The organism is Streptomyces sp. NPDC030814 (genome assembly GCF_055572155.1).
Genome location: NZ_JBVIDX010000013.1, coordinates 1 through 56623, shown reverse-complemented (window position 1 = coordinate 56623; position 56623 = coordinate 1). Strand labels below are relative to the sequence as shown.

The window sequence follows — 56623 nt, the reverse complement described above, 5'->3', positions numbered from 1 at the left end:
CGGGGACGCTCCGGCCGCTTCCTGTCTCGTATGAGTCGCTCACCCACCCATGCTTCGCCGGGTCAGGAGGCGCGGCAACTCGTGCACGGGGGGTGGCGTCGCGGTGGCGTTCCGGCGGCCTTTCGGCGGGCGCTGCGGAGGCTTTCCGGTGGGTGTGCCCTGGGCCTGACGGTGGGTGTGCCCAGCTGCAGGTGGGTGTTCCCAAGCCTGACGGTGGGTGTTCCCGTGGCGGGCCGGCGAGCACGTGACCCAGGACACGAACGAAACGGTTTCGTTCTCATGGTGGCAGGGGTATCGTCGTAAGTGTACGAAACGGTTTCGTTCGAGAAGCGGGTCGTCCGGACCGTGCCCCGGCACGCGGCCGGTAGCCTTGTCGTCTCGAACGTCCAGTGGGAGTGGGGAGAGTGGGATGACTGAGACCGCGACGGCGCGCCGCAGTCGACTCACGCCCGAGCGCGAGGCCGAGCTGTACGCGGCCGTGCTCGACCTGCTCCGGGAGGTCGGCTACGACGCCCTCACCATGGACGCCGTGGCCGCCCGCACCAGGTCCAGCAAGGCCACCCTCTACCGCCAGTGGGGCGGCAAGGCCGAGCTGGTCGCGAAGGCGATCGGCAAGGAGAAGTCGATGTGCGCGTCCGGCATCGACACCGGATCCCTCCGCGGTGACCTGCACGCCCTGGCGCGGCGCGAGGACGATCGCGTCATGGAACAGAACTCCGCGCTCATGCGGGGCCTGGCCATGGCGGTGCACACGAACCCCGAACTGCTCGCGGCGTTCCGGGAGTTCCTCATCGAGCCGCAGATCGCGGAGTTCCAGCGGCTGCTGGAGCGGGCGGTCGGGCGCGGTGAGGTCCGGCCGGACAATCCGGCGCTCGACTTCGTGATGCACATGATGCTCGGTGCCTTCGTCACCCGGACGCTGCTCGAAGAGCTGCCTCCGACCCAGGCCTTCCTCGTTTCGTACATCGACGCCGTGGTCCTCCCCGCCCTCGGTGTACCGACCGACTGACCCGCCTCGCGCCCTCGCTGCGTGATGCGCAGCTGAGTCCATCCTGACGCCACCGCTCACGTCGTCGGGCCGATCGACCCTGTTCGCGTACTCCCCGGTACGGCCGTACACGGGCCGATCACCCCTGCCCTCCTGCACGTCCACGACCTGAACGGGAGTACCGCCCGTGGCCACCTTCCTCTACGAACTGGGCCGACTCGCCTTCCGGCGACGGCACTTCGTCGCCCTGATCTGGGTCGCGCTGCTGACGCTCGCGGGCGTCGGCGCCGCCTCCGCCCCCTCCGCCGGCTCCTCCTCCTTCTCCGTCCCCGGCACCGAGGCCCAGAAGGCCTTCGACCTGCTGGACCAGCGCTTCCCCGGGATGAACGCCGACGGCGCCACCGCACGGGTCGTCTTCAAGGCACCCGAGGGCGAGAAGATGGCCGACGCCGCGAACAAGGCGGCCGTCGAGCGGACCGTCGAGGAGCTGGGCACCGGCTCCGAGGTCACCTCGGTCTCCGACCCGTTCAGGACCAGGTCGGTCTCCGAGGACGGCACGATCGCGTACGCCCAGGTGCGGTACGAGGTCTCCGGCATGGAGCTGAAGGACGCCTCCAAGGACGCGCTGGAGGACGCCGCCGAGGGCGCCCGGGACAGCGGGCTGACCGTGGAGATCGGCGGTGACGCCCTCCAGGCCGTGCCGCACACCGGTACCTCGGAGATCATCGGCATCGCGGTCGCCGCGGTCGTCCTCGTCATCACCTTCGGCTCGCTGGTCTCGGCCGGGCTGCCGCTGCTGACCGCCCTCGTCGGCGTGGGCATCGGCGTCGCCACGATCACCGCGCTGGCGAGCGCCCTCGACCTCGGGACGACCACCTCCACGCTCGCGATGATGATCGGCCTCGCTGTCGGCATCGACTACGCCCTCTTCATCGTCTCCCGCTACCGCGCCGAACTCGCCGAGGGCCGCGACCGGGAGGAGGCCGCGGGCCGGGCCACCGGCACGGCCGGCTCCGCCGTGGTCTTCGCCGGACTGACCGTCGTCATCGCCCTCGTCGGCCTCGCGGTCGTCAACATCCCGATGCTCACCAAGATGGGCGTCGCGGCGGCGGGCACGGTCGCCGTCGCGGTCCTCATCGCTCTCACCATGGTCCCGGCGCTCCTCGGGTACGCGGGGAAGAAGGTCCGGCCCGCCGGACACAAGGCCCGCTGGATGGGCGGCGGTCGCGCGGCGGCGAAGGCCGGGGGCGGCTCGTCGCGGGGTGCCGTCGGCTCGACGCGGGCATCGTCCACCGGAGGCGCGGCGGCGGAGAAGCCCAACATGGGCACGCGGTGGGCCCGTTTCGTGGTCCGCAGGCCGGTGACGGTGCTGCTCGTGGCCGTCCTCGGCCTCGGCGCCGCCGCGATCCCGGCGAGCTCCCTCGAACTCGGCCTGCCCGACGACGGCTCCCAGCCCACGTCCACCACCCAGCGCCGCGCCTACGACCTGCTCTCGGAGGGCTTCGGCCCCGGCTCCAACGGCCCGCTGATGCTCGTGGTCGACGCGAAGTCCTCGGACGACCCGAAGGCCGCCGTCACGGACGTCGCCGACGAGGTCAAGGGCATGAAGGGCGTCGTGTCGGTCACCCCGGCGACGTACAACAAGGCGGGTGACACGGCGATGATCACCGTCGTCACCGACGCCAAGCCGTCGTCCGTGGCGACCGAGGACGTGGTCCACGAGATCCGCGACGCCGGCACGGCGATCAAGGCCGACTCCGACGCGAACGTCCTGGTCACCGGCACCACGGCGATGAACATCGACGTCTCCCAGAAGCTCAGCGACGCGCTCGTCCCGTATCTGGTCCTGGTGGTCGGCCTCGCCTTCCTGCTGCTGATCGTGGTCTTCCGCTCCGTCCTCGTCCCGCTGAAGGCGGCCCTCGGCTTCCTCCTCAGCGTGATGGCGGCGCTCGGCGCGGTGGTCGCGGTCTTCCAGTGGGGCTGGCTGGCGGACGTCGTGGGCGTCGAGGAGACCGGGCCGATCATGTCGATGATGCCGATCTTCATGGTCGGCGTCGTCTTCGGCCTCGCCATGGACTACGAGGTCTTCCTCGTGACCCGGATGCGCGAGGCGTACGTCCACGGCGAGCGTCCCGGCGAGGCCGTGGTCACCGGCTTCCGGCACGGGGCCCGGGTGGTGACGGCAGCGGCGGTCATCATGATGGCGGTCTTCGCGGGCTTCATCGGCTCCAGCGAGTCGATGGTCAAGATGATCGGCTTCGGCCTCGCCGTCGCCGTCCTCTTCGACGCCTTCGTCGTCCGGATGGCCGTCGTCCCGGCCGTCCTCGCCCTGCTGGGCGAGAAGGCCTGGTGGCTGCCGAAGTGGCTGGACCGGGCGTTGCCCGACGTCGACGTCGAGGGCGAGGGCCTGCGGACACGCGGCGACGACCCCGAGGGCACGGAGCGGGACAAGGAACTCGTGCGCGCCTGACGCCACGGCATCCCGCAGCAGGACCGGCCGGTGAGGGCCCCGTGGGGACGGGGAGCCCTCACCGGCCGCTGCGGCGGAGGCTCACTCGAAAGAGGGACAGGATCTGACCTACATCGTTCCTAACGTGGTCGTACGAGCCCACCCCGAGGCAACCGGAGCGATCATGGCCACGCAGATCCGCCCCTTCCGCATCGACATCCCGCAGGCCGAGCTGGACGACCTGGACGACCGGTTGGCCCGCACGCGCTGGCCGCGACAGCTGCCCGGCGAGGGGGCCGACCGGGGAGTCCCCGTGGCGGAGGCGAGGGAGCTGGCCGAGTACTGGCGCACGGCGTACGACTGGCGGGTCCACGAACGCGCCCTCAACGCGTTCCCCCAGTACCTGACCCGGATCGACGGCCTCGACGTCCACTTCCTCCATGTCCGCTCGCCCTGGCCGGACGCCGTGCCCCTGCTCCTCTCCCACGGCTGGCCCAACTCCGTAGTGGAGTTCACCCGTCTGATCGGTCCGCTGACCGAGCGCGGGTTCCATGTCGTCGCGCCGTCCGTCCCCGGGTTCGCCTTCTCCGAGGGCCCGCGCGAGAGGGGCTTCGGCGTCGACCGGGTGGCCCGGATGTGGGCGGAGCTGATGCGCCGCCTCGGCTACGACCACTACGGCACCCAGGGCGGCGACCTGGGCGCGTATCTGGCGCCCGCGGTGGCCCGCGCGGCACCCGCCCACGTCATCGGCGTCCACATCAACGGCGGGTTCGGCTTCCCGACCGAGAAGGACCTGCCCGAACTGACCGCGGATGAGCGGGCGTTGTACGACATGATCCAGCAGTGGTCGCAGGGCGGCGTCGACCACCACACCCTGCTGCGCGCCGCCCCGCAGACCTTCGCGTACGCCTGGCACGACTCCCCCGTCGCCCAACTCGCCTGGATGATGCAGAAGTTCCGCGACTTCGGCATCCGGGACATGGACCGCGACCTGTTCCTCACCAACGTCACGCTCTACTGGCTGACCGGAACGTCCGGCACCTCGTCCTGGTTCATGTACGAGCGGGGGGAGTTCACCTGGCCCGAGGGGCAACGGCATGTCCCGACCGGCGTGTACTGCGGGCCGCCCGCCGTCCGCCGCCTCGCCGAGCGCGACAACCGGATCGTGCACTGGCCGGAGTCCAACCCGGGCCACCACTTCGTGGGGATGGACGAGCCGGAGACCCTGGCGGCCGACATCCGCGGGTTCTTCGACAGGATTCTCTGAGACACCGAAGGACACCGAGAGCATCAGGAGGACGGCCGATGGCCGAGGACAAGCGGGTGGGGCCGCCCCACGCCGGATCCGAACGGGAGACACTGCGGGCCTTCCTCGACTACCACCGCGCGACCCTCGCCATGAAGTGCGAGGGCCTCACCGACGCCGAGCTGCGCCGGCGGTCGATGCCGCCGTCGACGCTGTCGCTGCTCGCGCTGGTCCGCCACATGGCCGAGGTGGAACGCGCCTGGTTCCGCCGGGTGTTCGAGGACAACGACGCGCCCATGGTCTGGGCGGACGAGATCGACTTCCAGGCCGCGTACGACGACAGCGCCTCGACGCGTGCGGAGGCGTTCGGGGCGTGGGAGGCGGAGGTCGAGCACTCCCGCCGCATCGAGCGCGAGGCACCCTCCCTCGACCTGGCCGGCCACCAGCCGCGCTGGAACGAGGAGGTCTCCCTGCGGATGGTCATGCTCCACGTCCTGCTGGAGTACGGCCGCCACAACGGTCACGCGGACCTCCTGAGGGAGGGGGTGGACGGGACGGTCGGGGCGTGACAGCCCCGCCCATGGCGTAGCCGAGGGAGAAGCTTGAACTTTCCACAGGTTGGCCTCGTAGCATCGCGCGGGATCCCTGACGGACGGACCAGAGAGCGCGCAGGCCCCACCATGAGCGAAGAACCGCACCGCCACGGCCACGGTCACGGACATGACCATGAAGACGAGTTCGACGGAGGGCTCTCCTACGATCTGCCGGTGCTGGCACGGCGGCGCGTGATCCGGCTGCTGGCCGGGGCGAGCATGGTGCCGCTGGTGGCGGCCTGTTCCGCGGACGACTCGGGCGGGACGCCGTCGGCGTCCTCGCCGTCCTCCGGCTCGTCCTCGTCCTCCTCCGGCGCGGAATGCGAGACCATCCCGAGTGAGACGGCCGGCCCGTACCCCGGGGACGGTTCCAACGGTCCGAACGTCCTCAAGGAGAGCGGCGTCGTCCGCCGGGACATCACCAGGAGCACCGGCCCGGCGAGCGGTGTCGCCGAGGGCGTACCGCTGACGGTGACCCTCACCGTCGTCGAGACGGACTCCGGGTGCCGGACGCCGAAGAAGGGCGCGGCCGTCTACCTCTGGCACTGCGACCGGGAGGGCCGCTACTCCCTCTACTCCGAGGGCGTCACCGACGAGAACTACCTGCGCGGCGTGCAGGAGACCGACGCCAAGGGCCAGGTCACCTTCACATCGGTCTTCCCGGGCTGCTACACCGGCCGCTGGCCGCACATCCACTTCGAGGTGTACGACAGCCTCGACGACGCCACCGCCGCGCAGGACGTCAGGGCCACGTCCCAGCTCGCGTTCCCCAGGGACGTCTGCGACACCGTCTACGCGACGGACGGCTACAGCCAGAGCGTCACCAACCTCGGCGAGCTCTCCCTGGAGACCGACGGCATCTTCAGCGACGGCTACGGCCAGCAGCTGGCCACCATGAAGGGCGGCGTGGAGAAGGGGTACACGGCGACGCTCACGGTTGCCGTGTAGGACGCGCGGGCCGTTCGGGTCGCCGGTCAGCGGCTGCGCCTGGCCGGCGGTTCGGCGGGGCGGGCGGCCGGTAGGGCGCGGGGAGGGGTGGCGGGCGTACGCGCGCCGCTCGTCGGTGGCTGGCGAGCGGCCACCGACCGGCTGCGCGCGGCCGCGGCGGCCGCGGCGGGGTTGGTCCCAGTCCCGGCGGCCCCGGCCCCGGCCGTAGCCCCGGCCCCGGCCGTAGCCCCGGCCCCGGCCGTAGCCCCGGCCCCGGCCGTAGCCCCGGCCCCGGCCGTAGCCCCGGCCCCGGCTCCGGCCGTAGCGCCTGAGCCTGGCGCGGCCCCCGCGACCGCGCCGACCCCGGTTCCCGCTGCCGCTCGTGGCATGGGGTCCGCCCGCAGGGCCCGGCGGTGGGCCTCCTCGATGCCGCGTGCCTCCGGTGACAGGGCGGAGCGGCGGGCCAGTTCGCCGAGCAGACGGTCGGTGGTGTGCTCGTGGCGGGCGGCGGTCACCGGGTTGGTGTCGCCCCGGGAGTAGGCAGTGTGCCGTTCGGCCAGGTTGTGGGCGAGGAGGTCGATGACCTCGTGGTCGCCGCGGGCCAGGAGCGTGGGCTCCGGTCGGCGGGGTGGCTCCGCGGTGCGCAGTGCCGCCGCACGCTCGGCGACGGCGCGCCACGGGGCCTCGGGCGCCGGCAGGATCGGCGCGGCGGAGCGGGCTATGCGCTCCAGTTCGGGCACGACGTAGTCGGGGGCGGTCACGACCGCCGCCGCGTGCCGCGCCGCGAACTGCGACGCCTCGGCCGTCGTCTGCACGCGCGCGTGTTCCCGCTCGACGGCCGCCACCAGCGACGCCCCGGCCTCCCTCGTCCCCCTGATGTCGGCGGGGAGGCCGCCGGCGGCGATGTGCTGCTGGTGCACGGTCTCCCCGCCCCGGCGCAGCACCGTGGCGAAGTCGCCCAGACCCTCGCGTTCCAGGGCGGCGGCGCCCCGTACCACCCCGCGCAGTGCCGCGTCGTGGATGTCGGGGTCGACCAGGCGGCCGTGGCCGTGCCGCTGGAGTTCGTCGAGGTAGCGGGTCATGACGCCGAGACGGCTGACGGGGCCGGGGACGGCCACGAACGCGGTCTCGATGCGGTACGGGGCGACCCCCTCGGGGAGCTGCGCGGAGCGGATACGGCGGCAGATGTCCTCGTACTCGGCCGGGGTGACCATCGCGGATTCGAGCAGGATGTTGTAGCCGCGCGAGAGGGCGAGCTCCTGGGCCTGCTCCCACCAGCGGTCGCCGTCCGGACGGACCAGCGCGTCCGCCTCCTGGGGGCGCTCGGCCTGCCAGCCGGCGTACTCGGGGTGGTGCGGGTTGTAGAAGTCCATGTTGATCCAGGCCGCGGGACCACCCCGGTCCAGCGCGTCCTTGACCATGCGGGTCACGGCGGTCTTCCCGGCGCCGGTCTGCCCGGCCACGATCACGGCGACGGGGGCCCGTTGGGGTGCGCAGCCGTCGAGGAAGACCGGGGCGATCTCCTCGCGGAAGATCCGCTGGTTCTCGGCGAGGGGCAGCCGCCCTTCGAGGGTCGGCCCCTTCGGTGCGGTGGGGTCGTTCGGTGACCGGCTCACGCGTCGCCGCCCGGCAGTTCGGCCAGTTCCGCGCGGGCCCGGCGGCACAGGGCATGCGCGGCGGCCAGGCCGTCCGTGTCGTCGGGGCGCAGGCCCAGCTGGAGCCGGTTCAGTTCCCGCCGGCGTTCGAGCAGACGCTCGCGGGTGGCTCCGGCGGCGTCGCGCAGGGCGGCCGAGACCTCGCCGACGGCCGTGCGCAGGTCACCGAGGGCGGCCTCGTAGGGCTCGTCGGCGTACAGGCCGCCGCTCAGCGGCTCCACCTGCGAGAGCACGGGCTCGGAATCGGGCTGCTCCGTCATGGGTCGTCCCTCCGTCGTGGTCGAAGTCGTGGTCGAAGTCGTGGTCGAAGTCGTGGTGGGCGTCGCGTCGGATGTCGCGCTCAAGGACGTGGCCGCGGGTGCTGTCGGTTCAGGCGAGGTGCGTGGTGTCCCCCCACAGCGTCAGACGCAGCCGTCCGCCCGTGCCGTTCCACCACGAGACCGAGGCGTTGGGGACCGGTGGCAGCGTGTCGGGGGAGGGCGCGCCCAGGCCGGCCAGGACGAAGCGGAGGGTGATGACGATCGCGTCGTGCGCCACGAGCAGCACCCGCCGTCCGGGCGCGGCCTTGTCCAGCTCCGTCACGAAGTCCCGTACGCGCAGCGCGACATCGGTCATCGCCTCCCCGCCCGGCGGCCGGTACGCCCACTCGCCGAGCAGCGCCCGCCGGGCGGCCTCCTCGGGGGCGCGGGCCCGCAGCGCGCCCGGCGGATGCAGTTCGAAGATCCCCATCTCCCGGTCCCGCAGCCGCTCGTCGACGAGCAGGGCGGGCGGGGTCACCCGTGGATGCGCGGCCATGACCTGCCAGGTCTCCCGGGCCCGCGTGTACGGCGAACAGACCACCAGGTCCGGCCCGGCCCCCTCCTCCAGCCCGGCGAGCCACCCGCCCAGCGCCCCGGCCTGCTCCCGCCCGAGCGGCGACAGCGGGACGTCCATGTCCCGCCCGGCTACGGCCAGTTCCGTCGAGCCGCTCCGCTCGGCCTCGGCGAAGACGAGGTTCGCCGTGCTCTGCCCGTGCCGTACCGCCCACAGTCCCTGGAGTGAACCGGGCGCCGCGAGCCCGCCCTTGTGCATCTCATCGGCCATCCGGTCATTCTGCTGGACCACCCCGTGCCGGAACGCGCGCTCGGCCGGAACGCGCGGTCGGCCGGAACGCGTCAACGCCTCGGCAGGCCCCCGGGACTCAGCGGAACACGGTGACGCTCAGTGCGGCACCGGCGCGGCCGTGTACGTGCGGCGGAGGAAGCGGATCAGGGCCTTGGTGTCGAACTGCATCACCGCGACCCCGTGGGCGGAGTGGAACTCCATGACGGCCTGCACCCGGCCGCAGGGCCAGATGCTGACGGGGCCGGCGGTGGCGGGGTTGCGCAGGCCGCGTTCGAGGAGGTCACGGGGGAAGGTCCACTCGTCGGGGCCGGGCAGCCCCACGTGGACGGCGCGGGGGCCGCCGTCGGGGTCGTAGCGGAGGATCACGGGGACCGTGTCCCGGTCCTCGGGGGAGTCCGTGACGACATGAGCCCGCGCGTACTGCTCGACGGTGACAGGCATCGGGCGGCTCCTCACGCTGAGTGATCCAAGCAGAAGCTGTTGATCCGCTGTCCGGGCCTCTCCAATGTCGCACATTTTCGGCCATTCGCCCGCTGAGGAGGATGCCGGGCCGATCCGGGGACGGCGACCGGTTCGCTAATCGATGAAAAGGCGCTCTTGCAAGAACCTCGCAATAAGGCCCTATCATCGTAAGGTTCCAGCCACGCGCAGCCGGATGCGATCGCCACCGGGCGATCCGGAGAGCGAGCCCTCGCATGCATGTCCCCGACGGATTCATCAACGCCCCCGTCTCGGCGGTCGCCGGTGTCGTCGCCGCCGGTGCCGTCGCCGTCAGCCTGCGCGGGGCGCGCCGTGAACTGGACGAGCGGACGGCGCCGCTCGCCGGACTCGTCGCCGCGTTCATCTTCGCCGTGCAGATGCTGAACTTCCCGGTCGCGGCCGGAACCAGCGGACATCTGCTCGGAGGTGCGCTCGCCGCGATACTCGTGGGCCCCTGCACAGGGGTTCTGTGCGTGTCCGTGGTGCTCCTCATGCAGGGCATCCTCTTCGCCGACGGCGGCCTCACCGCGCTCGGCGTGAACATCGGCATCATGGCCGTGGTCACGACAGTCGTGGCGTACGTCGTCTTCCGTGGGCTGGTCAAGGTGCTGCCGAGGAAGCGGCGCTCCGTGACCGTCTCCGCCTTCGTCGCCGCGTTCGTCTCGGTGCCCGCCGCGGCCACCGCGTTCACGTTCGTCTACGCGATCGGCGGCACCACGGACGTGCCGCTCGGCTCCGTCCTCACCGCCATGGTCGGCGTTCACACGCTCATCGGCATCGGCGAGGCCGCGATCACCGCCGCCACGGTCGGCGCCGTCATCGCCGTCCGCCCCGACCTCGTGTACGGCGCCCGCGGTCTGACCGCCCCGCTGAAGCTCCGCGTGAACGGTGCGCTCGTCGACGCCCCCGCCGCCACGCCCGTGCCGCTGGCCGCCCGGTCACCCCGGGGACTCATCCTCGCCGGGCTCGGCACCTCCCTCCTCCTCGCCGGCGTTGTCAGCTTCTACGCCTCCGCCGCCCCCGACGGGCTGGAGAAGGTCGCCGCCGACAAGGGCATCGACGCCAAGGCCGAGGACCACACCGCCGCCGACTCCCCGCTCGCCGACTACGGCGTCAAGGGCCTCACCGACGCCCGGGTCTCCGGCGGTCTCGCCGGCGTGATCGGCGTCGGCGTCACCGTCGTCGCCGGCACGGGGATCTTCTGGGCCGTACGCAAGCGCCGGGGCGGCGAAGCCGAGGCGACCTCCCCGTCCTCCGTGCCCGAGAGCGTCTGACATGGGCGCCGGCCACGCCCACAAGCTCTACCGGCACGCGCACTCGCCCGTGCACGCCCTGCCGCCGCACACCAAACTCGCGGCCGTCTTCGCCTTCGTGGTCGTCGTCGTGTCGACCCCGCGCGAGGCGATGTGGGCGTTCGGGCTGTACGCCCTGCTCCTCGCCACGGTCGCGTACCTCGCGCGGGTGCCCGCCGGGTTCCTGCTGCGGCGGCTGCTGATCGAGGTCCCGTTCGTCGCCTTCGCCCTGCTCATGCCGTTCGTGGCGCAGGGCGAGCGGGTCGAGGTGCTCGGCATGTCGCTGAGCGTCAGCGGACTGTGGGGCGCCTGGAACGTCCTCGCCAAGGGCACCCTCGGCGTCGCCGCGTCCGTCCTCCTCGCCGCCACCACCGAGCTGCGGGAGCTCCTCCTCGGACTGCAACGCCTCAAACTGCCGCCGCTGCTCGTCCAGATCGCGTCCTTCATGATCCGCTACGGCGACGTCATCACCGACGAGATGCGCCGGATGCGGATCGCCCGCGAGTCACGCGGCTTCGAGGCGAGCGGCGTACGGCACTGGGGTGTACTCGCCAAGTCCGCGGGGGCGTTGTTCATCCGCTCCTACGAACGCGGGGAGCGGGTCCACCTCGCCATGATCAGCCGGGGGTACGCCGGCACCATGCCCGTGATCGACGAGGTGACCGCCTCGCGGGCGCAGTGGTCGTACGCCTTCGCCCTCCCGTTCGCCGCGCTCGTCGTCTGTCTGCTGGGATGGACCCTGTGACCGTGTCCAAGGAACCCGTACCCCCGTCCCTCGAAGTCGCCGGGCTCGCCTTCGCCTACCCCGACGGCCACCAGGCCCTCTTCGGCGTGGACTTCACCATCGACCGGGGTGAACGGGTCGCGCTTCTCGGGCCGAACGGCGCGGGCAAGACCACGCTCGTCCTGCACCTCAACGGCATCCTCAGCGGGGGCGCCGGCACGGTCGCCGTCGCCGGACTGCCGGTCGGCAGGCAGCACATGGCGGAGATCCGGCGGAAAGTCGGCATCGTCTTCCAGGACCCCGACGACCAGCTCTTCATGCCGACCGTGCGGGAGGACGTGGCCTTCGGTCCGGCCGCCGCGGGCATGAAGGGCCCCGAACTGGAGGCCCGGGTCGACCACGCGCTCGAACAGGTCGGCATGGCGGAGTTCAAGGACCGGCCGCCGCACCACCTCTCCTTCGGCCAGCGGCGCCGGGTCGCCGTCGCCACCGTGCTCGCCATGGAGCCGGAGATCCTCGTCCTCGACGAGCCGTCGTCCAACCTCGACCCCGCCTCGCGCCGCGAACTCGCCGACATCCTGCGCTCCCTCGACGTCACCGTCCTCATGGTCACCCACGACCTGCCCTACGCCCTGGAGCTGTGCCCGCGTTCGCTGGTGCTCAGCGACGGCGTCATCGCGGCCGACGGACCCACCGGTGAACTCCTCGCGGACGACGGCCTGATGCGGGCCCACCGCCTGGAGCTGCCGTTCGGCTTCGACCCGAGGTCGGTCGCCGCCGGGAGCTGAGGAGAATGGGGCGTGTGACGAATCAGGAGGACGCCGCGTGGCAGGGGTCGCTGCTCCTCGACGAGCAGCTGTGCTTCGCGCTGTACGCGGCCCAGCGCGCGGTCACCGCCGCGTACCGCCCGCTGCTCGACGAACTCGGCCTCACCTACCCGCAGTACCTGGTGATGCTCTGCCTGTGGGAGCGGCGTGAGACCACGGTCAAGGAGCTGGCCGGCGCCCTGCGGCTGGACTACGGCACGGTCTCGCCGCTGCTGAAACGGCTGGAGTCGGCGGGCCTGCTGAGCCGGCGCCGCTCCGCCCGTGACGAGCGCTCGGTCCAGGTCACCCTGACCGGGCGCGGCGAACAGCTCCGGGGCCGGGCGGAGGTCATCCCCGAGACCCTGGCCGCCACCACGGGGCTGCGGGGCGGTGACGTGGCCCGCCTGCGGGCGGAACTGTGGGAGCTGGCGGCACGGGCGGAGCGGTCGGCGGGAAAGACGGCCGGCTGACGGGGGCCGACGCCCTCCTGCCATGGGGCCGCGTCGGCCTCCCGCGGGGCACACCATTCGTTACCACCGGTTACTACCCCCTGGTAACCAAACCGCCCTACCAGCCGGTACCTTGTGCACGATGTACTTGTGCGCGCTTTTCCTGGGGGAGGCTCATTCATGACTGACGGCGCCGCTGTCGAGACCCGCTCCGACACCCCTCCCGAGGCGCGTCCGGACACCCGTCCGACGAAGATCATGTACGTGGCAGAGGCCACCGCGCACGGCGGCCGGGACGGCTTCATCACCAGCCAGGACGGCCACATCGACCTGAAGGCCGCCATGCCCCCGGAGCTCGGCGGCGACGGCAACGGCACCAACCCCGAGCAACTGTTCGCGGCCGGCTACAGCTCCTGCTTCCACAACGCGCTGGTCCTCGTCGGCCGCCGCGAGGGCTACGACCTCACCGGCTCCACGGTCGCCGCGAAGGTCGGCATCGGCCCCAACAAGCAGCGCGGCTACGGCCTCGCCGTCGCCCTCAGCGTCTCCCTGCCCGTCATCGACCAGGACCTCGCGGCCAAGCTCGTGGACGCGGCCCACCAGGTCTGCCCGTACTCCAATGCCACCCGCGGCAACATCGACGTGACGATCGTGCTCGGCTGAGGGGTCCGACAACTCCGAACCCCGGCCGAAGGAATCACCGGCCGTGCGTGTACGTTGCACCCGTCGTCGTGGCGAGTGAGCGGAACGGAGCGCCGGCGTGGATGTGAACGGCACGGTCGCCGAGGGCTTCGAGCCGGTGCGGGAGGCCTTCCTCCGCAACTTCGAGGCGCTCGGCGAGAAGGGCGCGGCGGTCGTCGTCTACCGGCACGGCCGCAAGGTCGTCGACCTGTGGGCCGGCACCCGCGACGTGGACGGCGACGAAGCCTGGCAGCAGGGCACCGCCCAGATCATGCGCTCGGCCACGAAGGGCGTCGCCGCCGCCGTGCTCCTCATGCTGGCCGAGCGCGGAGAGCTGGACCTGGACGCGCCCGTGGGCCGCTACTGGCCCGAGTTCAAGGCGCACGGCAAGGACGCCGTCCTCGTGCGCCACGTCCTCAACCACCGGGCGGGCCTCCCGGTCCTCGACCATCCCCTCACCCCCGACGAGGCGTTGGACCCCCGCCGGGGCCCCGAGGCCGTCGCCGCGCAGACCCCCGCCTGGGAGCCCGGCACCGCCCACGGCTACCACCCGCTGACGTACGGCTGGCTCCTCGACGAACTGGTCCGGCGCGTGACGGGCCGCGGCACCGGCGAGTGGATCGCGTCCGACATCGCGGCACCCCTGGGCCTCGACCTCTGGCTCGGCCTGCCCGAGCCGGTGGCGGCGCAGGGCCGGGTGGGGCGCGCCGGGCGGCTGCCGTCGGCGCCCGAGCCCACCGGAGGACTGCGCCTGCGGGCGAAGCGCTCGGTCACCGAGGCCTACGACGACCCCGACTCCCTCACCCGGCGCGCCTTCGCCGCGATCACCCCGTTCCCCGACCAGAACGACCCCGCGTACCGCGCGACACCGCTGCCCGCCACCAACGGCATCGCCACGGCGGACGGCCTGGCCCGCTTCTACGCCGCGCTGATCGGCGAGGTCGACGGCGTACGGCTGCTCGCCCCGGCCACCATGGAGGCGGCCCGCGCGGAGGAGTCGGCCGGCCCCGACCGCACCCTGGTCATCAACACCCGCTTCGGCCTCGGCTACATGCTCCACGGCACCGCGTCCCCGCTCCTCGGCCCCGGCTCCTTCGGCCACCCCGGCCGAGGCGGCCCCCTGGGCTTCGCCGACCCGGACTCGGCCACCGCCTTCGCCTACGTCACCAACGGCTACCGCAAAACGGTCACAGCGGACCCGAGGGCCCAGTCACTGGTGAAGGCACTGAGGTTCGCCCTGCCCCACTAGGGCGCGCGAAGCTTTCCCAGGGGCGCGCGGAACCGGGCGACGAACCCCACGACGAACCCGGCAGCCGCCAACGAACCCGGCACCCCAGACCCAAAAGGCGTCCCGCCCCCGCCCAGCGGAGCGAAGAGGCGGCCGCCGGGACACCGAAGACGCCCCAGAGCTCCCCCGCAGTCTGCCCTGGCGCGATCCGATGAACCGGACGGCCGCCCTCCGTGAGCGGCGATCCCCAGCATGCGTGACATTTCCCGCGCTGTCGTTCGCACCCAGTCCACAGACGCTTGGCACCCCGTCCACGGACCGCCCCACGGCCGCGCGCCGACGCGACAGGACGACGGCTGCCCCCGGCCGCAGGGGGCCGCGGACAGCCGCCCGGTCACACGGACGTGTCCCCTCTCAGAGGGCGATCGGGTGGGACGTCCTGCCCGACGCCTCATCTATCTCGTCGTGGGCCTTGGTGAGCAGTTTCATGGCCAGCTCGTTCAGGGCCCGCGCGCCCGCTATCTCCTCGCCGACCCGTGGCTGATTGGAGTCGGTGTGGTGGCGGCTCGCGTATCCGTTGGCCCGTACCTCTTTCCCGTCGGGCAGCCGTACGAGCGCCGCCGCCCGCGTCTTCTGGTCGTCCTCCTGGAACTCCAGCTCGATGTGCCATCCCACAGCGGTGTGCATCATGACGATCACCTCCGGAACCGCTGCTTCCAGAGTGCTCCTCCGGGCCCGCCGATGCACGGCCTGACCCCGAACCCGGCCACACGGCGCCGCTGGAGCAGGACGGCCGCGCCCCACACCGCCGAACGCCCCTACCCGGCCCGCAGCATCAACCCGATGCCCACCACCAGCAACCCGGCCGCCACGATCCGGGGCGCGCCGAACCGCTCCTTGAAGAACACCGCACCGATCGCCGCGCCCACGATGATCGAATTCGCGCGGGGCGCAGTGACGGGGTGTGTGCCTGGGTTCGGCAGCGTGAGCTGGCTACTTGTCAGTGGGTTTCGGCCCCCCTTGTCGATCGTTCGGGCATGATCTGTCAGTGAGTTTGTGCCCCACCCTCACGTCGCGGTGTGTGGTTCAGGGGGCGGCTCTGGCCGGTGGGGGTATCGATCGACGGGGAGATGTCTGTGATCGTCTGGGTGAACGGCGCGTTCGGCAGCGGGAAGAGCACGCTGGTGGACGAACTACGTCCGCGCTGGCCCGAGGCGCTGGTCTATGACCCGGAGATGGTGGGCTATGTGCTGCGCGAGATCGTGGAGGTCCCGACCGGCGATTTTCAGGATCTGCGTCTGTGGAGACGGCAGGTGGCGGACCTGGCCGCGGGACTCGTGGAGGAGTATCAGCGGCCCGTCCTGGTGCCCATGACACTGGTCAACCCCGGCTATGTCGAGGAGATCTTCGATGCGCTGAAGGACGCGGGTATCGCTGTTCACCACTTCTTCCTCAAGGTCTCCGAGGAGGTGCTGGTCAAGCGGATCGACGGGCGGAGCTTCACGCCTGACGACCCCGCGCAGGACGAGCGGGTCCGTAGGTGGTGCAAGTCCAAGATCGAGTCGTGTATGGCCGCAGTGGACACGCTGCCCGGTGACACCGTGTTCCTCGACGGTGAGCTGAGCCCCCAGGAGCTGGCCTACGACGTGCTGGCCCGCGTCGGCGTGGCCCCGGGCCGGTGATCCGGGTTCTCGCGTGTGCGGTCAGCTGCTGCCCTGCTGGTTCTTGGTATGGGCGAGGCGGTAGGAGTCGGTGCGGGTCTCGATGATGTTGCCGCCGAAGGTGAGCCGTTCGAGGCCATGGCCACGGAGGCTTTCTCTTCTCGCTCGGTCCGGACTTGGAACGGCAGTTCGGCGCCGCGGCGGGTCGAGTTCCATGTAGCCCAGCTCGTCTATGGCGAGAAGGCCCACGCGGCCGTAGCGGGGGATGGTCTTGGCCAGGTGCTTGTCGTCGGCGGCTTCGGCAGATGCCGCCGGGCACAGCCACGGGCGATGTGTACACTACCGCGTGAATACGGCCGGCTCGTCACACCGAGCGGTCCCACCACCTGGCGTACGAGCAGCGAACGACGGCGGCAACGGGGCGGCCGGCTCCCAGCTCATCAGAGACCCCGAGGCTTCCATGGATCAGCACCCACGACCGCCATCATGCCGCGCGCACATCAAGTCACGTGAGACAAACCCCTAAGCCTTGATCGGTGCGGCCGACCTGGCGGCCTGCTCGATCTTCGCGCAGTAGGCTGCGCGGACTTCCTCGTCGATCTGCTTCTCGTGTTCGACGCGCACCCCGGTCCGGCCGTCGAGGCCCTCGCGCAAGATATCGGCGTGCCCGGCATGCCGGATGGACTCGCCGAGGACATGGACCATGACGGCGAACAGGTTCGTGTTGGGATAGGGCTCCGGCCACCACGGCACGTGGCCGGGGGCGTCGAGGGGAAGTTCGTTGATCGTCGCGTCCGAGTGTTCCCACGTGCGCCGGTAGAACCCGATGATCTGATCGCGGGTCTCGTCCTCGGTCGCCCACAGATCGCTGCCGTCGTGGTCCTGCCACCGGGGCAGCGGTTCCGGGGAAGGGCGGTCGAAGACCTCGCCGAAGTACCTGGCCTCGACGGTGGCCACGTGTTTGACCAGGCCGAGGAGGTTGGTCCCGGTCGCTGTCAGAGGTCGGCGGGCGTCGTATCCGGACAGGCCGTCGAGTTTCCAGAGCAGCGCCTCGCGGTCCCGCCGCAGTCTCCCGTGCAGGTTGTTCTTCGCGAACTCATCGATCATGTGGCATGAGCCTGCCATGGGCTTCTCGTGGCCTCAAGGTCCGTACGTGGTCCGCAACGACTGGAAGAGCCCAGGCATGGTCACGGCCGCCGCCTGGCAGTTGTCGCAGTTCCGGAAGTGATCAAGGAGGCGCCTGATGACCGGCCACGGTCCGCAGCTAAGATCACTGCCCTGTCACCGGCCTGAGGAGACGGACGTTGACCTCCGTGGTGCTTGTTCACGGCCTGTATCACCGTCCTGGGCACTTCGCCATGGTGGCAGAACGCTTGCGGACCGCAGGAACCGAGGTGGTCGTTCCCGAGCTGCACCGGGGTTCGCTGGTCGCTGACACCGCCGCGGTCCAGGCTGCCGTCGACGCGTTGCAGGAGCCTCCGATCGTGCTCGGCCACTCCTACGGCGGGTCAGTGATCACCGGCGTGCGTGGAGCGGGGCACCTGGTCTATCTGGCAGCCTTCGTGCCGGATGCCGGCGAGAGCCCGGCGGGTCTGGGTGGGGCGTCCCCGCAGCTTCAGAACGCGATCAACCCTGAGCCCGACGGATCGACCAGCCTGCACGCTGGCCGGGCTGTCGACATCTTCTACGGCGACTGTCCAGCACCTCTCGCCGCATGGGCAGTGGGCCTGTTGCGGGTGCAAGCCCCCGGTTGCGGGCGAGCCGTCCCCCAGCACCACAGTTGGAAGTACGCTCCCTCCACCTACGTCGTCTGCGCACAGGACCGGGCCATCGACCCTGGCCTGCAACGGAAGATGGCCTTGCGCTGCACCAGCGTGCGCGAGTGGCAGACAGGTCACTCCCCGTTCGTGGGACAGCCCGATCTCATCGTTGAACTTTTACAGGAACTGCTCGCCACCGACATCCCGCGTAGCGACTGACCGACATCCGCTGCTGCACCGGATTCTCTGTCGCGTACCTTGATCGACATGGATCAGGGGCGGGTGGTTGAAGCGTTTCGTCTTGAGGCCGGGGAGCTCGCGCGGGCGATGACCGGGGTCTCGGCGGCCGAGTGGCGTCTGCCGACGCGGTGTGCACCGTGGACGGTGAGCGACCTGCTGGCGCATGTCCGGGTGGTGACGGCCTGGCTGCCGGGCATGCTGGCCGCACCGGCGCCGACCCACGCCGAGGTCACGGCAGCGGAGTACTACCGGCCCGACGACCGTTTCGCTCCGGACACCAACGCGGCTCGGATCGCTCTGGCCCAACAGCACGCGGCCCAGCAACTCAGCGGTGCCGCGCTCGCCGACGACTTCGACGCCACGTGGCGACAGGTGGACCGACTGTGCCGGGCCGAGCCCGACGGGCGGGTGGTGCGCACCCGGCACGGCGATCCGATGCTCCTGTCGGAATTCCTGTTGACACGCGTGGTCGAGGTCGCCGTGCACGGCCTGGACCTGGCCGACGCCCTGGGGCGCGAGCCGTGGCTGACCTCCCAGGCCGCAGATCTGGTGCAGGACCTTCTGCTCGGCCCGGACGGGGCAGCGACACTGGAGAAGCTGGGATGGGGGCAGCTTCGCTTCCTGCGCAAGGCGACGGGGCGCGAGGCGATCACCGAAGAGGAAGCATCGGACGTCGGCCGCCTGGGCATCCGATGGCTCACGCTGGGTTGAGAAGGCAGCCAACTCGCATCGGCGGGCCGAGGCGCACAGAAGCGCCCCATTCGGTCCTCTGACCAGCGAAGTTATTACTGCATGAACCGCGGTTGACCGAGCTGCGCCGGCAGCCTGCGGTCGCCCAGGGTGCGGCTGAGGGTGACGGGTGATGAGCCCCGACGTGCGCCGGAGGCCGGTGAGCCGACGATCTCTGCTTATGGGCCGCTGGGGCCCGATCGGGCGGGCTTGCCAGGCCTGCTTCAGGGGGGTGGATGGCTGCCGGGCGGGTGGCCCGACCTGCCAGGATGCGCAGTGGTTCGTACCGGTAGCCTGCCGCCCTACACCTCAGGGGGGACCATGCGTACGAAGACGATTACCGCTGCGCTGTGCCTGTTGGGCGCTATCGCGGTCGGTTGTGCCGACGTCGGTGATACGGCTGACGCTGTGGCTGACACGCGCTCCGCCGACCACTTGCTCCGCGAGTCCGAGCGCACCATGAAGGCTCTCACCTCGGTGACCATCGTCAGGCATGTCACTTCGGCCACCACCGGCAACCGATCCGCCGGCCGCTTGACGACTGATCTCAAGGGCAGATGCACCTACAAGTCGACTGCGTCCTATGGCTCCGGGACGGCCAGGATGGAGCAGATCCGGATCGGCGAGACGGACTACATCCATCCCAACGATATGTACCTCGAAATGTGGGGACGGAAGACGGTCCCCGCGATGCGGCGCAAGCCCTGGCTGAAGAGCCCGGTGAGCGAGGCGAGGGGAGCGGACGGCCTGGCCGACTGCGCGTGGCGGTTCTTGTCCTCCTCGTTGGGCAGGGCGACCCGGGGAACCCCGATCGAGCTCGACGGCGGGCCGGTCATTCCCGTAAAGGTGGCAGACGACGAAACCGAGGGAGGTGTCCACACCTTCTATGTGGCTGCCGAGGGCAAGCCGCACCTGCTGAGGGTCGACTACAAGGACCCTTACTTCCGCCACGTCACGAAGTTCAGTGGCTTCAACAACCGAATGGACATTCAGCCTCCACCGACGGCCGATGTTCTGGATCTGAGCACTCTGCCGCAGGAGGAGTCGTAGCAGGGCAACCGGGCGTGGTGATCAGTTCGTTAGGGGAAGCGGGGCGGGCCGAGGCTAGACGGGTTGGACGGATTCCGCTCAGCACTCGGATCCGGCCCTGAAATCAGTCGCCTGCAAACATCTTGACCCATTCCTCAATGGCGTTTTCGCTGATAAATGTCTCAATTACTTGAGCAGGGGTGTTCTGGTTGACCAGGTTTGCAACCCGTTGCAATACGCCGTCGGATATATCAACAGGTACTATAGCTTCCCCTTGAAAGTTCGAGCTGATCAAGTTCGTGACGCCAAGGTCGGTAGGAGGCGCGCTGTAGCCCATTACAACCAGTTCGTCAGCCTCCCGGAGTGCTTGGGCTGCAATCTGCCATTGAGCTGCAAGAAGTCGATTGGAGTAAAAGGCAGTTTTGGTTGCCGTAGGAGGAATGAGCAGGGGAAGTTTGTCGGGGACATAGGTAGTGGCGTTCTCCCATAGATCTTCGATGCCGTGCCCGAAAGATCCATTCCAAGCCACGTCGTAAATTACATCGAACTCACCTCCTTCAGGTCCTGAGTACCACCAAGAGACCGAGCCGTGGAGCTTAAGGAGTCTGAGTGTTGGGCGCCTATCCCCTCCCGCAATGCTCCCCACCCGCAATGCGGCGGGAGTTACTGGGATCGAATAGAGTTCCCCTGGCCACTTATTTGCCTTTTCTGCACTCTGTAGATATGCCAGCTCCACCAAGCGGTCATAGTTGAAGCTAATCACGGTCGCTTCGGTTCTGTCCCAGTAGCGAACGAGGCTATGGAGCCAATCCGGTGCATCATTACTGGCGACCCGCAATTCCAGTGCTGTGATTGACTTTGCGATGTCATCTGACACGTCGACGAATTGGGCCCGGCTTCGCATCTTCTCGGCTACGGTGAGCCAAGGGCCGGGGTCCGCCAGGGAGCTCAACCAGCGCTCAAGGTCATTACCGAAACCGGCCAGGTCCTGGGAAATGTCTGACCCGCGCCCTCTAAAGGCTTCTTTCACGCTCTCCGTCAGCTGGTAGAGGGTAGGCATAAGAGGGTTGATGGCTTTGGAGAAGCCTGCTCCCAGGATAAACACTCTTCTCATAGATGCAGCGTAGCGGTTCGCTGTCGGCAGGTGGGGAGATGCAAGAGAACTTGGGCACAGCCTGAGGGAGCCACATCGACCGAGGTGTGCACGCTGCATCTGGAGACCCTCGGTCTCGCAGGTCGCCGCCTGACCAGCCCACTTATTACGGTCTCAGCAAGAGTTGACCGAGCTGCGCCGGCAGCCTGCGTTCGTCCAGGGCGCTGCTGGGGGTGACGGGTGATGAGCCCCGACCTGCGCCGGAGGCCTGTGAGCCGACGATCTCTGCTCGCAGCCGCTGGGGCCAGGTCGAGCGGGCGTGCCGGGCCTGCTTCAGGGGCGTGGATGGCTGTCGGGCGGGTGGCCCGACCTGCCAGGATGCGGAGCAGTTCGTTCCTGTAGCCTGCCGCCCTACACCTCAGGGGGGACCATGCGTACGAAGACGATCACCGCTGCGCTGTGCCTGTTGGGCGCTGTCGCGGTCGGATGCGCCGACGTCGGAGACACGGCTGACGCTGTGGCTGACACGCGCTCCGCCGACCAGTTGCTACGCGAGTCCGAGCGCACCATGAAGGCTCTCACCTCGGTGACCATCGTCAGGCATGTCACTTCGGCCACCACCGGCAACCGATCCACCGGCCGCTTGACGACTGATCTCAAGGGCAGCTGCACCTTCAAGTCGACCGCGTCCTATGGCTCCGAGACGGCCAGGATGGAGCAGATCCGGATCGGCGAGACGGACTACATCCATCCCAACGACATGTACCTCGAAATGTGGGGACGGAAGACGGTCCCCGCGATGCGGCAGAAACCCTGGCTGAAGAGCCCGGTGAGCGAGGCAAGGGGAGCAGACGGCCTGGCCGACTGCGCGTGGCAGTTCTTGTCCTCCTCGTTGGGCAGGGCGACCCGGGGAAACCCTACCGAGCTCGACGGTGAGCCGGTCATTCCCGTAAAGGTGGCGGACGACGAAACCGAGGGGGGCGTCCACACCTTCTATGTGGCTGCCGAGGGCAAGCCGTACCTGCTGAGGGCCGACTACAAGGACCCTTACTTCCGCCACGTCACGAAGTACAGCGGCTTCAACGACCGTATGAACATTCAGCCCCCACCAGCGGCCGATGTCCTGGATCTGAGCACTCTGCCGCAGGAGGACTCGTAGCGGGGCAACCGGGCGTGGTGATCAGGTCTCCGACCGGTTCAGCCGGGTGATATTGCTGCATCAGCAGGGGTTGACCGACGACTCCCGCAGTGCCGCGATCGGTGCCAGGTCCGCCTTCGTCTGGGCCCACAGGATCAGGCCGTACGCCGCCACGGAGAGCGCTGCGCCGAGCAGACCGACGCGGGCGAACGGGCGCAGCAGGGCGACCGTCTCGCCGCGCCAGCGGTAGATCGCGTACGCCGGGACGGCCAGCCCTTCCAGCGCCATCAGCCAGGCGATATAGCTCAGGGCGGACCCGGAGGCCCGTACGCCGAGGCCGTCGACGACCGTGTACGCCGCGATCGACAGACCCGTGGCGAGCGCAGCGCCGATCGCGGCCCAGTGCGGCCGGGGCCCCCGCAGGCCCCACAGCGCGACCCCGGTCAGTCCGGCGCAGCTCAGCAGGATGCCGGCCGCGGCCCAGCCGTCCGGCACCTCGTGGGCGAAGACGGCGGCGAGAACGGTGACGACGAGGGGTGCGGAGCCGCGCGCGATGGGGTACGCCTGGCCGAAGTCGCCCAGCCGGAAGGACGTCATCAGCAGCACGTAGTAGACGAGGTGGATGACCGTCGAGGCGATGAGGTACGGCCAGGCGGCGGGCTCCGGCAGGGACACGAACGGCACGGCCGCGAAGCCGATGAGCGCGCCGCCGCCGGATATCAGCGTGAAGCCGACGAGCTTGTCCGTGATGTTGTGGGCTATCGCGTTCCAGCTTGCGTGGGTGACCGCGGCGAGCAGGACCGCCGCGGTGACCAGCGGCGTCACGCGCTCTGCTCGCGGACGTCCACCGGGGTGGCGCCCGCGTGGGCGATGAGCGCCTCGGGGGCCATCGGGAAGACGGTGTACGGGGTCCCGGCCGCCGCCCACACCACGGCGTGGTCGAGCAGTGAACGGTCCGCGAGGACCCGGGTCCTGGTCCGGTGCCCGAACGGGGGGACGCCGCCGATCGCGTAGCCCGTCGTCTCCCGTACGACGTCCGCCTTGGCGCGGGTGACCTTCTCGGCGCCGAGTTCGCGCCGTACGAGTTCCACGTCGACCCGCGACGCGCCGTCCATGAGCACGACCACGGGGACGCCGTCCGCGGCGAAGACGAGGGACTTGCAGATCTCGCTCAGCTCGCACCCGATCGCGGCGGCGGCCTCGGCGGCGGTCCGGGTCGCGTCCGGGAACCGGCGGATCCGGGTGTGCAGTTCGGCGAGCCCGAGGGCGTCGAGCGCCTCCGCGAAACGGGGGTGGGCGCCGGAGCGGTTGGTGTCCTGTGCGTCGGTGGTCATGGCGGGCACGTTAGCGGTGCGTGTAGCTGCCATGCGACTGGGTTGTGGCCGGGCGCGCCTGTCAGCTCGGGGGTGCGTGGGGGTGTGGCGGGTGCGGGTCCGTCGTGGTTTCTCGCGCGGTTCCCCGCGCCCCTGAAGGTCGGGGCGCAGCCCCGGCCGCTTTGAGGGGCGCGGGGAACCGCGCGACCGGCACCCGCCCACCCTCACCCGAAAACCGGTCCGGACAAAGAGACGGCACTGGACCGGAGTGATCGGATTCCCTGACGATCGGGGTATGACAGAGACTCCGCCGACTTCGACCGACACCGCCCGCGCCTTCCTCGTTCTGCACGGCTGGCAGAACCACCGGCCGGTCGGGCACTGGCAGTACTGGCTGGCCGACCGGCTCGCCGACCTGGGGCATGAGGTGGTGTACCCGCAACTGCCGGAGGCGGACGACCCGGATCTGGAGCGCTGGCTGGCGGAGCTGGACGCGTTGCTGGGGGAGTTGGCGGGCAGGCGGGTCACCGTGGTGTGCCACAGCCTGGCCTGTCTGCTGTGGCTGCACGCCGTCGCCCGCGACGACGTCCTGTCCGGGCCCGTCGAACGCGTCCTCCTCGTCGCCCCGCCGTCCCCGGAGGTCGCCCTGGAACACCAGGAGATCGCCGAGTTCGCCCCGCCGCCGCTGACGCCGGAGCGGGTGGCGGCGACCGCCGCGTACACCCGGGTCGTCGGCAGCGACAACGACCCGTACTGCCCTGAGGGCGCGGCCGCCGCGTACGCCGAGCCGCTGGGTCTGCCCGCCGACGTCCTGCCGGGCGAGGCGCACCTCAACCCCGACTCGGGCTACGGCCCCTGGCCGTCGCTGCTCGACTGGTGCCTGTCGGCCTCCTCCGACGGGTACGAGAAGATGGCGGTCCAGGACCGTTCCGCGCAGCGGGCGGACGCGTCCGAGGCCTGAACCGCCGGGCTCAGCTGCTGCCCGCCTTGAGGAGGGCCGCCACGATCGGGCCCGCGGACTCGCCGCCGTGGCCGCCCTGTTGGACGACGCCGGCGGAGGCCAGGTCGCCCTTCCACGCGGTGAACCAGCCGTTGGGCTCCTTCTGGCCGTCGACCTCCGCGGAACCGGTCTTCGCGCCGTAGTCGGGGCCGAGGCCCGCCATCGCCTCGGCCGCCGTGCCGGCCGCCGCGGTGTACTGGAGGAGTTCGCGCAGCTGGGAGCGGACGTTCTCCGACATGGGCCGGGAGGCGGTCGCGACGGTGCGGCCGTCGACGGACGGCGCGACCAGGTAGGGCTGCTTGAAGACGCCCGTCTTGGCCGTCGACACCACGGACGCCATGTTCAGCGGGTTCATCCGCACCCCGCCCTGCCCGATCAGGGAGGCGGCCATCGGGGCGGCGCTCTGCACCGGCACCGAGCCGTCGAAGGTCGGCACGCCGATGGCCCAGTTGTTCAGGCCGAGGCCGAAGACCTGCTGGGCCTCCAGGGTCAGCGAGTTGTCGTCGAGCTTCTTCGCCTGGGAGATGAAGGCGGTGTTGCAGGAACGGGCGAAGCTCGCCTTGAACGTGCCGCCCTCGATCTTGAACTTGTCGTCGTTCTGGAACTTCCAGCCGCCGTACGACGAGTACTTCGGGCAGGGGTGGACCTTGTTCGCCGAGGCCAGGCCCTTGTCGATGAGGAGCGCGGACGACACGATCTTCATCGTGGAGCCGGGGGCGAGGGAGCCCTGGAAGGCCACGTTGAAGCCGTGGTTGGAATTGGCCACGGCCAGGATCTCGCCGGTCGAGGGGCGCATCACGACCACCGACGCCCGCTGCCTGGTGTTCACCTGCTGCTCGGCGGCGGCCTGGAGGGAAGGGCTGAGGGTCGTCCTCACCTCGCCCGGTGTGCCCTCGCTCAGCTCCAGCAGCGTCTTGTCGGCGTCCTTCTTCTTGCCCTTCTCGGCCTTCGCGCGCAGCACCCGCAGTTCCACGCCCGCCTTGCCGCCGGCTTTCTTGCCGTACTTCTCCCGCAGCCCGTCCAGGACGGTGCCCAGCGACGGGTACTTCTTCGTCGTCAGCTCGCCGCCGTCCCGGTCCAGGGCCTTCACCGGGGGTGTGCCCGCCTCGCCGGTGACCAGCCGGTCGCCCTCACGGAGCTCCGGGTGGACGACGGACGGCCGCCAGTCGACGACCGGTTCGCCGTCCTTGTCGGCCCGGACGACGGTCAGGGACGACGTGTACGTCAGCGGCTTGTCCGTGCCCTTGTACGACACCGTGCCCTTCACCGAGAAGGCGACCTCGTCGCCGGCGCGCTTGCCGCGGGTGAGGGCGACGTCCTTGATGTGGGCGTCCTTGGTGAAGCCGGTCAGCGCGGCGCGCGCCGCCGCCGAGTCGTCCGTGGCGGCTGCGGCCTCGGCGACGGAACCCTTCTGCCAGGCGGTGAGGAAGGCGGTGGCGGCCGTACGGACCTCGGCGGCGGACAGGGGCCCCGTCTTCACGGGCTTCGCGTCGCCGGCCGTGGACGAGCGGTCCTCGGCGAACGCGCCGCCGCCGAACACCGAGTACGCGGCGAACGCGCCGCCGCCGAGTGCGACGACCGCGGCGCCGGCCAGGACGGCGGGCCGCCGTGACTTCGCCGTCGTCGACTTCCGATCGTCGATACGCCTTCTCTTACCCACGCTCCCGACCTTCCGCTGCCCCGGCTGCCTCTCGTTGCTCACAACGAGAACCCCCACCCTAGAGCTTCGGGTGGGGGCGCCTCAGGGGTTGGGGGTGCGTGGGGGTGTGGGGGGCGCAGGTCCGTGGTGGTTTCTCGCGCGGTTCCCCGCGCCCCTGAAGGTCGGGCCTGCGGCAATGAAGGTCGGGCCTGCGGCCCGCCCTTCAGGAAAAGCAGGCGGCGGCTTTTCAGTGGCGCGGGGAACCGCGCGAACGGGCCCACGGCGCTCCCGGACCCGCCGCCCCCGAACCGCGTCAGCTGCCGGCCCGCAGCACGTCCACCACGATCGGTCCCGCGGCCTCACCGCCACGACCTCCCGCCTCGGCCATCGCCGCCGCGGCGACGTCGTCGCGGAAGCCGGTGAACCAACTGTCCGCCACGTCCTGCCCGTCGACCTCCGCCGAGCCGGTCTTCGCGCCGATGTCGCCGGTCAGCCCGGACATGACGCCCGCGGCGGTGCCCTGCGGCGAGGTCGCGGTGAGCCTCATCATCTGCTTGAGCTGCGACGCGGTGCCGGGGTTCAGGCCCCGCGCCGTGGCCAGTTCACGGTCGTCCAGGTCGGGCGACACCAGGTACGGCTGACGGAACCTGCCGGTGATCGCGGTGGCCGTCACCGACGCCATGTTCAGCGGGTTCATCGTGACCTGGCCCTGTCCGATGGCGTTGGCCGCGCGGTCCGGCCCGCTGGACGCCGGCACGTTGCCGTCGGTGGAGGTGATGCCCGTCTTCCAGTCGTCCCTGCCGAGGCCGAACCGTTCCTGCGCCTCGTTCGTCAGCGAGGCGTCGTTCATCGGGTCCTCGTCGATCAGCTTGATGAAGGCCGTGTTGCAGGACCGCATGAACGCCTTGGCGAGCGTGGCGCCGGACGACTCGTCGGGCTTCATCCCCGGGAGATTCTTGAAGGTCTGGCTCTGCCACGTGGCGGTCTCGGGGCAGGGCGCGGGGCCGTTCATCGTGGCCACGCCGTTGTCGATGAGGGTGGCGGCGGTGAGGATCTTCATCGTGGAGCCGGGCGGGACCTCCCCCTCGAACGCCGCGTTGAAGGCGTCGGCGCGGTGGTTGGCGACGGCCAGCACCTCACCGGTGCCGGTCTTGACGGCGACCACGGACGACTCGGCGTACTTCGCGACGGCCTTCTCCGCGGCGGCCTGCGCCTTCGCGCTGATCGTCGTCCGCAACTCGCCCGCCCTGCCCCTGGCGAGGGTCAGCAGGGGAGTGTCGGCGGCGTCGGTGGCGGTGTGCCGGATCGCCAGCTCGATGCCGGGGGTGCCGCCCGCCTTGTCGCCGTAGCGTTCGCGCAGGGTGTCCAGGATCGGCCCCAGGGAGGGGTACTTGTCCTTCGTCAGGACGGCGCCGTCGCGGTCCACGGCCTTGATGGGCGGCGCCTCGGCCTCACCGGTGTACAGCTCGTCGCCCTCCTTGAGGTCCGGGTGCACGACGGACGGCTTCCAGTCGACCAGCGCCCGTCCGGTGGTCTTGCCCCGTACGACGGTCAGCCGGCTCTTGTACGCGAGCTTCTCGCTCTTCCCCTTGTACGTCACCGTCGCCCGGACGGTGAACGGCACGGTCCGGCCGCCCGCCCCGGCCGGTTTGCCCGGCGCGATCTCCACCTCGCCGATCCGTGCGGCGCCGACGTACTCCCCGAACAGCTTCCCCGCGCCCGCCGCGTCGTTCGTGTACGAGGACGCCGTCTTCGCGTCGCCCTTCTCCCACGCGGCGAAGAACTTCTCCGTGGTCTCGGCGACCTCGTCCGAACTCGGCGGCCCCGTCCGTCTCTCCGAGCTCGCCCCGCCGTTCAGCGCGTCGACGAAGTTGTACATCCCGTACCCGGCGCCCCCCAACAACACCACGAGCACCCCGCCGACCACGGCGACCTTGGCCCCCTTGCGCATGACCTCTCCCCGTTCGTTCCCCGTGAGCGGTCCCGGAGTCTGACCCGGACCCGCTTTGAACATGTTCAGAAATCGCTTGCCGCGCCTCACTGTATGCGCGCCGGGGGACGGACGGGACAGGTGTTCCCCGAATCGTTAAACCCGGATGCCCTTCCACATACGCGAACGCCGGCCGTGATGCGGACCGGGCCGGTGGTCCGGGATGCGACTCCTGGGGCGGAAGTGCACGGTGGTACTGGGGGTGTTACTTGGAGGCGAGAGACATGCGACGCTCGACCACATGCGTAACCTTGGCCGCCTCTCTGGTCCTTGCAGGAGGCGCGGCCGTAGCGGTACCCCAGAGCGCTGATTCCGTGGCGCGTACGACGACGGCGCGGGCGGCGGCACCCGAGAGGCCCGTCGCCCACGGGTCCGTGGACGTCTGCAACCACACCGTCCAGCGGCCCACGTTGAAGGTCGGCTCGTCGGGCAGCGCCGTCCGGCAGGCCCAGTGCTACCTGAACAACTCCCTGACGGGCCCGAAGCTGGCCGAGGACGGGAACTTCGGGCCTGTCACCAACGCGGCGACGAGGCGGTTCCAGCAGTGCGCCGGCATCACCGTGGACGGCACCATCGGCGCCCAGACCTGGTCGTTCCTGGTCTTCTGGGCCAACTCGACGTCCAACGTGTGCTGATCCGTCCCCTCGCTAGACCCACGTGTCCAGCCACATCCGTGAACGCCAGCTGTCGATCGGGATGGGCTGCCCGGTGTACAGCGGCCAGAAGTAGATGAAGTTCCAGGTGATGAGGAGGACGAGGACGCCCGCTGCGGCCGCGCCCGCCACGCGGCGGCGTTCGGGGGCTCCCGCGGGGCCGAGGACGGCGCCGACGAGCATCGCCACGGCCAGGCAGAGGAAGGGCAGGAAGACGACGGCGTAGAAGTAGAAGATCGTGCGTTCCTGGTACAGGAACCAGGGGAGGTAACCGGCGGCGATCCCGCAGGCGATGGCGCCGGCGCGCCAGTCGCGGCGGAAGAGCCAGCGCCACAGCACAAAGAGGGTCGCGAAGGCGGCGGCCCACCACAGCAGCGGGGTGCCGATGGCGAGAACCTCACGGGCGCACTTCTCGACGGTGTCGGTCGGGCAGCCGTCGTTGCCGGGGGAGGGCGACTCGTAGAAGTACGAGACGGGCCGCCCGGTGATGATCCAGCTCCACGGGTTCGACTGGTACGTGTGCGGCGACGACAGGCCCACATGGAACTCGTAGACCGCGTGCTCGTAGTGCCACAGGCTGCGCAGCCAGTCCGGCAGCCAGCTGAACCAGCCGCCCTTGCCCTCCGTCGCCGCCCAGTTGCGGTAGTAGCCGCCGGTGCCGTCGTCCGGGGAGACGATCCAGCCGGTCCACGAGACCAGATAGGTGACGATCACCACCGGGACCGTGGAGAGGAAAGCGAAGCCCAGGTCGCGCTGGAGCGTCGCGATCAGCGGCTGACGGGCACCGGCGACCTTGCGCGCCGAGTAGTCCCACAGCACCGTCATGATCCCGAAGAACACCAGGAAGTACGCGGCGTTCCACTTGGTGCCGAAGGCCAGGCCCAGGCAGAGACCCGCCAGCAGACGGTACGGACGCCAGCCGAGCCGGGTCGTCTCCGCGACGAGCGGGTGAGGGCGTACGACCCCGTCGCCGTCCGTCGGCAGGGCCGCGGCCAGCCGGGCACGAGCCTTGTCCCGGTCGATGACCAGACAACCGAAGGCAGCCAGCACGAAGAACATCAGCACCTGGTCGAGCAGCGCCGTGCGGCTCATCACGAAGTGCAGCCCGTCCACCGCCATCAGCCCGCCCGCCAGGCACCCCAGGAACGTCGAACGGAAGATCCGCCGGCCGATCCGGCACAGCATCAGCACCGACAGTGTGCCGAGCACGGCCGTCATGAAGCGCCAGCCGAACGGGTTGAACCCGAACATCAGCTCGCCCAGACCGATGACGTACTTGCCGATGGGCGGGTGCACGACATACGCCGGGTCCGTCGGGATCGGCACGTTCCCGTTGTTCTGGAGGATCAGCTCATTGGCGTTCTTGGCCCAGTTGACCTCGTATCCGCGATGGACGATCGCCCACGCGTCCTTGGCGTAGTACGTCTCGTCGAATATCACCGCCTTGGGGCTGCCCAGGTGCCAGAACCGCAGCAGCCCCGCGACCAGCGTCACCAGCAGCGGACCGCCCCACGCCGACCAGCGCACGAGGCGCTCGGCGAGGCCCTCGCCCACGCCCAGCGAGGCCCAGAAGCGCGGGCCGGGCCGGGTGTACGGGGGCACCAGACGCTCGCGCACGTCGCTCCTCGGCGGCGCGGTGTAGCCGAAACGGCGCAGCCGCTGCTGCCACGACGGCCGCTGGTCGTGAGTGGCCTGGTCCTGCCGGGTGTCCGTGGAGGACGCGGTACTGGTCACCGCGCCATCGTAGGGAACGCCGCTGTGACAGTCCCGTGCGTCGGCGATGTGGCCGCCGGTGCCTCGCCGATCGGGGGTGGGCTTCACCCCTCACGTCCTCCCGGGCTTCGCCCGCCCAGGTGAGCGACTGGGAGGATGGGGGTGTGACAGGAATCCTTGTGTTGGCAGGTACTCCCATCGGTGACATCGCGGACGCCCCGCCCCGGCTGGCCGAGGAGCTGAGCGGTGCGGACGTGGTCGCCGCCGAGGACACCCGGCGGCTGCGCCGGCTCACCCAGGCGCTGGGTGTGCAGCCCAGCGGGCGGATCGTGTCGTACTTCGAGGGCAACGAGGCCGCGCGCACCCCGGAGCTGGTCGAGGCGCTGGCCGGCGGCGCGCGGGTGTTGTTGGTCACGGACGCGGGGATGCCCTCCGTCTCCGACCCCGGGTACCGGCTGGTCGCGGCGGCCGTCGAGAAGGACATCCGGGTCACCGCCGTCCCCGGCCCCTCCGCCGTGCTCACCGCACTGGCCCTCTCCGGGCTGCCCGTCGACCGCTTCTGCTTCGAGGGCTTCCTGCCACGCAAGGCGGGCGAGCGGCTCGGCCGCCTCCGCGAGGTCGCCGACGAGCGCCGCACCCTCGTCTACTTCGAGGCCCCCCACCGCCTCGACGCCACCCTCGCCGCGATGGCGGAGGTGTTCGGCGCGGGGCGCCGCGCCGCGGTCTGCCGCGAACTGACCAAGACGTACGAGGAGATCAAGCGGGGCCCGCTCGGCGAGCTGGCCTCCTGGGCCGCTGAGGGGGTGCGCGGGGAGATCACGGTCGTGGTCGAGGGCGCGCCGGAGAAGGGACCGGAGGAACTGGACGCCACCGAGCTGGTCCGACGGGTACGGGTGCGTGAGGAGGCGGGGGAGCGGCGCAAGGAGGCGATCGCCGCGGTGGCGGTGGAGGCCGGCGTGCCGAAGAGGGAGGTCTTCGACGCGGTCGTTGCGGCCAAGCGGGGGACGCCGTAGGGGATGAGGTTTCCCGAACAGCACGGGGGCGCGGCCCCGGGCGCTTTTCAGGTGTTGTCAGGGGCGCGGGGAACCGCGTGACCAGCCCCCACCCACCCGTACCCGAGGCCGCTCCCATGCCCCGGTAAAGCCACGCAAAGCACAGCCCTCGAACAGGCGGCCTTCCCACAAGGGAAGGCCAAATCGGCTTCAACAGAGGGCAGGTCGGGTGCATTCGCCCCCGCCCCGGGAGTCCACTGGCCGTGAGGACATACAGCGTCCTCACGGTCCAGCGGACAAAGGAGCTGGCATGACCGAGATCGCAGAGCGGGCCGTACTGCGGAGCACCGCCACCGCTGTCGTTCACGAGTCGTACGCGTTCGCCTGCATGCGCTGCGGGCACGGCTGGGAGCAGTCGTACGAGATAGAGCATCACAACGACGCCCAGGGTCACGACTTCGTGATGTACGTGGCCGACGGCCATGTCGTGCCGTCCCCGCTGTCGCGGCCCACGTGCCAGAACTGCGACGGTCATGTCGTACGGATCATGCGGGCCGGCCAGGTCTCGTCGGTGCGGGACGCCGAGCGGCGCCGGACCCCGCCCAAGCCCCGCCCGGCCGGGACGCCTTCCGACGCGGCGGAGACCGACCGGACCGAGGCGGCCCAGCCGACCGGGAGGACGGAGTCGACCGAGACGGCCGAGCGGGCCGCCGGGCACCACCACTGGCACCTCTCCGACCTCCTGCACCCCTTCCACCGCAAGGCGAGCTGACCCCCCGGCGAGCCTGCGCAAGGCGAGCCGTCCTCCCCTCGGCGAGCCTTGAGGACATGCCCCGATCCTGCGATTCGTAGGATCGGGGCATGCCTTCGAACGACTCCGGCACCGCCTCCGCCAAGCAGGACAAGAACGCCGCGCCCCCGCTGCCCGAACCCCTCCGGGTGCCCGTCGCGGATTCGCACACCCATCTGGACATGCAGTCCGGCACCGTCGAGGAGGGTCTCGCGAAGGCGGCCTCCGTCGGGGTGACGACGGTCGTGCAGGTCGGCTGCGACATCAAGGGGTCGCGGTGGGCCGCCGAGACGGCCGCCCGGTACGACGCGGTCCACGCGACCGTCGCGCTGCACCCCAACGAGGCACCGCGCATCGTGCACGGCGACCCCGACGGCTGGTCCCGGCAGGGGGCGCGCGCCGCCGGAGGTGACGCCGCGCTGGACGAGGCGCTCGCCGAGATCGACCGGCTGGCCGCGCTGCCGCAGGTCAAGGGCGTCGGGGAGACGGGACTCGACTACTTCCGGACCGGACCGGAGGGCAAGGCCGCCCAGGAGCGGTCGTTCCGCGCGCACATCGAGATCGCCAAACGGCACGGCAAGGCCCTGGTCATCCACGACCGCGACGCCCATGACGACGTTTTGCGCGTCCTCAAGGAGGAGGGCGCGCCCGAGCGGACCGTCTTCCACTGCTACTCCGGCGACGCCGAGATGGCCGCGGTCTGCGCCGAGCACGGCTACTTCATGTCCTTCGCCGGGAACATGACCTTCAAGAACGCCCAGCCGCTGCGCGACGCCCTCGCCGTCGCCCCCCTGGAACTCGTCCTCGTGGAGACCGACGCTCCCTTCCTGACCCCCGCTCCGTACCGCGGACGGCCCAACGCGCCGTATCTCGTTCCGATCACGGTCCGTGCGATGGCCGCGGTGCGGGGCATCGACGAGGACGCCCTGGCGACGGCCATCGCGGCGAACACCGCGCGGGCGTTCGATTACTGACGGATCACGCTCCGTCGGCCGTCCGGTGGACGCGAAAAGATGATGAGCACCCCCGTGTCGCGACACTGTGTGACCGCGTTGCTTGGGAGGGTGACCATCGTCCGCTAGGTTCACGTCGCCCGACCCGGACCGGGATCACCTCTGGAGCGTGTCGTCGTGAGCAACGTCAAGTCCTCGCAGCAGCCGTCGCCGTACGGGACCTACGACACCGGCCGGACGTACGAGACCCACGAGCCGCCGCGGCCGTACGACGCCCGGACCCTGCCGTACGGGGTCCACGGGAACACGGACACGTACCGCCCCGCCTACGAGGCCCAAGCGGACGCCGCGGCGGGGCCCGGCGGCCGTGGCGGCACCCGGCGGGCGGTGCGGCGCAGACCGGCCGCCGACCGGACGGGGCCGCTGCGCCGGCTGGTGCCGCAGGCACTGGTGGTGGCGTTCCTCGCCGGCGGGACCTCGGCGTTCGTGGCGAAGGACAAGGCGATCGAGCTGACCGTCGACGGCAAGCCGCGAACGCTGCACACCTTCGCCGACGACGTCGCCGAACTCCTCGCCGACGAGGGCGTCACCTTCGGCGCGCACGACGTGGTCGTCCCCGCCCCCGGTACCGCCCTGGCCAGCGGCGACGAGGTGGCCGTGCACTACGGGCGGCCCGTCCGCCTCACCCTCGACGGCCACCGGCGCGAGCTCTGGACGACCGCTGGGACGGTCGACGGGGCGCTCCGGCAGCTCGGAGTGCGCGCGGAGGGCGCGTACGTCTCCACCTCGCGCTCCCGGCGGATCGGGCGGGCGGGGCTGGAGCTGGACGTCCGCACCGAGCGGACCGTCACGGTCATGGTGGACGGGCGGACGCGGACGATCCGCACGAACGCGGCGACGGTCGGGGAGGCGGTGGAGGAGGCCGGGGTCACCCTGCGCGGACAGGACACCACCTCCGTCGCGCCGACGAGCTTCCCCCGTGACGGGCAGACGGTGACCGTGCTGCGGGTGACCAGCTCGAAGGAAGTGCGGGAGGAGCCGATCCCGTTCCGTGTGCACCGCACCGAGGACCCCTCCCTCTTCCAGGGCACCGAGGTCGTCGAGCGGGCCGGACGACCGGGGGCGCGGCGCGTCACATACGCCCTCCGCACGGTCAACGGGGTCGCGCAGCGGCCCCGGCTGGTGCGGACCGAGGTGGTGCGGGAGCCGCAGGACCGGATCATGAAAGTGGGGACGAAGCGGATGCCGACGTCCGTCGCCGGGACGGAGGGGCTGAACTGGTCGGCCCTCGCCGTGTGCGAGTCGGGCGGCCGGCCCGACGCGGTCGACCCGTCCGGTACGTACGGGGGGCTCTACCAGTTCGACACGCACACGTGGCAGAGCCTCGGAGGGCAGGGCCGGCCCCAGGAGGCGTCGGCGGCGGAACAGACGTTGCGCGCGAAGAAGCTGTATGTCCAGCGAGGGGCGAGCCCCTGGCCCCACTGCGGGGCACGGCTTCGGGGGTGAATGGGGTGCCTAGTGGCTCGGGGGTGCGCTCTCGTTGGCGGGTGCGGGTCCGTCGTGGTTGTTCGCGCAGTTCCCCGCGCCCCTGAAAAGCGACCGGGGCTGCGCCCCGTGCTTTTGAGGATGAAGGGCGGGCCGCAGGCCCGATCCCTTCAGGGGCGCGGGGAACTGCGCGAGAAACCACACACCACCCGCAGCCGCCAACGAGAGCGCACCCCCGAGCCACCAGGCACCCGGCCCCCGTACCCTGGTGCTCGTGAGCAGCCCCACCCCCGACGCCCTCCTGGGCCCCGCCGACGTCCGCGAACTCGCGGGAGCGCTCGGTGTGCGTCCCACCAAGCAGCGCGGCCAGAACTTCGTGATCGACGCGAACACGGTGCGCCGGATCGTGCGCACCGCGGACGTCCGCCCGGACGACGTCGTCGTGGAGGTGGGACCGGGCCTCGGCTCCCTGACCCTCGCGCTGCTGGAGGTCGCCGACCGGGTGACGGCCGTCGAGATCGACGACGTCCTCGCCGCCGCGCTCCCCGCGACGATCGCCGCCCGGATGCCGGCCCGCGCCGACCGTTTCGCCCTCGTGCACTCGGACGCCATGCACGTCGCCGAGCTCCCCGGCCCGGCGCCCACCGCTCTCGTCGCGAACCTCCCGTACAACGTCGCGGTCCCCGTGCTGCTGCACATGCTGGACACGTTCCCGACCATCGAGCGCACCCTGGTGATGGTGCAGGCGGAGGTCGCCGACCGGCTCGCCGCCGGACCGGGCTCCAAGGTGTACGGAGTCCCCTCGGTCAAGGCCAACTGGTACGCGGAGGTCAAGCGGGCCGGCGCGATCGGCCGGAACGTCTTCTGGCCGGCGCCGAACGTCGACAGCGGCCTCGTGTCGCTCGTCCGCCGCACCGAACCGATCAGGACGACCGCGACGAAGGCCGAGGTCTTCGCCGTCGTCGACGCGGCCTTCGCCCAGCGGCGCAAGACGCTGCGCGCCGCCCTCGCCGGATGGGCGGGCTCCGCGGCGGCCGCCGAGGCCGCGCTCGTCGCCGCCGGTGTCTCCCCGCAGGCCCGCGGTGAGTCCCTGACGGTCGAGGAGTTCGCCGCGATCGCCGAGAACCGCGCCGCGGGCAGCGCCGGGAGCACCGGCGTCGACCCCCTCGACACCGCCCAGCCCGCCCAGCACACCAAGGAGCCCCGCCCGTCGTGAGCGTCACCGTCCGCGTGCCCGCCAAGGTCAACGTCCAGCTCGCGGTCGGCGGCGCCCGCCCCGACGGGTTCCACGACCTGGCCAACGTCTTCCTCGCCGTCGGGCTGTACGACGAGGTCACCGCCACCCCCGCCGACGAACTGACCGTCACCTGCGAGGGCCCCGGCGCCGACCAGGTCCCGCTGGACCGCACCAACCTCGCCGCCAGGGCCGCGCTCGCCCTCGCCGCACGCCACGGCATCGACCCGGCCGTACGGCTGCACATCGCCAAGGACATCCCCGTCGCCGGTGGCATGGCCGGCGGCAGCGCGGACGCGGCGGGCGCACTGGTCGCCTGTGACGCGCTGTGGGGCACCGGCGCCTCCCGTGCGGAACTTCTCGACATCTGCGCCGAGTTGGGCAGCGACGTGCCGTTCAGCCTGGTGGGTGGGGCGGCGCTCGGCACGGGGCGCGGCGAGCGGCTGAGGCCGCTGGACGTGGGCGGCACCTTCCACTGGGTCTTCGCGGTCGCGGACGGCGGGCTCTCCACCCCCGCCGTGTACCGGGAGTTCGACCGGCTCCACGAGAACCACGAGGTGCCCGAGCCCGTCGCGTCCCAGGTGCTGCTCGACGCGCTCGCCAAGGGCGACATCGACGCCCTCGCGGCGTTCCTGCCCGGGTCCAACGACCTCCAGCCCGCCGCCCTGTCCCTCTTCCCGAAGCTGGCCGACACCCTCGCCGCGGGCCGCGCCGCCGGGGCGCTCGCCGCCCTCGTCTCCGGTTCGGGGCCCACCACGGCCTTCCTCGCCCGCGACGCCGCCTCGGCGCACACCGTCGCCGATGGGCTCCTCGCCGCCGGCGTGTGCAAGGCGGCCCGCGTGGCCGTCTCCCCGGCACCGGGGGCGACGATCGTCCCCTGAGGGGGCCTTTCACTATGCCCGCCCGGGTCGCGTGGTCTGGTGCCTTGCGATGCACGACACCGGACCACGCGACCTGATCGGACGCTCATAGGGAAGGGACCCCTAAGGGCTCTCACCAGAGCCCAACCGCACGTACTCAGAACCGACTTGAGTACCTGAGCGCTGCCCGCCGCCGGGGCCGCCGCGCGACCGTACTCCCATGACTGCCAGCGTCAGCGCGAGCGCACTCGCCGCCGCCACCCCCTCCACCCGTGACCGGTACGTCGACCTGCTGCGGGTCGCCTCGCTCGGCACGGTCGTCCTCGGCCACTGGCTGATGGCGGCCGTGACGACGGGCGGCGACGGCCGGGTGGAGGTGGGGAACCTCCTCGCCGTCGAGCCGCGGCTGCAGATCCTCACCTGGGCGTTGCAGATCATGCCGGTGTTCTTCTTCGTCGGCGGCTTCTCGCACGCCCTCTCCTACCGCTCCCTCAGCCGCAAGGCCCCGGAAGCGGTCTCCGTCTACCCGGCCTTCCTGCGCGCCCGCCTCCAGCGGCTGCTGCGGCCCACCATGGTGTTCATCGGGGTGTGGGGCGCCGCCGCCGTCCTCCTGCACCTCGGGGGACAGGGCGGCGGGCTGATCGACGTGGCGCTGCGGCTGGTGGCGCAGCCGCTGTGGTTCATAGGGATCTACCTCGCGATGGTGGCGTGCACCCCGCCGCTGCTGAGGCTGCACGAGCGGTACCGGTGGGGCGCGTTCGGCGGGCTGGTCGCGGCGGCCGCCGCCGTGGACGTGCTGCGCTTCGCCCTCGGCGTGCCGTACGTCGAGTTCCTGAACTTCGCCTTCGTCTGGCTCGCGATCCACCAGCTCGGATTTCTGCGTGCCGACGGGCTGTTGACGCGGCCGTACCTGCTCGCCGGGGCGGGGCTGGCTGGTGCCGCACTGCTGGTGGCGTACGGGCCGTATCCGCTGTCGATGGTCGGGATGCCCGGAGAGAAGGTGTCGAACATGGCGCCGCCGACCTTCGCGCTGCTGTGCCACGGGGTGTGGCTGGTGGGCGCGGTGCAATGGGTGCGCGGGCCGGTCGCGCGATGGCTGGAGCGGCCGAAGGTGTGGCGGGCGGTCGTGGCGGCCAACGGCATCTCGATGACGGCGTTCCTGTGGCACCTTTCCGCCATGCTCGGCGTGTACGGCGTGCTGCTCGCCCTCGACACGTCTCTGCCCGTCCCCGCCTCGGGTGCCTGGTGGGCCCAGCTGCCCCTGCGGCTCGCCGCGGCGGCCGTCGTGACCGCCGTGCTCGTGGCCGCCTTCCGGGGCTTCGAACGGCCCGCGGGCCGCGGCGGGCAAGGGCGTCCCGCCGGGCAGACGTCGCCCGCCGGATACGCGGGGCCCGCAGCGGCCCTCGGCGTGACCCTCTGCCTGCTCGGCGTCCTCGGGCTGTCGATGGTCGGCTTCGGCGGACTCTTCGAGGGGCGGACGGCCCTGCTGATCGCCGTTCAGGTGACGGCCCCGGCGGCGGTGGGGATGACCCTCGCGGGGTGGCTGCTGGTGGAGCGGGTGGGCAGGGACGCGTAGTAGCTCGGGGGCCACTGTTGTCGGGCGGGTGCGGGTCCGTCGTGGTTGTTCGCGCAGTTCCCCGCGCCCCTGAAAAGCGACCGGGGCTGCGCCCCGTGCTTTTCATGAAGGGGCGGGCCGCAGGCCCGTTCCCTTCAGGGGCGCGGGGAACTGCGCGAGAAACCCCCCACCCACCCGCACCCGGCAACCAGCCCTTACTCCCCCCTCCGTACGCGCGGATACTCCCACCGGCAGACGACCGCCCCCGCCGCCCCCCGGCAGGGTGACCGCATGAGGACAAGCCGCCCCGTACGCCGGGGCCTCCTGGTCGTCCACGTAGCCGTCTCCGCGTGCTGGCTCGGCCTCACGCTCGGGCTGCTCGCGCTCGGGGTCACCGCGAACACCACCGGGTCGGCGGTGGCCGTGGAGGCGTCCGTCCGTGCCATGCAGCTGTTCGCGGACTGGCTCCTGATCCCGGTCGGGTTCCTGACCTTCCTGAGCGGGCTGGCACTGTCGCTGGGCACCGTGTGGGGGCTGGCCAGGCACCGCTGGGTGTACACCAAGTTCTGGCTGACCCTGGCCACGCTCACCGCGACCGTCCTCGCCCTGCGCCCCGGTGTGAACGGGGCGGTCACCGCCGTCGCCGCGGGCGGACCGCTGCCCGACGCCGGGGACGTGCTGTTCGGGCCGGTCGTCTCGCTGTCCGCGTACGTCTTCATGACCGTGATCTCGGTCCTCAAGCCCTGGGGGCTCACCCGGCGCGGCCGTCGGCTGCGGAGGGCCGCACACGGCCGGGGCAAGCGTCCCGCCACGACTGCCACGGCCGCCGACTACCCTGGAGGGTCGATCGTCCCCGTGGCAGGAGAGTAATGGCCGTCAACCTGGTCAATGTCGAGAACGTCAGCAAGGTGTACGGCACCCGCGCCCTGCTCGACGGGGTCTCGCTCGGCGTCTCCGAAGGGGACCGGATCGGAGTCGTGGGACGGAACGGGGACGGCAAGACCACCCTCATCCGTATGCTCGCCAAGCTGGAGGAGGCCGACACCGGGCGGATCACCCACTCCGGCGGCCTCCACATCGGCGTGCTCACCCAGCACGACTCCCTGGACCCGGCCGCCACCGTCCGGCACGAGGTCATCCGGGACATGGCGGACCACGAGTGGGCGGGCAACGCCAAGATCAGGGACGTCCTCACCGGACTGTTCGGCGGGCTCGACCTGCCCGGCTTCCCGCAGGGCCTCGACACCGTCATCGGACCGCTCTCCGGCGGTGAGCGGCGCCGTATCGCGCTCGCCAAGCTGCTCATCGAGGAGCAGGACCTGATCGTCCTGGACGAGCCGACGAACCACCTGGACGTGGAGGGCATCTCCTGGCTCGCCCGCCATCTGCGCGAGCGGCGTTCGGCGCTGGTCTGCGTCACCCACGACCGCTGGTTCCTCGACCAGGTGTGCACCCGCATGTGGGACGTCCAGAAGGGCTCGGTCTACGAGTACGAGGGCGGGTACTCCGACTACGTCTTCGCGCGGGCCGAGCGGGAGCGGATCGCCGCGACCGAGGAGGCCAAGCGGCAGAACCTCGTCCGCAAGGAGCTGGCCTGGCTGCGGCGCGGGGCGCCCGCCCGGACGTCCAAGCCCCGCTTCCGGGTCGAGGCCGCCAATGAGCTGATCAAGGACGTGCCGCCGCCGCGCGACAGCAGCGAGCTGATGAAGTTCGCGTCGTCCCGGCTCGGACGGACCGTCTTCGACCTGGAGAACGTCACGGTCCAGGCCGGGCCGAAGGTGCTGCTGAAGCATCTGACCTGGCAGCTCGGCCCCGGTGACCGCATCGGGCTCGTCGGGGTCAACGGCGCCGGCAAGACCTCCCTGCTGCGGGCCATGGCCGACGCCGCCCGCAGCGAGGGGGAGAAGCAGCCGGTCGCCGGACGTGTCGTCACCGGCAAGACCGTCAAGCTCGCCTATCTCTCCCAGGAGGTCGCCGAACTCGACCCCGAGTGGCGGGTGCTCCAGGCCGTGCAGCAGGTCCGCGACCGCGTCGACCTCGGCAAGGGGCGCGAGATGACGGCCGGGCAGCTCTGCGAGACCTTCGGGTTCAACAAGGAGAAGCAGTGGACGCCGGTGGGCGACCTCAGCGGCGGTGAGCGGCGGCGGCTCCAGCTGCTGCGGCTGCTGATGGACGAGCCCAACGTCCTCTTCCTGGACGAGCCGACGAACGACCTCGACATCGAGACCCTCACCCAGCTGGAGGACCTCCTCGACGGATGGCCCGGCTCGATGATCGTCATCTCCCACGACCGGTTCTTCATCGAGCGGACCACGGACCGGGTGTTCGCACTGCTCGGTGACGGCACGCTGCGGATGCTGCCGCGCGGGATCGACGAGTACCTGGAGCGGCGGCACGCCATGGAGGAGGCCGCGGCCGCGGCCTCGCCGGTCGCCGCCAAGCCCGTTGCCTCGGCTTCGGAGAAGGTCGTCTCCGCAGCCGACGCCCGCGCGGCGAAGAAGGAACTCCAGAAGATCGAGCGGCAGTTGGACAAGCTCTCCGAGCGGGAGACGAAGCTGCACGCGCAGATCGCCGAGAACGCCACGGACTTCGCGAAGGTGGGAGAACTCGACGCGGAGCTGCGGGCGTTGGCGGGGGAGAAGGAAGAGCTGGAGATGCGGTGGCTTGAACTCGCGGAGGACGCATAGCGGTAGGCGGGTGCGGGCGCTCGCCGCGGGGGACCGGTGTTCGGTGCCGGGTGCTGATCGTGGGGTGGCCGGTCGCGCAATTCCCGTGCCCCCTCGGGGCGTTGGTCCTGGCCGACGCTGACAAGTCCCGGCGCTTCCAAAGGCCTTGCGGCACACGGGGCGTGCGTCCCGTGAAGGGGGCGTGAAGGAGCGTAACGGAGGCATCACGGGCCGGTCCTCCCTTGGGAACAGGGGATCGACCGGCCCCGTGCGTTGTCGTGTCGCAGTGATAGAAAGAGCCGACTGGGAACAGTCGGGGAAGCGACACCACGCGTGACGACGGGTGGCTCGAAAGCAGCGAACAGGGGGAAACGCGCTGATGACTCAGCCACCCAACCAGCCGCCTCAGGGCGGCTTCGGCACTCCGCAGAACCCCGGACCGCAACAGCCGTACGGCTATCCGCAGACACCCCCGCCGCAGGGCCCGCCCGCACCGAGCCCCGGCTACGGCTATCCGCAGCAACCGCCCGCCCAGTCGGGCCCGTACGCCCAGCAGCCCGGCCCGTACGCGCAGCAGCCGGGGCCCTACACCCCGCCGCCGCAGCCCGGTTACGGCTATCCGCCGTCCCCGTACCCCGGCGCGCCCACCCCGCCGACCGGCGGCGGCTCCAAGAACCCCTTCAAGGGCAAGCCGGCGATGGCCGTCGGCGCGGCGGTGGCCGCGCTGCTCGTGATCGGCGGCACGGTGTTCGCGGTGACGAGCCTCGGTGACGACGGCGGCAGGAAGAAGCCGGTCGCCAAGGAGAGCGCGAGCAAGGGCGCCGACGACCCCAAGGCCTCCTCCTCCCCGTCCGCGCCCGTCAACCAGGGCGACGGCAACGGGGGCGGCGGCGAGGACCTCGACATCTCCGACCTCAACGAGGGCCGCAAGGCGGGCGAGGCGAAGGTGCTCTGGTACAAGAGCGCGCCGGACGCGCCCGGTTCGGGTGCGGACGCCCCCGGCCTGTGGGTCACCGACAAGGTCGCGGTGAAGGCCGCGTACAAGCAGCTCTTCGCGTTCGACGTCGCGAGCGGCGACCCTGCCTGGGACCCCATCGAGTTCGAGGGCAAGATCTGCACGGTCACCCCGGAGCCGACCGCCGACGGCCACATCGTGGTCGCCTCCAAGCGCGGCAGCAGCAACGACTCCGAGTGCGACCAACTCCAGCAGATCGACCTGAACACCGGGAAGAAGGGCTGGTCCGCCGAGCTGGAGCAGGGCGCCCTGTTCGACAGCAACATCAGCGTCGGCCTGTCCGTCACCGGTGACACGCTCATGGTGGGCCGCTCGCAGTCCGGCACCGCGTACGACGTCACCACCGGCAAGAAGCTGTGGGACAAGAAGGACTACGGCCAGTCCTGCTACCCGGGCGGGTTCGCGGGCGGCGCGCGGCTGGTCGCCGTCTCCTCCTGTGCGGTCACCACCGACAAGGAGCACGACGAGGTCCAGGAGCTCGACCCGAAGACCGGCAAGGCCAAGTGGACGCGGAAGATCCCCAAGGGCTGGCGGGTCGACCACGTGTACTCGCTGAACCCGCTCGTCCTCTATCTCACCAACGAGGACGAGAAGAAGTGGAACATCTCCGCCTTCGAGGCGGACGGCTCCACCCGCTCGCAGCTCGACGTCAAGGGCTCCTTCAAACCCGACTGCAACACCGGGATCATCTCCCGCAACCTCCAGGGCTGCTCGGGCGTCGCGGCCGACGCGAACACCCTCTACCTGCCGACCGAGGCGAAGGACGACGCGAACGAGATCGTCGCGGTCAACCTGTCCACCGGCAAGGAGAAGTGGCGCGTCAAGTCCCCCGCCGCAGCGGCCATGTCAGCCGTCAAGATCGAGAACTCCAGGCTGATCGCGTACGTGGAGTCGACGTACGGGGGCGAGGGCGGCCAGATCGTGTCGTTCCCCACCACGGGCTCCCAGCCCAAGGTGACGAAGCTCCTGCAGATGCCGGACAGCGCCGCGAAGATCGAGAGCTCCTTCTACTCGAAGGCCATCGACTACGTGGACGGGCGCTTCTACATCTCCACCACCCTGCTGACGGGCGTGGACGAGTCGAAGGAGAAGTTGATGCTGGCCTACGGCAAATGAGCCGGGGACCGGTGTCCCGGTCGACCTCCCCTCTCGCCCCTCACCCGCCTTCCGATTTCCGCTCCGAGGTATTCACGTCATGACGCAGCCGCCGCCCCCGCCGAACCAGCCGCCGGGTCCGCCCCCGAACCAGCCGCCGCAGCCCCCGGCCGGGCCCCCGGCCCAGTCACCGCAGGACACCCCGCCGCAGGGCGGCTTCGGCGCGCCCACACCCCCGCCGGCCGGCGGTTTCGGCGCCCCGACGCCCCCGCCGGCACAGGGCTCCGGCTACGGCTACCCGCAGCAGAGCCCGCCCGCGGGCCCGCCGCAGACGCCCCCGCCCGCTCAGGGCCCCGGCTACGGCTACCCCCAGACGCCCCCGCCGCAGCCGGGCTACGGCTACCCGGGCCAGCCCGGACAGCCGGGCCCGTACGGGCAGCCGCAGCCGGGCCCGTACGGCCAGCAGCCCTACGGCCAGGCCGGCCAGCCGTACGGCTACCAGCCGCCGACCATGCCGATGCAGCCGCAGGGCCCCGGCGGCAAGAAGAAGGTCAACTCCACGGCGATCATCATCACCGCGGCGGTCGCGGCCATCGCCCTCATCGTCGGCGGCGGCGTCTGGTACGCCACCTCCAAGGGCGGTGACGACGACAAGAAGAACACCGCCAGCTCCGAGGGGACGACCGGAGGCAAGGACGACCCGAAGGGCACCGACGGCGGCACCTCGTCGTCCGGCGGCTCGTCCTCCGGCGGAGTGGAGATCCCGGCCGAGGCGCAGGAGAAGGTGCCCTCCAGCACCAGCGCCAAGGTCCTCTTCCAGGTGCCGGCGCACGAGATCAAGGCCAAGGGCCAGATCGACAGCGTCAAGGGGTCCTGGCTCACCGGCAAGACGTACGCCAAGGCCGGTCTGAACAAGATCGTCGGCTATGAGCCGGACAGCGGCAAGGCCAAGTGGACGCTGGACCTGCCCGGCCAGACCTGCGCGAGCTCCCGTGAGATCACCACGGAGGGCATCAGCGTCGTGGTGACCGAGGAGGCCAAGCGCAGCAAGGCGGACGAGCGTCCGGCGTGCACCCAGGTGATCGCGTTCAACGTCGACACCGGCAAGGAGATCTGGACCAAGAGCGCCGATGTCAGCGGCAGCAAGGTGCCGTTCGGCGAGGTCACCATCTCGGGTACGACGGTCGCCGCTGCCGGCGGTTACTCCGGCGGCGCGGCCTTCGACGTCAACTCCGGCAAGGTGCTGTGGTCGCCGAAGGTCGGCGAGTGCACGGACGAGGGCTACGCGGGCGGCGCCCAGCTGGTCGCGGTCCGCAAATGCGGCGACTACGGCGAGGAGACCTTCGAGATCCAGCTGCTCGACCCCAAGTCGGGCAGCGTCAAGTGGACGTACAAGCTGCCCGCGGGCATCGACCGCGCCAAGATCATCTCCACCAAGCCGGTGGTGTTCGGCGTGGTGACCGGCAGTGACATCCCGCTGACCGGCACCAGCGACATCTTCTCGCTGGACGAGAAGGGCAAGTTGCGCGCCAAGATCTCCATCCCGGACAAGAAGTACAACTACGACTGCCCGGTCCGCGGTGTCTGGGCCTGCAAGGGCATCTACGTCGGCAACGACAAGGTGTACATGCCGACCGAGAACCACGACGGCACCGGCTCCTACAGCAGGACCAACGAGATCGTCTCCTTCTCGCTGGCCACCGGTAAGTCCACCGGCGACCGCGTGGACGCGGGCGACGACTACGAGCTGTTCCCGATCCGCATGGACGGGCCGAACATCATCGCCTACAAGGACGGCCCGTACGACAAGGGCGCGCAGGTCGTCTCCATCGACGGCAAGACGCTGAAGCAGACCACCCTCATCGAGACCCCGTCGTCCGAGTCGGTCCTCCGCGCGATCAGCGCGATGGTGCCGACGCTGAGCGAGATGCTCTACACCGACGGACGGTTCTTCATCGGCAAGGACCTGGTCAGCAAGCCGTATGACGAGGACGAAAAGGAGTACACGGCGCTCGGATTCGGGGCGAAGTAACCCCACGCGCCCCCTGGGTCCCGCACGACGGCCCCGTCCCTGGTCAGGGGCGGGGCCGTGCACGTTTCCCGCATCACTCCCGAATCGGAGGGATTTCGGTAATCCAGGGCACTTCTCACCGGGAGGGGGAGCGCAACGTCGAACAAGCGTGTAGCTTCCGGGGGCATGAGAGCGGGGGAGCAGACGGGGAAGTCGGGGGGCTTCTGTCCGTGAGGCCCGGTGGGCAGCCATAGTGGGCGACCATTGGGGGACTGGGGGGTGGCTGGCTCGATGGGAGTGCGGCTCATGGTGGTCGACGACCACCGACTGCTCGCCGAGGCGCTGGCCTCGGCGCTGAAGCTGCGGGGGCACCGGGTGCTCGCCGCGGCGGCACCCGCGGCGGGCGCCGCGGAGCTGGTGATCACAAGGGCACCCGAGGTGTGCCTGCTCGGCACGGCGACACCCGCCGAGCCCGGCATCTTCGACCCGGTGGTCAGGATCAAGCGGGAGCGTCCGCAGGTGGCGGTACTGGTGCTCGGCCCGGTGCCCAACCCGCGCGGCATCGCCGCCGCATTCGCGGCGGGCGCCTCGGGCTACGTACGGCACGACGAACGCATAGAGGGCGTCGAGCGGGCCATCATGAAGGCCCGCGCGGGAGAGGCGGCGGTGGCACCGCAGCTGCTCCAGAGCGCGTTCAGCGAACTGCTGAACCCGGCGGCCCAGCCGGACGACGAGGGCCAGCGGCTGCTCCGGATGCTGACCCCGCGCGAGGTGGAGGTGCTGGTCCGCGTCGCGGAGGGCGAGGACACGAGGCTGATCGCGACGGGCATGGGCATCGCCCCGTCGACGGCCCGCACCCACGTCCAGCGGGTCCTGATGAAACTGGGCGTGGGATCGAGGCTGGAGGCGGCGGCGCTGGCGGCGCGGACGGGGTTGCTGGACCGGGCGGGGCCGGTGGCGCAAGGGGTGCCGGGGATGGAGGAGTAGAGGACGGGCCTCAGCGGGCCGTCGTAGGCCTACGCAGGCCGGCCTTTATGTGGAGGAGGAGGCCGGCGAGGGGGGTGGGGGTGGTGCGGAGCTGGGTGACGGGGGTGTCGGATTCGCGGAGGTGTATGTGGTCGGGGGTGGCGGCCAGTTCGACGCAGGTGTCCCCTTCGCCGCCGCCGGAGTACGTGGACTTCTGCCAGAGCAGGACCTGGTCCGGCACGCTTCTCACAGCTCCTTCGCCAAGCGGTGGATGAAGTCTCGTGACGCCGCGGGTTCCAGCGACGCTTCCCTCACCCTACGAAAGAGCGTTCGCAGTTGCGTCAGTTGTGCTTGTGCGTCGATGAACAGGACGCCGGTCGGGGCATCGCGTAGTCCGGTGTCCAGCTGGGGCACCGGACCGCCCAGATACATCATCGAGGCGGCGGCACCCCCGAAGCCGTCCTGGTCGATGGGTACGACGCGCACCGTGACGTGGCCCTGCTCGATCTTGTCCAGGATGCACCGAAGTTGAGCAACTGATGTCTGCCGGTCGGCCACCCGGACGCGTAGGGCGAACTCGTGGACGATCGTCTCGTACGCAAGCGGGGCGCCGCACTCGATGGCCACGCGCCGCCGCATCCGGTGTTCCACCCGAGGGGACAGCTCGCTGTCGGGCAGTTCCGGTCGCGTGTAACTGAACACCGCTCGGGCGTAGTCGGGGGTCTGGAGCAGTCCTGGTACGTAACCGATGGACACCTCGTGGAGGAACCTCGCATGGTGCTCCGCTTCGGCCACGTCCAGATTCACCTGGGGCAGGACTCCCCGGTAGTCGTCCCACCAGCCGCGCCCGCTCTCGGTCGCGATCGTTACCAGGGCCTCGATCAGTTCCTCGTCCGCGCAGAGACAGTGAGCCGCGAGCCTTCGTAGCCGCTCCTCGCTGATCGCCGAACTCCCCGCTTCCATCTGGCTCATGTGCGCCGAACTCACCTTGAGCAGTCCGGCCAGCTCCTTGGCGGGCTTGCCCGCCGCCTCCCGCAGTCTGCGTAGCTCGGCCCCCAGGCGCACCTGTCGTGCCGTCGGCTGGTTCCGCATGGTCATCCGGGCAACTGCCTCTCAGTGACTCCACGTTCGGGTGTCAGATTACGGCAGGGCTTTGCAGGGGTATGAATTCATACCCTACCGTCAGTGACGCGGCGCACACGCTGCGGAATGCCGGGACCCGGAAGCGCACCACTCCGTCATGCCGTGACGGCTGAGGCAATGCCACCGCTGAGCCCGACCAACCCCCACCAACAAGGGAGTTCACACGTGTCCGAAACCGGCGCCGAACCCTGGGAATACGTCCTCCACATCCCCCACGACCCCCGAGCCGTCACCGTCTCCCGCCGCACCCTCCGCCTCATCCTCAAGATGCATGGCGTCACCTCCCACCTGGACACCGCCGAACTCCTCGCCACCGAACTGATCGCCAACGCCGTGCTCCACACCAAGGGTCCCGCGGCCCTGCGCGTGCGCTGGACGGGCGACGCGCTGTGGATCGGCGCGTGGGACGCGGACCCACAGCCACCAGGCCCGCCCGTCCGCTCCGGGGAGCCGTACGCCGAGGCCGGCCGGGGCCTCGCCCTCGTGCGGGCCTGCACGGACGCATGGGGCTGGCAGCCGTCGTCCCGGTTCGGCCAGTCGGGCAAATATGTGTGGTGCGAACTGCCGTGTGACCTGGCCGCGGCATGACTCGTTGACCATCCGAACGAAAGGAGGGAGAGCCGATGGTCAGCTCGTCGCACGAGGCACTGCACCGGATCTTCCAGAAGGACCCCGCGTTGCTCACCCGCACCCTGCAAAGGGTGTTACACGTGCCCTTCCCCGAGCCGCGCGAGTTCGCCGCCATGAACGTCGACCTCACGGAGATCGAGCCGGTCGAGCGGCGCGTGGACACGCTGCTGAGGGCGGAGACCGACGAGGGGACGTATCTCCTGGTCGTCGAGTCGCAGGGAAAGAAGGACGAGGACAAAAGGCGCAGCTGGCCGTACTACCTCAGCTACCTGTACGCGAAGTACCGGTGCGACCCGGTGCTCATCGTGATCACCCAGAACGCCGCCACCGCTCGCTGGGCGGGAGAGCCCATCCATCTCGGTGTGCGCGGCCGTCCCTCGCTGACGGTGCGGCCCCTGGTGCTGGGCCCGGACAACGTCCCGGTGATCGCGGACGCGTGGGCGGCCAGGCAGGACCCGGCTCTCGCGGCGCTCTCGGCGATGACACATGGCAGGGGCGCCCAGGCTGCGGCCATACTGGAATCCCTGGTAGCCGCCCTGCGGAGCATTGACGCGGAAAGCGCCGCTGTCTTCGTGCAGTTCGTCGACTCATGCCTGGTGGATCCCCAGGCGCGGAAGCTGTGGAGGGACTTGATGACGGAGATGCAGTACTTCTGGCGACACCCGCTGGCCGAGCAGACGCGGGAGGAAGGCCGGGAGGAAGGCCGGGAGCAGGGTCGGATCCTGGGCCGAGCCGAGATGATCATCGAGGTTCTCGAATGGCGGGGCATTCCGGTCCCGGGCACGGTCCGCGAACGAGTCACCTCCTGCACGGACCGCGCGCAGCTCAAGGTCTGGGGGGAACGGGCGCTCCATGTGGCCGAGGCCGAGGACCTGTTCCGCGCCGCAACCTGACGCCGCCAAGGCTGCAGCGTTCGACCTGAGCCCGCTCGAAGGAACCGCTCCTGACCTGTCTGACCCGGGCGTCCGTGGCGCGTACCGCAGCCGAGGTCATCCGCAACGATCAGCCCGCACCGCGTCCGGCTGATCATGCGAGCCATGCCGGGAGAGGGAACCCCACCGCCCCAAGCCCGATCAGGATGCGGCCAAGCCGAACAGAACCGAGCTGAGCAGATCACCGCCCCACTCGTACGGCGGAAACGCGGATACAACGGGCCTCGGTGTGCCGAGGCCCGTTCCCACCGACGACCGTGGCGGGTGAATCCGACGCCCAGAACCACGGCGACGTTCCACCTGCGCAGCTCACATCAGCCCCAAGATCCAGCAATCTTTGTTTCTGGTGATCTTTGTTTGATTGTGATGGTGACGCACCTGGGGTCTTGTGCTTTGATGTGTTCGGTTCTGTTTGGTGAGCTCGATGACGTGATGGCTTGATCGCTTGATCGCTCGAATGCGGGTACGGATGGGGAGTCCGGCGTGAAGAAGACCTCGACCCGGCTGGCCGACGGTCGTGAGCTGATCTACTACGACCTGCGCGACGACACCGTGCGCGACGCGGTGGACAAGCGGCCCCTGGAACGCACCGTCACCACCTCGGAGGTACGCAGGGACCCGCTGCTCGGCGACTCCGTCGCGATCGCCTCCCACCGGCAGGGCCGCACCTACCACCCGCCGGCCGACGAATGCCCGCTCTGCCCCTCCCAGGGTGACCGGCTCAGCGAGATACCGGACTCCTCCTACGACGTCGTCGTGTTCGAGAACCGCTTCCCGTCACTGGCCGGCGACTCCGGCCGCTGCGAGGTCGTCTGCTTCACCTCGGACCACAACGCGTCCTTCGCCGACCTCACCACGGAGCAGGCCCGCCTCGTCCTGGATGCCTGGACCGACCGCACCGCGGAACTGTCGCACCTCCCCTCCGTCGAGCAGGTCTTCTGCTTCGAGAACCGGGGCGCGGAGATCGGCGTGACCCTCGGCCACCCCCACGGGCAGATCTACGCCTACCCCTTCACCACCCCCCGCACCGCCCTGATGCTGCGCTCGCTCGCGGCCCACAAGGACGCCACCGGCGGGGAGAACCTCTTCGACGCCGTGCTGGAGAGCGAACTGGCCGGCGACCGGATCGTGCTCCAGACCGAGCACTGGGTGGCGTTCGTGCCCTACGCGGCACACTGGCCGTACGAGATCCACCTCTACCCCCGCCGCCGGGTGCCGGACCTCCTGGCGCTCGACGAGGACGCTCGTACAGATTTCTCCCAGGTTTATCTGGAACTCTTGAGGCGCTTCGACCGGATCTTCGGCGAAGGTGAACCGCCCACGCCGTACATCGCTGCCTGGCACCAGGCACCGTTCGGCGCGCTGGAGGAGTTCGACGGCGTCAGCCGCGACGACTTCGCGCTCCACCTCGAGCTTTTCACCATCCGCCGCACCTCCGGCAAGCTGAAGTTTCTCGCGGGTTCCGAATCCGGCATGAACGTGTTCATCAACGACGTGCCGCCGGAGCGCGCGGCCGAGCGACTGCGAGAGGTAGCGAGTTCATGAGCGGTAAGTACCTGGTCACGGGCGGTGCCGGTTACGTCGGCAGCGTGGTCGCCCAGCATCTGCTGGAGGCGGGCCACGAGGTCGTCGTACTCGACAACCTGTCCACGGGCTTCCGCGAGGGCGTACCGGCCGGCGCGTCCTTCATCGAGGGCGACATCCGCGACGCCGCGAAGTGGCTGGACGCCTCCTTCGACGCGGTCCTCCACTTCGCCGCGTTCTCGCAGGTCGGGGAGTCCGCCGTGAAGCCCGAGAAGTACTGGGACAACAACGTCGGCGGCACCATGGCGCTGCTCGGCGCGATGCGCGAGGCAGGCGTGCGCAAGCTCGTCTTCTCCTCGACGGCGGCGACGTACGGCGAGCCCGAGACCACCCCGATCGTGGAGTCCGCGCCGACCCGCCCGACCAGCCCCTACGGCGCGTCCAAGCTGGCCGTCGACCACATGATCACCGGTGAGGCGGCGGCCCACGGCCTGGGCGCGGTGTCCCTGCGCTACTTCAACGTGGCCGGCGCCTACGGCTCGTGCGGCGAGCGCCACGATCCCGAGTCCCACCTGATCCCGCTGGTGCTCCAGGTCGCGCAGGGCCGCCGCGAGGCGATCTCCGTCTTCGGCGACGACTACCCGACCCCCGACGGCACCTGCATCCGCGACTACATCCACGTCGCGGACCTCGCCGAGGCGCACCTCCTCGCGCTGGACGCGGCGGAGGCCGGCGAGCACCTCATCTGCAACCTGGGCAACGGCAACGGCTTCTCGGTCCGCGAGGTCATCGAGACCGTCCGCCAGGTCACGGGCCACCCCATCCCCGAGGTCGTCGCCCCCCGCCGCGTCGGCGACCCGGCGATCCTGGTCGCCTCCGCCGCCACGGCCCGCGACCGCCTCGGCTGGAACCCGTCCCGCGCGGACCTCGCGGGGATCGTGGCGGACGCGTGGGAGTTCGCGCGGCGACAGGCCGGGTGAGGCGCCCCCGGTCGACGTGGGCGGGGACGGGGACGCCGTAGCCGTCCTCGTGCCGGTGGGATGGTGGGCCGGGGGATGCGGAGTTTCGCGTACCGGTGATGGTGTGGGCCGGGGTGTCGGCCGGTGGTCCGGCCGGTGTCCCGGTCGGTAGGGTTCGGCCGGAATGTCGGCCGGTGGGCAAGGAAAGGTCAGGGTCAGGGCATGAGCGAGGCCGTAGAGGTCGGGGCCGAGGTCGTTGTCGCCGAGCGGTTCGAGGAGCTGTACGGGACGGCGCCGGAGGGGGTGTGGGCGGCGCCGGGCCGGGTCAACCTGATCGGCGAGCACACCGACTACAACGACGGCTTCGTCATGCCCTTCGCCCTCCCGCACACCACCGTCGCCGCGGTCTCCCGCCGCACCGACGGCGTCCTGCGCCTGCACTCCTCCGACATCGACGGCGGCGTCGTGGAGCTGACGCTGGAGGGCCTGGCCCCCGAGTCGGACCGCGGCTGGACGGCGTACCCGGCTGGCGTCGTCTGGGCCCTGCGTGAGGCCGGCCACGAGGTGACCGGCGCGGACGTACACCTGTCGTCGACGGTCCCGGCGGGCGCGGGCCTGTCCTCGTCGGCCGCGCTGGAGGTCGTGGTGGCCCTGGCCCTCAACGACCTCTTCGACCTCGGCCTGAAGGGCTGGCAGCTGGCCCGCCTGTGCCAGCGCGCGGAGAACGTCTACGTGGGCGCCCCGACCGGCATCATGGACCAGACGGCGTCGGCGTGCTGCGAGCAGGGCCACGCCCTGTTCCTCGACACCCGTGACCTCTCCCAGAAGCAGATCCCCTTCGACCTCGCCGCCGAGGGCATGCAACTCCTGGTCGTCGACACCCAGGTCAAGCACTCCCACAGCGAGGGCGAGTACGGCAAGCGCCGCGCCGGCTGCGAGAAGGGCGCGGCCCTGCTGGGCGTGGACGCCCTGCGGGACGTGGCGTACGACGAACTGGACGCCGCGCTGGAGCGCCTCGGTGACGAGGAGGAGGTCCGCCGCCTGGTCCGCCACATCGTGACGGAGAACCACCGGGTGGAGCAGGTCGTCGCGCTGCTGGAGGCGGGCGAGACGCGTGCGATCGGTCCCCTCCTGGTCGAGGGACACGCGTCCCTGCGCGACGACTTCCGCATCTCCTGCCCCGAGCTGGACCTGGTCGTCGACACCGCGATCGCGTCGGGCGCGCTGGGCGCCCGGATGACGGGCGGCGGCTTCGGCGGCTCGGCGATCGTGCTGGTCGAGTCGACGGACGCGGACACGGTCACGAAGGCGGTCGAGGAGGCCTTCGCGGGGGCGGACTTCACGCCCCCGAGGGTGTTCGTGGCGGTGCCGTCGGCGGGGGCACGGCGGGTGTCCTGATCCAGGCTTGCGCGGGCCGCGCCCCCACCGACGACGTACCTACGCCGTACGCCGTCGGGGGAGCGCGGCCTGACGCGTGTTCCCCGCATTTCACCCGCGAACGCTCACTGACCCCCGCTGCCGGGCGGTTCACGGCCGTCCCCGTGCGCCACGCCTGAGTGGAAACACGCATGCGCTCCGCTCGCCCCGGACACCACACTGTCACAGCAAATAGTTAAAGTGGTCGGTGAGTTGCCGGTGTTACGGGGGAGGGCAGTGATGGCGGACGGCGGTTCGACGGGCGGCGCGACAGGATCCTCGTGGGTGTCCGGCATCTTCGACGCCGCACGCGACGCGGCCGCGGACGTGGCCACGGAGCTGACGTCGTTCACGGCGTTCAAGAAGCGAGTGGATCAACTGATCACCGACCTCAAGGACTCGGACGCGGGCCCCGGCAAGGTGGGCAAAGAACCCCTGGCGCGCGCCCAGTTCGGCGGCGGGAACGGCGAATGGGCCGAGGCCGCGGGCCTCTTCACCGCGTACGAGACGGTCATCACGGAGCTCGAGAACCTCTCCAAACTGCTCTCCGACTCCATGGAGGGCATGGGCATCGCCGTCATGGCGTCCCACAAGGGCTACCAGAACATCGACCTCGACATCCGCGACCGCATGGCCGCGATCAGCGCGGAGACGACGGAACACTACGGCGGCGCGTACGACCCCGGCCTGCCGACGTCCCCCCAGGCCCCGGCCCGTGACGCGACGGCACCCGGACAGACCCAGCCCCAGACCCAGCCGCCGGCGGACGGTGGCGACGCGGGAGGCACGATCTGATGCCCGGCGGTAACCCTTTCGACAACATGAGCCACGAGCGCATGCTGCAGTGGCTCGACCAGGCGAACAGCGGAACGGTACAGGCGGCCGCCGACCGGCTGGCCAAGGCGGCCGAGGAGATCCACAAGATCGCCGAGGAACTCAAGATCCGCCCGCAGTGGGTCGAGTGGAAGGGCGAGGGCGCCGACGCGTTCCGCACCTGGACCGCGGACCTCGCCAACTCCACTCTCCGCCTGGGCGACTTCAGCGAAAGCTCGGCAAAGTGGCTGGCCCAGGCCTCGGACGCGATCGCCCGAGCTCAGGCGGCGATCCCCCGCGACACGAAGGGCGCCGAGGCCAACCGCGTCGCGGCGGCCTCGGCCCCGAACGACCCGGACGCCGACAAGATCTCGTCCAAGTCGTCGAGCGAGCTTGAGGCGCTGGCCGCCAACAAGGAGAAGGTCCGCCAGGAGGCGGCCGCCGAGATGATCAAGCTGGGGCAGGCGTATGAGTTCTCGGCGAACCAGATGAACGCATTGGAGAGGCCTAAGTTTCCGCCGCCGCCGGATGCGGTTCTGCCACCGGACACCGGGTCGGTTGACGATATGAGGGATCGAGGGAGCCCCGGTGCTCAGGTGCATAACGCCCCCTCCTCCACGGGCCAAGCCACATCGGATTCATCACGCAGCCTAGACAGAGCTTCCGATAACTCTGGTGTGAAGCGATCGCTGGACACCTTTGGGGACGAACCGACGAAGGACGCGCCTCCCACACGGATGGGCATCGACTCCGTGGAGACGTTGTTGCCGGACAAGCAGACAACGACGGGGCCGCTGGGAAGCCAGCCCAACGGAGGACGAACGGACGGATCAGGAACCGTCCCTCATGCGGGTTTGATCCCGCAGGGGCCTGAGGGCCGGCGCATTTCACCGAGCGGTCCCCTTCCACAGGGGCGAGCAACCGCGAACGGTCGTATGCCGCAATTGCCTGGCCAGGCGGTTCCCCCTCAGCATTCCGCGCGGCTGCCGGGCGGTACTGGCATCATCGGAGGGCGCCCGGCCACTCCTCCGCTGGCAGGGCAGACGGGACCTTTCCATCGAGGCACCGTGGTTGGAGGACCGAGTCAGACTGGTCGCTCGCCGATGAGTCCCATGACCCGCACCACAACCTCTATGGGACGAGCGATCGGCCAGCAAGGACAGCCACCTACCAGTCGGCTTTCCACGCCGAACGGTGGCGTCATCGGTGGCACTCCACAGCGTGCAGGTCGTGCTGGACTCGGCGGAAGCGGATCGGGTAGAGCGGCTGGCCCTGGCGCGACAGCTGGCGGCGGAACGGCTCGAGGCGGTGTCATTGGCGGTGCTTCAAGCACTACCGCTCGCAGCGGGGGCGGCGAGACAGGCAGCGACCGCACCTCTAGCCAGACGTCCTCAGCAAGGTCGGAGAGCAGGAACATCCGGCCAGCTCGCTCGACTGACAACGAGCGCAACAGACGAAAGAGTGGCGACCGATCTACGCCACCGGTCATCGACTGACGCGTCCCCAGAACGGAGACAACAACGCATATGCGCACCGCCAGCCCTCGACGTAGCCGTCACCGTGCTGCGGCATCCGTGCTACTCGGTCTGCTCCTGGTGGCCGCCGCAGGAGCCCCGGCCCATGCCGAGACGATCCGTGAGGAACAGTGGTTCCTTGACGCGATGCGGGCTGAGCAAATGTGGCAGAGCAGTACCGGCAAAGGTGTGACGGTCGCTGTTATAGACACAGGAGTCGATCCGACCAACCCTGATCTGAAGGGACGCATCCTCAAGGGCAAAGACTTCGCAGAGGATCAGCCTGGGGACGAGCACACTGACTATGAGGGTCACGGCACGGGGATGGCAGGGCTCATCGCCGGGACGGGGGCGTATGACGGCGGGCGGGGCGCCTTCGGATTGGCCCCTGGTGCAAAGATCCTCCCGATCCGTATTCCGAGGGCTGCCGCCGCTGCCAACAAAGCTGAGGGCAACGCCCGATTCAACCAAGCAGCTCCGAAGGCGATCCGCTACGCAGTTGACTCAGGCGCAAGAGTCATCAATATCTCCCAGGCCTACACGGCAGGTTCGCACCAACTCTCAGCGGCAGTTAAGTACGCGTTGGACAAAGGCTCGTTGGTCTTTGCAGGTGTCGGAAATGACGGGGAGACAACCAACGAGCTCATGTATCCGGCAGCCACGCCCGGAGTGGTAGGTGTGGCTGCTGTGGGAAGAGATCTCCATAGGACAGCCGAGTCTCAACACGGTCCTCAGGTAGACATGGCAGCTCCGGGTGAGGAGATGGTTCACGCGTGCGGGACTGAGAGTGGCATTTGCGAGAGCCATGGCACCAGCGACGCCACAGCCCTAGCCTCCGCCAGCGCCACCCTCATCTGGTCCAAGCACCCAACCTGGACCAACAACCAGGTCCTCCGAGTCATGCTCAACACCATCGGCGCCCCCACCGACGGGGCCAGGCGCAACGACTCCATCGGCTACGGAATCGTCCGCCCCCGCATCGCCCTGCAAAACCCTGGAGACCCCGGCCCCGCCGACGAGTACCCGCTCCCGGACCTCGCGGCTGCGGCGTCCGCGTCGCCGTCCCAAGAGCCCTCGGTGACGGACTCCACTGGCTCTCCAGCTGAGGACAACACTGAGATGGCTGCCGACGAGTCAGATGACGGCATTCTCATGCCGATGTTGTTCGGAGGCCTCGCCGCCGCAGTGTTCGGCGGGGCTATCGCAGGCCTCGTCATCACCCGCAAACGCCGCGCGAAGCAAGCCGCAGTTCCGACCCCAGCGGCTCCCTATCCTTATGGGACGCCCCAACACACGTCAGGGGCAACGCAGCACCCGGCCCTGCCGTACGCGCCTCCCGGCGCTCAGAACGGCAACGTAACTCCTGGCCGTAGCCCTGACTCTGTCTGAGGGCTGAGAAGCTGTTGTCTTTTCGATCTTGAGAGATGCGCGTCGAACAGGAGTCCCGATCGGGTGGTCGCGGGGTGCTGGGCGCATATGAACAGGGCCTC

53 protein-coding genes and 2 pseudogenes (1 of these 55 cut by a window edge) are annotated in these 56623 nt (G+C 70.4%); 38 read left to right on the top strand and 17 right to left on the bottom strand.

Annotated features, from left to right (window positions below; genetic code table 11):
- Nucleotides 1-43, bottom strand: partial view of a S41 family peptidase gene (locus tag ACZ43N_RS26015; protein ID WP_468100786.1) — the beginning only. The gene continues 3251 nt to the left of window position 1, outside the view; 43 of the gene's 3294 nt are visible here — the first part of the coding sequence; its start codon is at nt 41-43; its stop codon lies beyond the left edge, outside the window.
- 366 nt (nt 44-409) lie between these two features.
- On the opposite strand from ACZ43N_RS26015, the gene ACZ43N_RS26010 reads away from it, so the two are divergent.
- From ACZ43N_RS26010 to ACZ43N_RS25990, 5 genes are all read left to right on the top strand, one after another.
- The gene (locus ACZ43N_RS26010) at nt 410-1009 is read left to right on the top strand and encodes a TetR/AcrR family transcriptional regulator (RefSeq protein ID WP_468100784.1); all 600 of its coding nucleotides are present in this window, start codon (nt 410-412) and stop codon (nt 1007-1009) included.
- A 166-nt stretch (nt 1010-1175) separates the two neighbouring features.
- Nucleotides 1176-3458 (top strand): MMPL family transporter, encoded by a 2283-nt coding sequence (locus ACZ43N_RS26005; RefSeq protein WP_468100782.1) that lies wholly within the window; start codon nt 1176-1178, stop codon nt 3456-3458.
- 163 nt (nt 3459-3621) lie between these two features.
- The gene (locus tag ACZ43N_RS26000) at nt 3622-4704 is read left to right on the top strand and encodes an epoxide hydrolase family protein (RefSeq protein ID WP_468100781.1); all 1083 of its coding nucleotides are present in this window, start codon (nt 3622-3624) and stop codon (nt 4702-4704) included.
- Between the two features lie 38 nt (nt 4705-4742).
- Complete coding sequence (locus tag ACZ43N_RS25995) at nt 4743-5252, top strand: DinB family protein (protein WP_468100779.1); 510 nt, start codon at nt 4743-4745, stop codon at nt 5250-5252.
- Between the two features lie 111 nt (nt 5253-5363).
- Nucleotides 5364-6224, top strand: a complete 861-nt coding sequence (locus ACZ43N_RS25990) for an intradiol ring-cleavage dioxygenase (RefSeq protein ID WP_468100778.1) — start codon at nt 5364-5366, stop codon at nt 6222-6224.
- Between the two features lie 26 nt (nt 6225-6250).
- Here the strand turns inward: ACZ43N_RS25990 and ACZ43N_RS25985 are convergent, their stop codons facing one another.
- The 4 genes from ACZ43N_RS25985 to ACZ43N_RS25970 form a co-directional block, all read right to left on the bottom strand.
- The gene (locus ACZ43N_RS25985; RefSeq protein ID WP_468100777.1) at nt 6251-7819 is read right to left on the bottom strand and encodes a zeta toxin family protein; all 1569 of its coding nucleotides are present in this window, start codon (nt 7817-7819) and stop codon (nt 6251-6253) included.
- Nucleotides 7816-8118 carry a hypothetical protein gene (locus ACZ43N_RS25980; RefSeq protein ID WP_468100776.1) on the bottom strand — a complete coding sequence of 101 codons (303 nt, stop codon included), beginning with the start codon at nt 8116-8118 and terminating at the stop codon, nt 7816-7818. The genes ACZ43N_RS25985 and ACZ43N_RS25980 overlap by 4 nt, the downstream gene beginning before the upstream one ends.
- A gap of 109 nt (nt 8119-8227) precedes the next feature.
- Entirely contained in the window at nt 8228-8941 is a 714-nt protein-coding gene (locus tag ACZ43N_RS25975; protein ID WP_468100775.1) for a histidine phosphatase family protein, read from the bottom strand.
- 117 nt (nt 8942-9058) lie between these two features.
- Nucleotides 9059-9403 carry an SsgA family sporulation/cell division regulator gene (locus tag ACZ43N_RS25970; protein ID WP_468100774.1) on the bottom strand — a complete coding sequence of 115 codons (345 nt, stop codon included), beginning with the start codon at nt 9401-9403 and terminating at the stop codon, nt 9059-9061.
- Nucleotides 9404-9657: 254 nt separating this feature from the next.
- Between ACZ43N_RS25970 and ACZ43N_RS25965 the strand changes: the two genes are divergently transcribed.
- The 6 genes from ACZ43N_RS25965 (at nt 9658) to ACZ43N_RS25940 (ending at nt 14643) form a co-directional block, all read left to right on the top strand.
- Entirely contained in the window at nt 9658-10716 is a 1059-nt protein-coding gene (locus tag ACZ43N_RS25965) for an energy-coupling factor ABC transporter permease (protein ID WP_468100773.1), read from the top strand.
- A gap of 1 nt (nt 10717) precedes the next feature.
- Nucleotides 10718-11479, top strand: a complete 762-nt coding sequence (gene cbiQ / locus ACZ43N_RS25960; RefSeq protein ID WP_468100771.1) for a cobalt ECF transporter T component CbiQ — start codon at nt 10718-10720, stop codon at nt 11477-11479.
- Nucleotides 11467-12246 carry an energy-coupling factor ABC transporter ATP-binding protein gene (locus ACZ43N_RS25955; protein WP_468100769.1) on the top strand — a complete coding sequence of 260 codons (780 nt, stop codon included), beginning with the start codon at nt 11467-11469 and terminating at the stop codon, nt 12244-12246. Before cbiQ ends, ACZ43N_RS25955 begins: the two co-directional genes overlap by 13 nt.
- A 14-nt stretch (nt 12247-12260) precedes the next feature.
- On the top strand, nt 12261-12734 hold the full coding sequence (locus ACZ43N_RS25950) for a MarR family winged helix-turn-helix transcriptional regulator (protein ID WP_468100768.1): 474 nt from the start codon (nt 12261-12263) through the stop codon (nt 12732-12734).
- A gap of 159 nt (nt 12735-12893) precedes the next feature.
- Nucleotides 12894-13376 (top strand): organic hydroperoxide resistance protein, encoded by a 483-nt coding sequence (locus tag ACZ43N_RS25945; protein ID WP_468100767.1) that lies wholly within the window; start codon nt 12894-12896, stop codon nt 13374-13376.
- A gap of 97 nt (nt 13377-13473) precedes the next feature.
- The gene (locus ACZ43N_RS25940; RefSeq protein ID WP_468100765.1) at nt 13474-14643 is read left to right on the top strand and encodes a serine hydrolase domain-containing protein; all 1170 of its coding nucleotides are present in this window, start codon (nt 13474-13476) and stop codon (nt 14641-14643) included.
- A gap of 393 nt (nt 14644-15036) precedes the next feature.
- Here the strand turns inward: ACZ43N_RS25940 and ACZ43N_RS25935 are convergent, their stop codons facing one another.
- Both ACZ43N_RS25935 and ACZ43N_RS25930 read right to left on the bottom strand, forming a co-directional pair.
- Nucleotides 15037-15312: a DUF1876 domain-containing protein gene (locus ACZ43N_RS25935; RefSeq protein WP_468100763.1), complete on the bottom strand. Its 276-nt coding sequence runs from the start codon at nt 15310-15312 to the stop codon at nt 15037-15039.
- 128 nt (nt 15313-15440) lie between these two features.
- Nucleotides 15441-15569: pseudogene (locus tag ACZ43N_RS25930) on the bottom strand (EamA family transporter); the annotation flags it as partial.
- Nucleotides 15570-15758: 189 nt separating this feature from the next.
- Here ACZ43N_RS25930 and ACZ43N_RS25925 point away from each other — a divergent pair.
- Entirely contained in the window at nt 15759-16304 is a 546-nt protein-coding gene (locus ACZ43N_RS25925) for an AAA family ATPase (protein ID WP_184898407.1), read from the top strand.
- Nucleotides 16305-16325: 21 nt separating this feature from the next.
- Here the strand turns inward: ACZ43N_RS25925 and ACZ43N_RS25920 are convergent.
- Nucleotides 16326-16583 (bottom strand): annotated as a pseudogene (locus ACZ43N_RS25920) (ATP-binding protein); the annotation flags it as partial.
- A 222-nt stretch (nt 16584-16805) separates the two neighbouring features.
- Nucleotides 16806-17390, bottom strand: coding sequence for a DinB family protein (locus ACZ43N_RS25915; protein WP_468100761.1), 585 nt, complete (start codon nt 17388-17390; stop codon nt 16806-16808).
- Nucleotides 17391-17587: 197 nt separating this feature from the next.
- On the opposite strand from ACZ43N_RS25915, the gene ACZ43N_RS25910 reads away from it, so the two are divergent.
- From ACZ43N_RS25910 to ACZ43N_RS25900, 3 genes are all read left to right on the top strand, one after another.
- Complete coding sequence (locus ACZ43N_RS25910) at nt 17588-18262, top strand: alpha/beta hydrolase (protein WP_468100759.1); 675 nt, start codon at nt 17588-17590, stop codon at nt 18260-18262.
- 48 nt (nt 18263-18310) lie between these two features.
- Complete coding sequence (locus ACZ43N_RS25905) at nt 18311-18994, top strand: maleylpyruvate isomerase N-terminal domain-containing protein (RefSeq protein ID WP_468100757.1); 684 nt, start codon at nt 18311-18313, stop codon at nt 18992-18994.
- Between the two features lie 339 nt (nt 18995-19333).
- Entirely contained in the window at nt 19334-20062 is a 729-nt protein-coding gene (locus ACZ43N_RS25900) for a hypothetical protein (protein WP_468100755.1), read from the top strand.
- A gap of 103 nt (nt 20063-20165) precedes the next feature.
- Here the strand turns inward: ACZ43N_RS25900 and ACZ43N_RS25895 are convergent, their stop codons facing one another.
- Entirely contained in the window at nt 20166-21155 is a 990-nt protein-coding gene (locus tag ACZ43N_RS25895; RefSeq protein ID WP_468100754.1) for a hypothetical protein, read from the bottom strand.
- Nucleotides 21156-21564: 409 nt separating this feature from the next.
- Between ACZ43N_RS25895 and ACZ43N_RS25890 the strand changes: the two genes are divergently transcribed.
- Nucleotides 21565-22293: a hypothetical protein gene (locus ACZ43N_RS25890; RefSeq protein ID WP_468100752.1), complete on the top strand. Its 729-nt coding sequence runs from the start codon at nt 21565-21567 to the stop codon at nt 22291-22293.
- A 60-nt stretch (nt 22294-22353) separates the two neighbouring features.
- Here the strand turns inward: ACZ43N_RS25890 and ACZ43N_RS25885 are convergent, their stop codons facing one another.
- Both ACZ43N_RS25885 and ACZ43N_RS25880 read right to left on the bottom strand, forming a co-directional pair.
- A complete protein-coding gene (locus ACZ43N_RS25885) occupies nt 22354-23097 on the bottom strand; it encodes an EamA family transporter (RefSeq protein ID WP_468100750.1) in 744 nt (247 codons plus the stop codon).
- Nucleotides 23094-23606, bottom strand: coding sequence for a YbaK/EbsC family protein (locus tag ACZ43N_RS25880; protein WP_468100749.1), 513 nt, complete (start codon nt 23604-23606; stop codon nt 23094-23096). Before ACZ43N_RS25880 ends, ACZ43N_RS25885 begins: the two co-directional genes overlap by 4 nt.
- A gap of 274 nt (nt 23607-23880) precedes the next feature.
- Here ACZ43N_RS25880 and ACZ43N_RS25875 point away from each other — a divergent pair, with 274 nt between their 5' ends.
- Nucleotides 23881-24546 carry an RBBP9/YdeN family alpha/beta hydrolase gene (locus ACZ43N_RS25875; RefSeq protein WP_468100748.1) on the top strand — a complete coding sequence of 222 codons (666 nt, stop codon included), beginning with the start codon at nt 23881-23883 and terminating at the stop codon, nt 24544-24546.
- A gap of 10 nt (nt 24547-24556) precedes the next feature.
- On the opposite strand, the gene ACZ43N_RS25870 is transcribed toward ACZ43N_RS25875, so the two are convergent.
- Nucleotides 24557-26245, bottom strand: coding sequence for a penicillin-binding transpeptidase domain-containing protein (locus ACZ43N_RS25870; protein ID WP_468100746.1), 1689 nt, complete (start codon nt 26243-26245; stop codon nt 24557-24559).
- Between the two features lie 292 nt (nt 26246-26537).
- Entirely contained in the window at nt 26538-28175 is a 1638-nt protein-coding gene (locus ACZ43N_RS25865) for a penicillin-binding transpeptidase domain-containing protein (protein ID WP_468100744.1), read from the bottom strand.
- A gap of 353 nt (nt 28176-28528) precedes the next feature.
- Here ACZ43N_RS25865 and ACZ43N_RS25860 point away from each other — a divergent pair, with 353 nt between their 5' ends.
- Nucleotides 28529-28849 carry a peptidoglycan-binding domain-containing protein gene (locus ACZ43N_RS25860; RefSeq protein WP_468100742.1) on the top strand — a complete coding sequence of 107 codons (321 nt, stop codon included), beginning with the start codon at nt 28529-28531 and terminating at the stop codon, nt 28847-28849.
- A 12-nt stretch (nt 28850-28861) separates the two neighbouring features.
- On the opposite strand, the gene ACZ43N_RS25855 is transcribed toward ACZ43N_RS25860, so the two are convergent.
- Nucleotides 28862-30601, bottom strand: coding sequence for a dolichyl-phosphate-mannose--protein mannosyltransferase (locus ACZ43N_RS25855; RefSeq protein ID WP_468100740.1), 1740 nt, complete (start codon nt 30599-30601; stop codon nt 28862-28864).
- A gap of 143 nt (nt 30602-30744) precedes the next feature.
- On the opposite strand from ACZ43N_RS25855, the gene rsmI reads away from it, so the two are divergent.
- From rsmI to ACZ43N_RS25795, 12 genes are all read left to right on the top strand, one after another.
- Entirely contained in the window at nt 30745-31593 is an 849-nt protein-coding gene (gene rsmI / locus ACZ43N_RS25850) for a 16S rRNA (cytidine(1402)-2'-O)-methyltransferase (RefSeq protein WP_468100739.1), read from the top strand.
- A gap of 289 nt (nt 31594-31882) precedes the next feature.
- Complete coding sequence (locus tag ACZ43N_RS25845; protein ID WP_468100737.1) at nt 31883-32344, top strand: hypothetical protein; 462 nt, start codon at nt 31883-31885, stop codon at nt 32342-32344.
- Nucleotides 32345-32433: 89 nt separating this feature from the next.
- Nucleotides 32434-33336 (top strand): TatD family hydrolase, encoded by a 903-nt coding sequence (locus ACZ43N_RS25840; RefSeq protein ID WP_468100735.1) that lies wholly within the window; start codon nt 32434-32436, stop codon nt 33334-33336.
- Between the two features lie 156 nt (nt 33337-33492).
- A complete protein-coding gene (locus tag ACZ43N_RS25835; RefSeq protein ID WP_468100733.1) occupies nt 33493-34821 on the top strand; it encodes a ubiquitin-like domain-containing protein in 1329 nt (442 codons plus the stop codon).
- Nucleotides 34822-35074: 253 nt separating this feature from the next.
- Complete coding sequence (gene rsmA / locus ACZ43N_RS25830) at nt 35075-36016, top strand: 16S rRNA (adenine(1518)-N(6)/adenine(1519)-N(6))-dimethyltransferase RsmA (protein ID WP_468100732.1); 942 nt, start codon at nt 35075-35077, stop codon at nt 36014-36016.
- The gene (locus tag ACZ43N_RS25825) at nt 36013-36915 is read left to right on the top strand and encodes a 4-(cytidine 5'-diphospho)-2-C-methyl-D-erythritol kinase (RefSeq protein WP_468100730.1); all 903 of its coding nucleotides are present in this window, start codon (nt 36013-36015) and stop codon (nt 36913-36915) included. The genes rsmA and ACZ43N_RS25825 overlap by 4 nt, the downstream gene beginning before the upstream one ends.
- 199 nt (nt 36916-37114) lie before the next feature.
- Nucleotides 37115-38470 carry an acyltransferase family protein gene (locus ACZ43N_RS25820; protein WP_468100729.1) on the top strand — a complete coding sequence of 452 codons (1356 nt, stop codon included), beginning with the start codon at nt 37115-37117 and terminating at the stop codon, nt 38468-38470.
- 270 nt (nt 38471-38740) lie between these two features.
- On the top strand, nt 38741-39319 hold the full coding sequence (locus ACZ43N_RS25815; protein ID WP_468100728.1) for a DUF2269 domain-containing protein: 579 nt from the start codon (nt 38741-38743) through the stop codon (nt 39317-39319).
- The gene (locus ACZ43N_RS25810; RefSeq protein WP_468100727.1) at nt 39319-41136 is read left to right on the top strand and encodes an ABC-F family ATP-binding cassette domain-containing protein; all 1818 of its coding nucleotides are present in this window, start codon (nt 39319-39321) and stop codon (nt 41134-41136) included. Before ACZ43N_RS25815 ends, ACZ43N_RS25810 begins: the two co-directional genes overlap by 1 nt.
- Before the next feature lie 358 nt (nt 41137-41494).
- The gene (locus ACZ43N_RS25805; protein WP_468100725.1) at nt 41495-43246 is read left to right on the top strand and encodes an outer membrane protein assembly factor BamB family protein; all 1752 of its coding nucleotides are present in this window, start codon (nt 41495-41497) and stop codon (nt 43244-43246) included.
- A gap of 79 nt (nt 43247-43325) precedes the next feature.
- A complete protein-coding gene (locus ACZ43N_RS25800) occupies nt 43326-45257 on the top strand; it encodes an outer membrane protein assembly factor BamB family protein (RefSeq protein WP_468100723.1) in 1932 nt (643 codons plus the stop codon).
- A gap of 270 nt (nt 45258-45527) precedes the next feature.
- On the top strand, nt 45528-46223 hold the full coding sequence (locus ACZ43N_RS25795; protein WP_468100722.1) for a helix-turn-helix transcriptional regulator: 696 nt from the start codon (nt 45528-45530) through the stop codon (nt 46221-46223).
- Nucleotides 46224-46233: 10 nt separating this feature from the next.
- Here ACZ43N_RS25795 and ACZ43N_RS25790 read toward each other — a convergent pair whose 3' ends face one another.
- Both ACZ43N_RS25790 and ACZ43N_RS25785 read right to left on the bottom strand, forming a co-directional pair.
- Nucleotides 46234-46443 (bottom strand): DUF397 domain-containing protein, encoded by a 210-nt coding sequence (locus tag ACZ43N_RS25790; RefSeq protein WP_468100721.1) that lies wholly within the window; start codon nt 46441-46443, stop codon nt 46234-46236.
- Between the two features lie 5 nt (nt 46444-46448).
- Nucleotides 46449-47300, bottom strand: coding sequence for a helix-turn-helix domain-containing protein (locus ACZ43N_RS25785; protein ID WP_468100720.1), 852 nt, complete (start codon nt 47298-47300; stop codon nt 46449-46451).
- Nucleotides 47301-47510: 210 nt separating this feature from the next.
- Here ACZ43N_RS25785 and ACZ43N_RS25780 point away from each other — a divergent pair, with 210 nt between their 5' ends.
- From ACZ43N_RS25780 to mycP, 8 genes are all read left to right on the top strand, one after another.
- Nucleotides 47511-47933 (top strand): ATP-binding protein, encoded by a 423-nt coding sequence (locus tag ACZ43N_RS25780; RefSeq protein ID WP_468100718.1) that lies wholly within the window; start codon nt 47511-47513, stop codon nt 47931-47933.
- Between the two features lie 35 nt (nt 47934-47968).
- Entirely contained in the window at nt 47969-48868 is a 900-nt protein-coding gene (locus ACZ43N_RS25775) for a hypothetical protein (RefSeq protein WP_468100717.1), read from the top strand.
- Nucleotides 48869-49390: 522 nt separating this feature from the next.
- Entirely contained in the window at nt 49391-50452 is a 1062-nt protein-coding gene (gene galT / locus ACZ43N_RS25770) for a galactose-1-phosphate uridylyltransferase (protein WP_468100715.1), read from the top strand.
- Nucleotides 50449-51411 carry a UDP-glucose 4-epimerase GalE gene (galE, locus tag ACZ43N_RS25765; RefSeq protein ID WP_468100714.1) on the top strand — a complete coding sequence of 321 codons (963 nt, stop codon included), beginning with the start codon at nt 50449-50451 and terminating at the stop codon, nt 51409-51411. The genes galT and galE overlap by 4 nt, the downstream gene beginning before the upstream one ends.
- A 201-nt stretch (nt 51412-51612) precedes the next feature.
- Entirely contained in the window at nt 51613-52788 is a 1176-nt protein-coding gene (gene galK / locus ACZ43N_RS25760; protein ID WP_468100713.1) for a galactokinase, read from the top strand.
- A gap of 303 nt (nt 52789-53091) precedes the next feature.
- Nucleotides 53092-53601: a hypothetical protein gene (locus ACZ43N_RS25755; RefSeq protein ID WP_468100711.1), complete on the top strand. Its 510-nt coding sequence runs from the start codon at nt 53092-53094 to the stop codon at nt 53599-53601.
- Complete coding sequence (locus tag ACZ43N_RS25750) at nt 53601-55115, top strand: hypothetical protein (RefSeq protein ID WP_468100710.1); 1515 nt, start codon at nt 53601-53603, stop codon at nt 55113-55115. Before ACZ43N_RS25755 ends, ACZ43N_RS25750 begins: the two co-directional genes overlap by 1 nt.
- A gap of 30 nt (nt 55116-55145) precedes the next feature.
- Complete coding sequence (mycP, locus tag ACZ43N_RS25745; protein WP_468100708.1) at nt 55146-56522, top strand: type VII secretion-associated serine protease mycosin; 1377 nt, start codon at nt 55146-55148, stop codon at nt 56520-56522.
- The last annotated feature ends 101 nt before the right edge of the window (nt 56523-56623 follow it).

Excerpts from the sequence above, each read along its gene's own strand:
- ACZ43N_RS25895 (WP_468100754.1), bottom strand. The coding sequence starts at position 21,155 with ATGAGAAGAGTGTTTATCCTGGGAGCAGGCTTCTCCAAAGCCATCAAC.
- ACZ43N_RS25935 (WP_468100763.1), bottom strand. The coding sequence starts at position 15,312 with ATGATGCACACCGCTGTGGGATGGCACATCGAGCTGGAGTTCCAGGAG.
- ACZ43N_RS25975 (WP_468100775.1), bottom strand. The coding sequence starts at position 8,941 with ATGGCCGATGAGATGCACAAGGGCGGGCTCGCGGCGCCCGGTTCACTC.
- ACZ43N_RS25815 (WP_468100728.1), top strand. The coding sequence starts at position 38,741 with ATGAGGACAAGCCGCCCCGTACGCCGGGGCCTCCTGGTCGTCCACGTA.
- ACZ43N_RS25805 (WP_468100725.1), top strand. The coding sequence starts at position 41,495 with ATGACTCAGCCACCCAACCAGCCGCCTCAGGGCGGCTTCGGCACTCCG.
- ACZ43N_RS25965 (WP_468100773.1), top strand. The coding sequence starts at position 9,658 with ATGCATGTCCCCGACGGATTCATCAACGCCCCCGTCTCGGCGGTCGCC.
- ACZ43N_RS25880 (WP_468100749.1), bottom strand. The coding sequence starts at position 23,606 with ATGACCACCGACGCACAGGACACCAACCGCTCCGGCGCCCACCCCCGT.
- ACZ43N_RS25785 (WP_468100720.1), bottom strand. The coding sequence starts at position 47,300 with ATGACCATGCGGAACCAGCCGACGGCACGACAGGTGCGCCTGGGGGCC.
- ACZ43N_RS25810 (WP_468100727.1), top strand. The coding sequence starts at position 39,319 with ATGGCCGTCAACCTGGTCAATGTCGAGAACGTCAGCAAGGTGTACGGC.
- ACZ43N_RS25795 (WP_468100722.1), top strand. The coding sequence starts at position 45,528 with ATGGGAGTGCGGCTCATGGTGGTCGACGACCACCGACTGCTCGCCGAG.
- ACZ43N_RS25995 (WP_468100779.1), top strand. The coding sequence starts at position 4,743 with ATGGCCGAGGACAAGCGGGTGGGGCCGCCCCACGCCGGATCCGAACGG.
- ACZ43N_RS25890 (WP_468100752.1), top strand. The coding sequence starts at position 21,565 with ATGCGTACGAAGACGATCACCGCTGCGCTGTGCCTGTTGGGCGCTGTC.
- cbiQ (WP_468100771.1), top strand. The coding sequence starts at position 10,718 with ATGGGCGCCGGCCACGCCCACAAGCTCTACCGGCACGCGCACTCGCCC.
- ACZ43N_RS25875 (WP_468100748.1), top strand. The coding sequence starts at position 23,881 with ATGACAGAGACTCCGCCGACTTCGACCGACACCGCCCGCGCCTTCCTC.
- ACZ43N_RS25980 (WP_468100776.1), bottom strand. The coding sequence starts at position 8,118 with ATGACGGAGCAGCCCGATTCCGAGCCCGTGCTCTCGCAGGTGGAGCCG.
- ACZ43N_RS25750 (WP_468100710.1), top strand. The coding sequence starts at position 53,601 with ATGCCCGGCGGTAACCCTTTCGACAACATGAGCCACGAGCGCATGCTG.
- ACZ43N_RS25990 (WP_468100778.1), top strand. The coding sequence starts at position 5,364 with ATGAGCGAAGAACCGCACCGCCACGGCCACGGTCACGGACATGACCAT.
- mycP (WP_468100708.1), top strand. The coding sequence starts at position 55,146 with ATGCGCACCGCCAGCCCTCGACGTAGCCGTCACCGTGCTGCGGCATCC.
- ACZ43N_RS25970 (WP_468100774.1), bottom strand. The coding sequence starts at position 9,403 with ATGCCTGTCACCGTCGAGCAGTACGCGCGGGCTCATGTCGTCACGGAC.
- ACZ43N_RS25915 (WP_468100761.1), bottom strand. The coding sequence starts at position 17,390 with ATGATCGATGAGTTCGCGAAGAACAACCTGCACGGGAGACTGCGGCGG.
- ACZ43N_RS25905 (WP_468100757.1), top strand. The coding sequence starts at position 18,311 with ATGGATCAGGGGCGGGTGGTTGAAGCGTTTCGTCTTGAGGCCGGGGAG.
- ACZ43N_RS26010 (WP_468100784.1), top strand. The coding sequence starts at position 410 with ATGACTGAGACCGCGACGGCGCGCCGCAGTCGACTCACGCCCGAGCGC.
- ACZ43N_RS25955 (WP_468100769.1), top strand. The coding sequence starts at position 11,467 with ATGGACCCTGTGACCGTGTCCAAGGAACCCGTACCCCCGTCCCTCGAA.
- ACZ43N_RS25840 (WP_468100735.1), top strand. The coding sequence starts at position 32,434 with ATGCCTTCGAACGACTCCGGCACCGCCTCCGCCAAGCAGGACAAGAAC.
- ACZ43N_RS25800 (WP_468100723.1), top strand. The coding sequence starts at position 43,326 with ATGACGCAGCCGCCGCCCCCGCCGAACCAGCCGCCGGGTCCGCCCCCG.
- ACZ43N_RS25845 (WP_468100737.1), top strand. The coding sequence starts at position 31,883 with ATGACCGAGATCGCAGAGCGGGCCGTACTGCGGAGCACCGCCACCGCT.
- ACZ43N_RS25820 (WP_468100729.1), top strand. The coding sequence starts at position 37,115 with ATGACTGCCAGCGTCAGCGCGAGCGCACTCGCCGCCGCCACCCCCTCC.
- ACZ43N_RS25775 (WP_468100717.1), top strand. The coding sequence starts at position 47,969 with ATGGTCAGCTCGTCGCACGAGGCACTGCACCGGATCTTCCAGAAGGAC.
- galE (WP_468100714.1), top strand. The coding sequence starts at position 50,449 with ATGAGCGGTAAGTACCTGGTCACGGGCGGTGCCGGTTACGTCGGCAGC.
- ACZ43N_RS26000 (WP_468100781.1), top strand. The coding sequence starts at position 3,622 with ATGGCCACGCAGATCCGCCCCTTCCGCATCGACATCCCGCAGGCCGAG.
- ACZ43N_RS25865 (WP_468100744.1), bottom strand. The coding sequence starts at position 28,175 with ATGCGCAAGGGGGCCAAGGTCGCCGTGGTCGGCGGGGTGCTCGTGGTG.
- galK (WP_468100713.1), top strand. The coding sequence starts at position 51,613 with ATGAGCGAGGCCGTAGAGGTCGGGGCCGAGGTCGTTGTCGCCGAGCGG.
- ACZ43N_RS25945 (WP_468100767.1), top strand. The coding sequence starts at position 12,894 with ATGACTGACGGCGCCGCTGTCGAGACCCGCTCCGACACCCCTCCCGAG.
- ACZ43N_RS25900 (WP_468100755.1), top strand. The coding sequence starts at position 19,334 with ATGCGTACGAAGACGATTACCGCTGCGCTGTGCCTGTTGGGCGCTATC.